Source organism: Shewanella sp. Isolate7 (assembly GCF_022398425.1).
Lineage (GTDB): Bacteria > Pseudomonadota > Gammaproteobacteria > Enterobacterales > Shewanellaceae > Shewanella.
In genome coordinates this window covers 1-56,912 of record NZ_JAKEVJ010000023.1, presented here as the reverse complement: position 1 = coordinate 56,912, position 56,912 = coordinate 1, and the positions used below count along the sequence as shown (strand labels likewise).

Here is a 56,912-nt window from a genome sequence, read left to right as displayed (position 1 = left end):
CGCCGAGAGAGCGATAAAACCGTTCGTCATTGGGCGGAAGAACTGGCTATTTGCCAATACGGCCAATGGTGCGAACGCGAGTGCCATACTGTACAGTGTGATCGAAACCGCCAAGGCGAATGGGTTGACGCCCTTCGATTACTTGATGTACTGCCTTGAGCAGTTGTCACTTAAGCCCGAGTGTCTAGAACACTTGCTACCCTGGAATGCAAAACTCGGCTAGGTGCAGTTCTCCGGACGGATACGTTTCATCTGCCCAGCATGGATGTTGGCGAGGCAATTGAAGGTCGCCCCTACATGGTTATCTATCACCTGTGGTGGGCTCTGCGAAATCATCCCAGATTTCGAAGGCCAAAAACGTGTTTACACTTGCAGCCAAACGTTTCTTCGAATGAACGGCGTTTGATTCTTTCTAGGGGAATCATGTGGATGTCGTTTCTATTTAATAAGGAGTGTAGTGGCCTCGCCCTTTCTCTAGGGAAGGTGCGAACAAGTCGTCGCACAGCTCTGGCTTTGATAGCAGCGACAGTTCAAGGCATTCAACTGAGGGCATGCCGAGGCCTGCTGAAGTTGAATAACGCCGAAATGGTGTTGCTATCAAAGCCCCGCAGGGCGAGGCTTACAGCGGTATTTGCTGCGTTACAGTTCTTGCGAAGGACTAGGGCCATTCGCTGCAAACTGTGCCTAGCATCTATCCACTTTAAGCACACGCAGAGCAAGCANCACAGCTCTGGCTTTGATAGCAGCGACAGTTCAAGGCATTCAACTGAGGGCATGCCGAGGCCTGCTGAAGTTGAATAACGCCGAAATGGTGTTGCTATCAAAGCCCCGCAGGGCGAGGCTTACAGCGGTATTTGCTGCGTTACAGTTCTTGCGAAGGACTAGGGCCATTCGCTGCAAACTGTGCCTAGCATCTATCCACTTTAAGCACACGCAGAGCAAGCACGGGACTTATTCGCACCTTCCCTAGGGAAGGTGCGAACAAGTCGTCGCACAGCTCTGGCTTTGATAGCAGCGACAGTTTAAGGCATTCAACTGAGGGCATGCCGAGGCCTGCTGAAGTTGAATAACGCTGAAATGGTGTTGCTATCCAAGCCCCGCAGGGCGAGGCTTACAGCGGTACTTGCTGCGTTACAGTTCTTGCGAAGGACTAGGGCTATTCGCTGCAAACTGTGCCTTGCATCTATCCACTTTAAGCACACGCAGAGCAAGCACGGGACTTATTCGCACCTTCCCTAAATATAGATAGTTTGGTTATGAGTAAATCTATTTACTACATTTCCCTTGTTTTGCCATCTTTAATTTAGAGACTTCTTCTTTACCTTTTTCCTCGTCCACAAGCTCTAAACCTGCTCCACCTACAAAGGCGCCAAACTTTATATATTGCTGAACAAAATAGTTCTTTCCTGCTTCAACCTTTACGATTAGGTCATTAGGAGAAAACTCTGATTCAGTGGAAACTTTGTAATCTTTATCTCCAAGTAGTTCGACATAGAAAAATATATTGGGTGCGGTTTCTCCTATGCATTCTCCATCAATCCAAACATCCTTTTTTAGAGCGCCACCAAAGCTTCCCGAGCGATAAATGTACAGCCCAGATTTTTCATTAGTGGGGGCGCTAAATTCTTTGGCCTTGTTTGTTGTTTTTGAGTCTTCAAGTGGAACAGATGCACAGCCCGACATAATGGATATCATTAAAGCAGTTGCTAATATTCTAAGTTTCATTTTTTATGCTCTAGTGTTGGAGTGTCAATATTACTAAATATTGTCGATGCATTAATGTAAGTAAGCGCATGCTACTTTTTCCTTTTAGAAATATGTAATTGAAAAGCTTTACATGCGCTTAAACATCTTAGTTAGGGCAATAGGTTGATTCGGCAACATAAGTTACGTTGTGACCAATGAGATAGGTGTTTGCAATGTATGCATTGATTTGAGATTCACACCATTGCATGGCATCTCCCATGCTCTCATAACCTTTACCTGGAGCGTTCCAGCATTGTTTTAAGTCTCGATCACGATCACTAGCTAGCAAGGCACTTGATTGTGTAATTTTACATGAGGAGTAAGTTGACTTAGATGAACCGTCAGAATTTGAACCACCACAGCCAAATAAAGCAACGGCAACTGAAGCTAAAATTATTCTTTTCATTGTTTCCCTACTGCTGAATGTTGAAGTTTTCTTCAAAAATAACCCGACTATTACAAGGAACTTCGAAATAGTCATGAATCATGTCTTTTACTAGAATTTCTAAGTGTGTATAACCTTCACATTGAAAAGAAAGACCCGAAGATGGTCTGATATCGAATTCTTTTCCATAGATATCGATAGTGATGGGTGATCCAGAAAAGTTTTGTACAGACAAAGTAGTTAAATCTGTACTGATAACAGAAACGTTTTCTAATGGTGGTCTGGCATCTTGCGCTATTGCAGTGAGAGGTATTAGCCCAATTGCGAAGGCTAAACTAAGTAGTTTCATTTTATCTCCTTGTAAAAATTGAAACCAAGTAATTGTTAAAAACAAGCCTGTTTTTATAAATGATGGATGCAGGAGTGACTTTTAGGAGAGAAGTAGTGATTTAAACAACTCAGTCCGTGAGTTCAGTTCCTTGTGTTATTCATTTTTGCTTGGTGTAACAAGCCTTTTAACTGCTGTAACATACCATAAGTAATTAGTTTTATCTATCACAATTAGCTACTTATGGACTATTGCTTTCTTGGGTTTATATCATTTGTCGTTTTTATCTATGTTGCATGTTAAGCATCATAGGGGGCTATCAACGAATTTTTGGTAAAAGTGGAGAGTATTTTGGTCTGGCACTTTGTTTGTCTTGAGTTATCTCTTTCGTTTTATTTGAACATACCAAATGAAGCTAAATCGAAGAGATAGAATATATGTGTAGATACAACTCTGGCTTTTGAGAGCAAAGCCTCGGGTGGAGAGTACCATCGATGTAACAACCCCAGATGTAACAATCCCAAAACTACCCAATCCAGGGCTTTGGCATAAGTGTTCCAGACACAAAAAAGCCAGTCGTTAGACTGGCTTTTCAAATTAAATCACATTTGCGCTAGCTGGATGTGATTTATGCTTCTTCTAAGTTACCGCAGAAACGATAGCCTTCGCCGTGGATGGTGGCGATGATCTCTGGCGTGTCTGGTAGGCTTTCGAAGTGCTTACGGATACGACGAATGGTCACATCCACAGTACGGTCGTGTGGCTTAAGCTCACGGCCAGTCATCTTCATCAGCAGATCGGCACGGGTCAGGATCTTGCCTGGGTTCTCAACGAAGTGCAGCATGGCGCGGAACTCGCTGCGAGGCAGCTTGTAAGACTCGCCCTGTGGGCTAACCAGTGAACGGCTGTTGATCTCTAGGCTCCAACCGTTGAAGCGGTAGAATTCTACTGCACTCTTTTCTTCGGTTTCGCCACCGGTGCTGTTAACACGAGTCAGCAGGTTACGTGCACGGATAGTCAGTTCACGTGGGTTGAATGGCTTGGTGATATAGTCATCGGCACCAATTTCCAGGCCCAAGATCTTGTCAACTTCGTTGTCTCGGCCGGTAAGGAAGATAAGGCCGATGTTGTTGATTTCACGAAGTTCACGCGCAAGCAGTAGACCATTCTTACCGGGTAGGTTGATATCCATCACCACTAGATTGATCTTGTTTTCCTGCATGGCTTTATGCATCTCTGCGCCATCATTGGCTTCAGTTACCACATATCCTTCAGCCTCGAAAATACTTCTTAGCGTGTTCCGGGTAACGGCTTCATCTTCAACGATCAGAATGTGCGGGTTTTGCATGTTTATTTACCTAATATTTGTTTAAAACTGTTCTAACCATGAGCGCTAGTTGGTGCTGCTGCGCACTATCTGTCTTCGCGACAATTACTCAACTCACTTAGTGCTTTCATCAAAAAACTATTGATACAGCAACACACTTCATGATTAGTAAAGTATACGTATCTCTTTCAAAAGACACGCGAACTGCTATTCACTTCGATTAACAATAGTTGGGAATAGTTCCGTTAACTATTTAATATTTTCAAGTTTAAATGCTAAATCAGCCTAAGCTCACATTTTATACAGGAAATTGACTAACTTTTGATGACCTTGTCGCCGACAAGATGTAACAAAAAGTATTTCATCGTGAGATGAGTGGAAGTGAATCAACGAACTTATTGTACTCGTTTTAGTCATTTGTTAACAAATGAAATGTTAACAAAATTCCTTTGAGATTTGATGTAAGTCACATTGTTTTGTGTACATCTTTGATTTTAATGATATTAATAAAAATTCATAAAGTGACCTGCCTCACACCTCTAGGAAGGTGAGCGAATTTTGCTATAATCGACTGAATCTAATTTAGGAATATTTTAGTGATGAGCACAGCGAACGAACACTTTTGGCAATGCTATCAGCAAACGCAATTCTTACTCACTCAACCTTTCTCTCCCTCGTTATCATTTGCAATCATTACCGCTCATAATCCTAAAGGCCAACACCTTTCTCCCTCGCAAAACCGCCTCCTCGATAAACAGCTTCAACGTCATATTCAACGCCTGCAATACCCCTATCGTGCCCTGACCGGCGCCTCCAGCGATCGGGGGCATATGGAAAAGAGTTGGGCGGTCTCTATCGATAAGGCTGCCGCGGTGGAGCTGGGCAAGGTGTTTAATCAAAACGCCATCTACTTTGTCGATAACGATGAGCTGCAACTGGTGCCTTGTCTGGTCGCGTATGATGAGGTTACCTTAGGTAAGTTTTCCGCAAGGGTCTGCTTGGTTAGCGAACTGCCGGACATTAGTCGTTAGGGCCTGCTGACCTTTTGAGCACAAATTTTGTTCTAATTGAGTACGTTCAAATCGCGGCACGAGGTTTGAGATATAGTCATTCTATATAAAAGCCGAGTAACAAAGAGGTGAACGTGCTCAAGACGAACCCTGCGGGCAGCTTCTGTATCATTTTTCTACTGCGTTATCGCTCATTGATGTAGTGCACTACATTACAATCGCTCTGCCTTGTATAAAATCGATACAGAATGCTGCAAAAATGAACGCGAAAGGCCAACAGACCCTAGGGCCGTCTATGTTGAATGGCTTTCATCATGACTGGCTAAAATATCGTTGACTTTTTATTCGGTTGTTTGATAGTTTTCTTGCATCCTGATCGATAAGGTTAGTGATACAGAAGAGGAGCGTTAACTAGGTAGTAAGCCCGAGGAGTCCAAACTCCGTTGACGGTTTATGAGGGAGATTAACGCCGAGGTAAAGAGATGTTTGGTTTCATCTGTTTATCGGTCGAATGGGCTGAATCCCATTGATTGTCACCTGTTTTTGGTGGAGAGCTTCTGGTGGCAATCGTTGTTTCCCGTCTTGGGGTGCGTCATCTTTGCACCAGGCTCTTCGAACGAAGTGAGTTCGGAGCGTATTCAATGTTATCTATTTCTTTCGTGTCATCGTCGGCTGTTTGGGTTGAGGTGCGCTAATGTCTATTGTTGTTGCTAAGTTTGGTGGAACCTCTGTCGCCGATTATGAGGCGATGAACCGCTGTGCCGATATCGTATTGGCCAATCCCGATACCCGCGTTGTAGTCGTGAGCGCCTCGAGTGGTGTGACTAACCTCCTGGTGGAACTGACTCAGGAGCGTGTGGATTTTGAGCGTCGTCAGCAGTTACTCAAGGCGATCGCCTCTATTCAATATAAGATCCTCGACGAGCTGGGCCAGCCCCACGATGTGGCCGCGCGTCTCGATGCCATCTTAAGTAAGATTGCCAGCCTGAGTGAGTCGCTTTGCCAGCATCGCAGCAAGGCGACCATAGATGAATTATTGGCTCAGGGTGAGCAGTGCTCGTCTGTGCTCTTTGCTGCCGTGTTAAGAGAGAAGGGCGAGCGGGCGAGTGCCTTCGATGTGCGTCAGGTGATGCGCACCGACAGTCATTTCGGCCGCGCCGAGCCGCAGATCGAGGCGGTGAAGCAGCTTTGCACAGAGCACCTGCTACCACTGCTGGGAGAGCAGCGTATCGTGACTCAAGGCTTTATTGGCGCCGATGAGCAGGGGTCGACCACCACATTGGGCCGTGGCGGCAGCGACTATTCCGCTGCGCTGCTCGCCGAGGCGCTGGATGCTTCGGCGGTGGAGATCTGGACTGATGTGCCAGGCATCTTTACTACCGATCCAAGGCTGGCGCCCAATGCTCGCCCTATCCCTGAGATCAGTTTTAACGAGGCGGCCGAGATGGCGACCTTCGGCGCCAAGGTGCTGCATCCTGCCACCATATTACCTGCGGTCAGACATAAGATTCAGGTATTTGTCGGTTCCAGTAAGGCGCCTGAGCTCGGCGGCACCTGGATTCGTCATCAGGTGAACGACGAGCCTATTTATCGCGCCGTAGCGGTGCGACGCGACCAGACGCTACTCAATCTGCATAGCCTGCAGATGCTGCATGCCCAGGGCTTCCTGGCCGAAACCTTTGCCACCCTGGCAAGGCATAAGATCAGTGTGGATTTGATCACTACCTCAGAGGTAAACGTCTCGCTGACCTTAGATAAGACGGGATCCGATTCGGCAGGAAACAGCCTGCTGAGCGAGGCCTTGTTGCAGGAGTTGTCACAGCACTGCCGGGTGCGGGTAGAAGAGGGCTTGGCGCTGGTGGCGATCGTCGGCAATAAGATTGCCACCACGGCCGGTGTGTGTCGCCGGGTCTTCGAGGTACTCGAACCCCATAATGTGCGCATGATCTGTCAGGGGGCAAGCCCGCACAACCTATGTGTCCTGGTGGCCGAGTCTGAGGCGGCTCAGGTGGTGAGTGCGCTGCATCAGAATCTGTTCGAAGGCCAATGATGAAACCAACTCGTTCTACGTTAAAGGTTGGCGAGCTCGCCACGGGTCAAGATCTTGAACTCAACCTGTTTGAGTTTGTCCCCGAGGTCGTGACCGGCCCGAGCGTCTGTATTCAGGCCAATGTGCACGGCGCCGAGGTGCAGGGCAATGCGGTGATCTATCAGCTGATGCAGGCGCTCGAAACCTGTGAGCTGCGCGGCAAGGTGACCCTGGTGCCACTGGCTAATCCTTTAGGGATCAATCAAAAGAGTGGCGAGTTTACCCTAGGACGGTTCGACCCTATCACCGGGGTGAACTGGAACCGCGAATACCTAGATCATAAACTGGACATTGCTAGCTGGTATCAGGGGCACAAACATCTTACTGATGCCGAGTTAATTGCCCATTTCAGGGCCTTGCTGGTTGAGCAGTGTTACAGCCGTCTGCATGAGCCCTGGGGGATCACCACGGGACATCGTCTGGCGGTGAGTCTGCAGCAGATGGGCCATGGGGCGGATATCGTGCTGGATCTGCATACCGGCCCTAAGTCGTGCAAACATCTCTATTGTCCCGAGTATGACCAAGATGCCGCCAAGTACTTCTCTATTCCTTATACCCTGCTTATCCCTAATGAGTTTGGTGGGGCCATGGATGAGTCTATCTTCTGCCCCTGGTGGCAGCTGAGTGAATACCTGGCTACTCAGGGGCACGAGATTGAGGTGCCCGTATCGGGCTTTACCCTGGAGCTTGGCAGTCAGGAGAATGTCGATTTGGCGGATGCCCTGGTGGATGTCGAAGGGATACTGGCCTATCTCAGCAAGCGCGGCGTAATAAGTGAGCGCGTAGAGCCTGCGGCGATGCCACGCTACGCTTGTTACCTGAAAGACTATAAGAAGTATCATGCGCCCCTAGGTGGCTTGGTGGAGTACAAGGCCAAGGTCGGGCAGCCGCTGCCCGCCGGTGAACCGCTCGCCAACATCTTGCGTGTCGACAGATATGGCGAGGAGGACGCGATAGTCCCCTTGAGTCTGCCTGTTGACTGTGTGCCCGTGCTGCATTTTGCCTCGGCGTCTGTGTATCAAGGCACAGAGCTCTATAAGGTGATGACTAAGGTGTTCGCGCTTTAGTCAATAACTATATAGGTGAGATTCCTGTAACAACTAGTGTTACACTCAAATTGCATTGATAACTAAGGAATCTAGGGGGAGCGAATGCAAAAAAGGATTTTATTATCACTAATTGTATTGTTGGGTGCCTGTTCGACTGAGAAGCCTGATACTGTCAGTATTGAAAGCCAAGATGACATGAAACATGCATCATCAGTAGCTGCAAATTCAACTGAAAACAGGGAAGAAGTTTCTCTGTCGCTACTAGAGAAGAGTGATTCAAAATACAGTTATAAATTGAACGGCATGAAATTTAGTTCAAACGATAGAGTATTGAAGAAGGGAAGTGTTGTTCAGAGCTTGTCTGAGTCAGGTTCTGGTCTTATCAAAGGGAGTTTTGTCGTAATCGCATCTCAGCTTCCCAAGGGAGTGATTGAACATTATGAAGTGAATGAGATCGCAACGTCAACTTATAGATTAATCCCCTTAGAGATAGGCGGTGATCTTTACGAACTCTATCAAGCATTACGCCAAAATGATGTGTTTTCTCGTGTTGAAATAGAGATTGATTATAGTGGAAAGCAAACATCAGATAGTTTTTGATGAGTCATGACATCTAAGGGATTAGAAATAAGGCCTGATATCGGTGAAATTGATTTAGAGAATACCTTTGGTGGTTTTAAATAATTTCCTTTAGAACAGACGTAAAAAAGCCATAACTTAATGTTATGGCTTTTTTATATTCAATCACTACCTAAATAGGTAGTGAAGTTAACCTATGTTACTTACGACGACGTAGTGCAGCAAAAGGTATGAGTAACAATGAAAGCCAGCCTAAAGAACCACCTGAACTACTAGTTTTCTCTTTAGATACAGCTGCAAAGCTTACTTTCACCTTGTTCTTCACTTCTCCTGTGCCATCACTCACAGTAAGCGTGAAGTTTAATGTCGCCTTTGGATCATTTAATGCGGGAGTCACGAAGCTCGCTTCGCTACTTGTAGCATTTTTGATTTCTACAGCAGGACCTGAATCTTGTGTCCAGCTATATGTCAGCACGTCATCAGCATTTGGATCAATTGCAGTTGCAGATAGCGTTACCACATCACCTTCTTTTACTAACGTAGAACTTGCCTTAGCAGTCACTGTCGGTAAACGGTTTTCACAAGCGAAAGTATCACCAGCAATTTGCTCATAGAAAACATTTGAGGTGATGTTGTTGAAGGTTACGTTGTCAACTATCCATCCATATTCACTTGTATTGGTATCGGTAACCATACGGAAACGTAGCTGTACCTGATTGCCATTTAACGCTGTGCCGAAGTTAACGGTTTCGGTTTCGCCAAAGGTAGCCATGGTGCCAGTAAAGGCTTCGCGACCAGGCAATAGCTCTGCTAGTTCACCCGTATAGCCAGTAGTTGTGAAGATACCGCCCATTTCTGTAACGTCTGCCCATTCACCACCGTTGACACTTATTTCAACGACACCACCATCGTATCCCTGTTCAATTTGGAAATAGTGGAACCAGCTCATGGTAAAGTCACCACCGTATCCTACGGTGAATGGCTTAGTTTCATAAGCAACATCGGATGAGAAGCCATTGTTTCTAATGTATAGATACTGGGCATCGACAGGGAAATATGCTGCATAGCGGCTACTTAGCTGTGCAGTGCCTTTAGCCAGGTCACCACCTTCAAGTACTATCTCATTGAAATCCTTCAGGCCTGTAAAGTCTTCCATGTCACTTGTCGACATATTGCCTTCAATATCTTTGATCTTGAAGTCCATATTTACTGCAGTCGATAGTGTATAGGTCTGAGCTTTGATTTCGTCATCAAGCTCAGGGAATGACAGTTCAAAGGTAACTTCATCTGCAGTGGCTGCGTCGTTTAGGGTGAATTCAATTGGCTCGTTAGTTGCCTCACCGAATATGCCTACATCACCAAACGATACTTTGCCTTCATTGGCGAATGTTACGTCTTGACCACTAGTAACCTTAACAACACCTTCGATGTTTTCTAGCGCCTTACTGCCTTTGTTCATAACGGTAAAGGTGACAGTGCCGGTTTCACCTTTGTCTAAAATTCCGTCTTTCGAACAATAGCCATTGGTTAGACCTTCGAAGTCGTTGTTGAATTCATGATTAGCGACTGTAAAAGAAGCAAGTTCTGTTTCGTAAGATTCAACAACACCAGTGTGTTTGCTATCGAAACGCTCAGGTGAAACCGCACCCATACCCATACCACGACGAGCGAAGGCCGCTAACATCAGTTCGTAATCTGCCGGATCATTAGCATAGGCTGCCGCGAGAAGCGCATCACGAGCTTCGGTATAAGTAGGCGCAATTGGCGTCATCTTATAGCCTGCAACCAGATAATCCATCATCAAACTACGGGCTTCTTCGAATGAGTGACGTTCATCGTTGATTAACGCAACATAGCAATCCCATAGCATAGCAGCCCAAGGTTCACCCGCGTCATGTACTTCTGCGTCGCCATTTATGTCAGGGCCTGTACCATTGCCTAGCTCGACGTTGGCAAAGGTCAGTGGGTTGATGCTCATATCGGTACTGTAAGGATAGTTACGAATACCAGAGTAGAAGCTACCAACGTAAGAAACCGCGGCATAGGCCTTTTGGAACATCTCGTTGCCGGCTAGCTTAGCATCGTCAGCTTCAGATACTAACAGCAAGGCATGGAAATCACCCCAACCTTCACCCATTGAGCGACCTTGTTGGTTGATCAAGCCTGATGCGTTGCCGACTAGACGATTAGAGATGTAGTGACCCCATTCGTGCGCAACGATAGCGTTATCCCAAGAACTCGCCTTATATGGCTTGTTATTAAACATGGAGAGCGTGACATCTTTACCTGCATCCAAAAGCGCATAGATCTTTGCACCGTCATTGAATGATAATCCCATGTTAGGGATTTTCACTGTATCGTCAGAGCCACCCATAGGTGCTGGCTCATCAGTTCCAGAATTATTGGCAATGAGTACTGCAATTGCGCCCGCATCCTGAGCGTGCTTTACTTTTTGCGTAAAGGCACATGCGCCGCGATCGATAATGGCAATGTTGCCCATTATGTCGGCGCCATTCACAGTTTTATCGCAACCATCAGTCGTAGTATCAACACCATCATCGATACGAACGACTTTACCCGCTACACTAAATTGTCCTTGACCAAAGCCTGAACGTTTAGTTGAGCCAAGCAGGCCGACAGTGTCATCAGAGGTGACTGTTGCGCCATAGTCTTCGCCATTGACGGCATCTTTGCTATCCCATAGGTACATCTGCATGCGTGGAGAATAACCATCTGCAGGAGTACGCATGTTCGCGTTGTTAAAGCCTGAGTTATCTTGGACTTCGGCGCGAATGGCATCGCCTTCGATACCGCCACGATCATAGTTAAGTGCTTGGGCGTTACCAGCTGCTTCATCGAAGCCATGATCGTAGAAAACGTCATGCAAGTAGTTGTTAATGTAAAATAGGTTAACTATCGCAGCTTTACGGTTATTGACTGAACTTTCGACTTCACTGGTGTTGTACTTATAGTCGAAGGTATTAGCACTGGTGACCTCTGCGGTATAATCGCCATTGGTAAATCCATCGGGTGCAATGGCATCGACATAGGCATTTACGTTGTTACCTGAGGTTACGGTTGCATCTTCTGCTAGCCAAGCATCTTTTGTGCTGATTGGGCCGTGGGTAAGAGTTACCATAGGCGCATCTAAGTAAGCCGTAGCATCCTCTTGGTCTGCGCTAGTTGCAGGAATAACGTTGCCGTGAGGGCTATCCCAAGGCACGCCAGCTTCATCAGCATAGATGCGATAATTAAATGCTGAGTCTTCTGCAGTTAGGTTGTGCTTGAAAAGGATTTCGTTGGTGTTTGCGTCGATAACAAAGCTATAAAATTCAGAATCGACACTTGTTTTATCACCAACTTCTAATTCGACATAGTGAGCGGCAACCAGCTTGCCCTTCTTCTCGAAGTAGACTTGTTTAGCGCGCGGTGAGCCAATGATCTGCTTAGAGCCTGACATGTTTGACGCTAAGAATGATTGATATTTAGCGTCATTACTCTTTTGCTTTGTCAGTGTAACTGCGTTACCACCCATATCGGCAAAAGCGGTTTCTACTGCGGCATTTGCGCCTTCAAATTCGTCTATCAGGCCAGAAATAGAGGGGCTACTATTGGTGACACTAGCAAATTGTCCAGATGCTGCTACCAACTGAAATTCTCTGTTCATCATGACATTGACTTCACGATTGAACACTTCGATGCCGTTAACTTCTTGGCTATATTTAGCGACAGTTGCGCCACGGCCGCTGTCGTGCATGTTCTTAAGAACTGCTTTAGAAGGGCCTTTGTTTGCAGTCGAAATCCCTGTGACGGCATTGAGGTAATAATCGGCTGCAGTAGCTAATTTATATTTGTATTCTAATGCGCCAAGTGCAGGGGCTTGTAGCCCTTTCTTTGCCCACTGGAAGGTGTTCTTTCCGGTTTTGCGGTCAAACTGATCATACATGCCAGAAACACTCTGAACTTGCTTCAGGTTCTGTGTTTGGGCAGGAGATAAGTTAAGGGTATTGATTGCTTGCGGGCTTGCCATTGCCGCGACTGAATAAGCAGCACTCGAGATCAGCGCCGCTGAAATGGCTAGAGATAATTTAGTTTTCACAACTTCTTCCTTGTCAAATAGAAGTGTTTTGAGACACAAAACACTATTGGTATTGCTGTAACTTTGGTTACTAATCTTTTCTTATTTTGTTTCCGCCATGTTGACGGCTTGTTCTTTTTAACACAAAAGATTACCAAAGTTAAAGCTGGTAGAGGAAAAAGTTGTAAGCGGTTTTTTTATAGTAGTATTCGCTAAGCCTGCAAGCCCCAGTGGTACTGGATTAAGGTTTCACTGCGCGGCTGATTGGATTTTGTAAACTGATGAGTGTCTCGGTGGACTGGATCTCATCGATGGACTGAATGCGGTTGATTAGCACATGTTGCAGGCCATCGATCGACTGGCACATCACCTTGACGAAGATGCTGTAGTTACCCGTGGTGTAATAGGCTTCGGTGACCTCTTCTAAGGCGTTGAGCTTGGCGATGGCGGCGGGGTAATCACCGGCGCTCTTGAGGTTGATGCCGATAAAGCAGCAGACGTCATAGCCGAGCGCCTTGGGGTTGACCGTGATCTGGGCGCCTGTGATGATGCCAGCCTGCTTCATCTTCTCTACCCGCACATGTATGGTACCGGCGCTCACGCCGAAGCGTTTAGCCAGTTCGGCGAAGGGGGTGCGAGCCTCCTCCATAAGCGCCGAGAGGATCTGGTTGTCGAGTTGGTCTCGCTGAAATGAACTATCCATTACTACATACCGCTTTAAGTCAACATTATGAAGTAATTTACGGCATTGGTTAGCAAACTGCTAACCTTTTAGCGAGTTAAGTAGATTTTGTCGCAGAACAGGCCCGGTGAGAGCCGATAAGTTAATACCGGGCTCTATTGCTCTTCGGTGACATCCGTGAAGGGGATTGGCGTGCTGAAGGTCATAGGCTGTTTGCTGTAGGGATGGGTCAGGCTCAGCGACTGAGCATGCAGTAGCAGACGCGGTGCCAGGTGCTTAGCTAGAGGATCGGCGTAGAAGTTATCGCCCAAGATGGGGTGTCCTATGGCCATCATGTGAACACGTAGCTGATGAGAACGTCCGGTTATCGGCGTGAGCTTGACCAGAGTCGAACGCTTGGCGCGGCTGACTACCTCAAATAGTGTCTTAGAGGCCTTACCAAGTTGATGATCCACCTTCTGCTTAGGTCGGTTAGGCCAGTCACAGATAAGCGAATAATCCACGCTGCCTTGCTGCGCCTTCACGTGGCCGGCGACGCGGGCATAGTAGATCTTATGGGTCTCCCTATCACGAAACTGTCGCTTAAGCTCCCGCTCGGCGCTGCGCCTGAGCGCCACCACGATAATACCTGAAGTCGCCATATCCAGGCGGTGTACTATCTGGGCGTTGGGGTGGTCGCGTAAGACACGGGTGTAGACGCTGTCATGATAGGCGGGGTCGCGTCCCGGCACCGACAAGAGGCCAGAGGGCTTATTGACCACCAGAATATCTTTATCCTCATGGAGGATCTCGAGCCAGGGGTCGGTAGGCGGCGCATACACAAAATCAGTCATAGCAAACCTTGGGGGTTAAATCGGGCTGCAAAGATACCCTTAGGGCGCGGGCGGCGCAAGTATTGTGGACGAAACCGGTGTGGCTTAGGCGGGTGTTATGGTGGAGCTTGGGATTAAAAGCTGTGGCCATTGACATGCATGATGGCGAAGGTCCACACCACGAAAGCTAGGCTGAGGTGGATAAAGGCGTAGATGCCCTGATCCAGCCGCTCTATTCCCTTGGCCTGCCAGATTAACTTGCCGTGCAGTAAGATATTGAGGGGAAACAGCATAAACAGCGGGTAGAAGGCGATGGCGCTGTCGTCGCCGAACAGGGCGCGTGACAGGATTGACCATAACACCATGAAGGCGGTAACCAATGGCGGTGCGGCGAGCCGGTACTGTTCGGGATAGGGAAACATCTATCGTCCTTAACGCTGTGAGATCCTATTTTGCCGGTTTGCGGCCAATATATTGAGCCTTGAAACAAGGCGTATCTTCACAGCCTACATCACCTTCGAAAGCGTGCAAAGTCTCCCAGGATGAAAAGCGCTGCAATAATTCCCCATCGGTCAGTAAGAAGTTGGGGTTCTTGGGTCTGCCCACCTCTGCCTGTCGGGCGATAAAGGTCTCGTAGACGATGAGACCGCCGGGTTTGATGCTCTCCTTTATGGCCTCAAACAGTGGTCTGTGCAGGTAGTTGAACACCAGGACGATGTCGTACTGTGCCTGTTCTGTCTGAGCTTTGGGGAGCTTTGCCTCGCCAGTTTCCAAGTCGAGCGCCAGCGCCCGACACTGGGGCGGTAGCGCCGCGAGTCGGCCCAGGTCTTTGTCGATAAAAGTGACCTGGGCGCCATGGGCCGCTAACCATAGGCCGTTGCGCCCTGTGCCGCAGGCAAGGTCCAGCACCTGGGGATGGCTATCGAGTCTGAGAAGCTGACTGCTTTGCGTCAGCAGTGGGGCGGCTTCAGCCCTTAATCTCTTTTCGTCCATCGAGGCGTCGTCCATGTATCACAGAAAAATGTCTGAGCCCTGCCGGGCCGTGTGAGACCACCACAGAGAGCAAGACGATAACGATCAGCAGCTCGCTCTTGTAGTCGGCGAGGGGAATAAACAGTGCCAGCAGACAGAGTTTTACCAGGGTCAGCACGCCCTTTAGCTGGATCAGCCAGCGCCAGTCTCGCACCACCTCCCAGAGCATCAGCAAGCTGCCGGTACTCATGGCCAAGATCCAGTAGTTGCACCACAGGGTCTTATCCACCCCGAGTAGGATGCCGCCACCGGCGCCCGTGATCCCTAAGATATGCAGGGCACGCAGGCTGGTCTTGCTCAGGCGTTGTAGCCAAAACTTTTTCTCGGAAATCGGCTTATGCTTATTGCTCATAAGGTGAAAGAAGGCTGAAAATTTGCGCCAGCTTAGCAGGAAATCAACTTAAAACACATTGACGGCTCACAAAGTTAACCATTTCGTGATCTAAGCGCGATTTATCTTTGCTAAGTCACATCTTTCCTTGGCTATAATGGAGCCAAGACAGGTGGGGGCTTTGCGATACTAGGCTTGCAAACCTCTGTCTAATGTTGAACCACTTTTAGGTAGCTAAGATGAGAATAGGTTTTTTTAGTGCTAAGCACTATGACATGGAACATTTCAACCGCACCAACCAGGCCTTTGGCGCTCAGATAGAGTATTTCGATTATCGTCTCTGTATGCAGTCGGCCAAGCTGGCCTATGGTTTCGAGGTGATCTGCGCCTTCGTCAACGATTCGCTATGTGAAGAGGTGTTGGTCGAGCTAGCTAAAAATGGCACTAAGATCATTGCTATGCGCTGCGCCGGATTTAATAACGTCGATCTCGAGGCGGCCAAACGTCTGGGGATCAAGGTGGTGAATGTGCCAGCCTATTCGCCCGAGTCGGTGGCCGAGCATACCGTGGCGCTGATGTTGACCCTAAACCGTAAGGTTCACAAGGCCTATCAACGTACCCGCGACGCTAACTTCTCCCTCGAGGGGCTGGTGGGCTTCAACATGTATGGTCGTACCGTGGGCGTGATCGGCACGGGTAAGATTGGGGTGGCGACCATCAAGATACTGTTAGGCTTCGGCTGCAAGGTAGTGGTGTATGATCCTTATCCGAATCAGGCTGTGTTGGATATGGGGATAGAGTACCTGTCTCTGGATGAGCTTTATGCCGTGAGCGACATCATCAGCCTGCATTGTCCGCTGACCAAAGAGAACCACCACCTGCTCAGCAAAGCGAGCTTTGACAAGATGAAACCTGGGGTCATGGTGATCAACACCAGCCGTGGCGGCCTGCTTAACGCATTCGATGCCATGGAAGCCTTGAAGACGGGGCAGATTGGTTCCCTGGGGCTGGATGTGTACGAGAATGAGAAAGAGCTCTTCTTCGAAGATAAGTCGAATCAGATCATCCAAGACGATGTGTTCAGACGATTGTCGGCGTGCCACAACGTGATCTTTACCGGTCACCAGGCCTTCTTGACCGAGGAGGCGCTCGGCGCCATTGCCCATACCAGCCTGACCAATGTGCGCCAGCTGCTCGACGGTGAAGAATGTCCTAATCAGCTGTTTTAACTTTTTTCACGTCTTTACTTCTTTCACTTCTTTTGTTTCGTCAGCCGGGTTTCACCTGACAAGGGGGGCTCAGGCTGATAACTTAAGGACAAGTTTATTGGCCTGAGGGCAAGATTATGATGGTAAAACAGGAAGTTCACGACATAGACACGCCGACGGGTAAGATGCGCTGTTATCTCTATCGTCCCGACAGCGAAGGCTTGTTTTCGACGATTATCTTCTACTCGGAGATTTTCCAGCAAACCGCACCCATCGCCAGGGCCGCAACCATGTTGGCCGGTCACGGTTTCGTGGTCTTGGTGCCGGAAGTCTTCCATGAGCTCAACCCCATAGGCACAGTGTTGGCCTATGACGATGAGGGCAAAGATAAGGGCAATCAGGACAAGTTTACCAAGGCGCTGGAGCATCACGACAGCGACACTCAGGCCTTAGTCGACTTCGCCATGAGCCAAGCCTTCTGCACCAATCAGATCGGGGCCATGGGCGTCTGTATCGGTGGTCATCTGGCCTATCGCGCTGCACTGAATATCGATGTCGTCGGTGCCTTCTGCCTCTATCCTACGGACATACATTCCAATACCTTGCCTGCTAATCCTGGCAATGACTCGCTGAGCCGTACCGGCGATATAGACGGAGAGTTGGTGCTGGTATTCGGTAAGCAAGATCCCCATGTGCCGAGTGAGGGACGCAGGCTCATCTATGACAGACTGACGGAGACGGGGCGCAAGTTCACCTATCTTGAGGTCAATGCCCTGCATGCCTTCATGCGCGATGAGGGTGACAGATACGATCCCGCACTGGCGCTGCAGATCTATCAGCAGGCAGTGGCCTTCTTCCATCGGGTGCTGCGCTAAAGATACCGATTGCACGACAGACAGCGTTTGCGCAAATAGCGATATCCGGTCAGTAAAAAAGGCGAACCTAGGTTCGCCTTTTTCTGTTTAGTTTTGGCTACAGCCACTTGCGACGTCTGAACAGCCAGATCAATACGGCTGTGATGCTGAGCATGACACCCCAGACGATGAAGTAGCCATCTTTATGTTTCAGCTCGGGAATATACTCGAAGTTCATGCCATAGATGCCGGCGATAAAGGTGAGTGGCACGAAGATGGCGGTGATGATGGTTAGCACCTTCATGATGTTATTGAGTCTATGGGCGCTGATGGAGATATAGCCGTCGATGAGAGCGCTTGAGACCTGATAAAAGAGATCCGCTAGGCTGGCGGCCCTGTGCTGGTGTTCGCAGACGTCGTTGATCTCATGGTACAGGCTGTCATCGAAAGGCACAGAGGGCTCGCTGCGCAGGCTGTCGAACAGTTCGACGTGGTAGTGAAAGTTGCGCCTCAGGCGGGTGAGATCTGTCTTATACAACACGACCTCGGCCAAGATCTTGTCATCCGCCGTGGTCAGCATCACGGTTTCCAGCTCCTCTAGGCGGCTCTCGAGATCGAATAGGATTTTATGATAACGCTTGATCACATAGCGACTCAGTTTCAGTGCCACGGCGCCGGTGTTTTTCAGCGACAGCTCGCCCGCTTCCAGCGCCGTCATGGTGCGTTCGATGGAGAGCGAACGCTTGCTGTGACGGGTCACGATAAAGCGAGGCCCCACAAACAGCGCCAGCACTATGTTGTCGCAGTTGATAGAGTCAGAGTCGGCCGACAGCCCCCTGAGCAACATAAAAGTATGGTCATCGAAGTCTTCTATCTTTGGGGGGTGGCGATCCCGCGAGGCATCCTGCAGTGCCAGTGGGTGCAGGCCGAAATTTCGCTGCAGCGAATTACTCAGCTGCTCGTCTATCTCGCCGTCGATGTTGAGCCAGAGTATGGTGTCGTCGCGCTGCTGCCAGCTGGCAATTTGCGATGCGTCGCCCCGGGTGAGCGAATTATTTTGCGGATCATAGAGTAATGTCGTGAGCATCGCAGGCCCCCTGTCTGTTAATCGCTTTGTACTTGAGTATGGTCTTTCTCGGGCGATTCACTCAAGGGCTTGGCTTGAGTGTTTGCCTGAGTTAGTTTCAACACCCCTTTTTGTAGCATCAGGTTGTTAGGGTAGGTGATGGTGATGCCGTCGCAGCGTTCTATCAGCACGTGAAACAGGCTGATCTCGGCGATGATGCCACTGACATCTTCATCCTTGTCGATAATCTTGATGCGATCGCCAATGCGATAGGGGAAGACGAAGAAGATCAAGATCCCGGCGGTGATGTTACTCAAAATCGACCACTGGGCCACCAAGGCGACGCCAAGCACGGCAAATACCGAGGAGATAAACAGGGACACCTGTTGATACTCTATGCCCAGCGACACCACCCAGAGGCAGGCGATGATGATAAACAGCAGGTAGGTCATATATTGGGTCACCATCTTGGTGCGCTTAAAGGAGACCTGTTTAGCCTCGGAAAGCCTGGCGATCCAGTTGGTCAGCAGACGTTGGGCGAAGATGAAGATGCCGATATAGAGGCAGCTGATGAGCAGGGTTTGTGTCATGGTCAATCACAAATGAGTCAAAGATTTCAAACAAATACTACAAGCCTCGCATGATTGCAATGTGAGAATGCCGGGCCGATTGCAAGGCGAAAATGTGGGGGCGAATACAGCGCGCAAAAGTGGGCTGAGTAGGGAAGGGGATGCTCATGCCTGTTTTTGGCCTTTAGCCTTATCCTTCACTTATAGAGTCAAAAGGATTTGCCTGCTGTGTTAACTGCGATTTTGCGGCATACTAGCGGCTTTTACTGCGGCATTTTTTGCGCCATTCATCGAAGCCCTAGGCATAGGCGCAGCAACGGAGAGACAGATGTCAGATTATACCACCCTTTATGCCGGCGAAGATGACCACGGCCCCCTGCTGGTGATGGAAGATAAGGAGGTTCGCCTGCTCTCCTTTGGCGATAACGATGAGCAGAGCAAGTTGCTTAAGTCGGCGCTGCATGTGCCCATGCATACCTATCTGCAGGCCATGTTGTTGGTGCTGCTGTTTATTAAGCCCAAGCGGGTGATAGTCCTCGGGTTGGGTGGCGGTGGCCTGATCCACGCACTGCGTAACTTCGACCGGGGGATCAATATTACCGCCGTCGAGCTGCGCGAGGCGGTGATCGAGGTGGCCAAGCGTTACTTCTGGCTCCCCCTGGGGAAGAAGCTCAACCTAATCCACCAAGATGCCAACGAGTTCCTGAGCGAGGCTAACCACAAGAAGGCCGATGTGATCTTCGCCGACATCTACCATGGTGACGGGGTGGACGAGCAGCAGCTAAGCGAGACCTTCATCGCCAACGCCGCGGCCCTGCTTAAGGCAGAGGGGTATCTGGTGCTTAACTGTTGGAAGGAACATAGTCGCAACACCGCCTTGCTAACTCTGCTAGAGCAACATTTCGGTGACGTACGCGCCTGCCTGACCGGCGGTGGCAACTGGGTGGTACTCGCCGGCAAACAGGTGCGTCAGATAAGTGCCAGTGGTCTTAAGGCCGAGGCACAGCAGTTGTCGCAACAGTTGGATTTTCCCCTGAGTCGCAGCCTGACGCGCTTCGAACCCTGGGAGTCATGATCCTGAGGTGTTGGCCTAATCGGTTTTTTGCCACCACAGATAGTTCAATCTTAAAAACCGATTAGTATGATAGTTTTTACCCGTTATATTTAATTGTCCGGTCTCGTTATTATCTCCTCATCGACAAAGAACACGGGGTCACGGCAGACGCCACACCCCACAAATTACTGTTAATAACGAGCACTGGAGCAAGCAATGACTCAATCAATCATCAACACCGAAATCAAGCCTTTTTCAGCCACTGCATACCACAATGGCGATTTCGTCTCTGTGACTGAGCAAGACCTACTGGGTAAGTGGTCAGTGGTTTTCTTCTACCCAGCCGACTTCACTTTCGTCTGCCCAACTGAACTGGGTGACATGGCTGACCATTACGAGAAGCTGCAGTCTATGGGTGTCGAAGTTTACTCAGTTTCTACCGACACTCACTTTACTCACAAGGCGTGGCACGACAGCTCAGACACTATCGGCAAGATCAACTACCCAATGATCGGCGACCCAACCGGTGTTATCTCACGTAACTTTGGCGTGATGATCGAAGAAGAAGGTCTGGCACTGCGCGGTACCTTCGTGATCAACCCTGAGGGTCAGATCAAGGTTGCCGAGGTTCATGACCTAGGTATCGGTCGTAGCGCTTCTGAGCTGGTTCGTAAGATTCAAGCGGCTCAGTATGTAGCGACTCACGACGGTGAAGTTTGCCCGGCAGCATGGCAGCCAGGTGAAGAGACCCTAGCACCTTCACTTGACCTGGTCGGTAAGATCTAAGATCTCTGCTAAAGGTTGCCCGGGCCTCATCATCTCGGGCAACCCGGCGAAAGCCAAAATCGTTTAATCATCATTCTTTTTCATTGCCGGTTCACCTCCCCCTGCATGCGAGCCGGCAATTTTTCCCCTATGTTTTGGCTCCCTGTGGGAGCCACTTTTTTCCTAGGAGTTATCATGTTAGATGCGAATGTGAAAAATCAGCTGACTACCTATCTGCAAAACCTCAAGCGCCCAGTTGAACTTGTCGTATCGGCAGATGAGCGTCCTAAAGCAAAAGAATTATTGTCGTTGGCAACCGATATTGCCGCGCTTTCCGAATTAGTGTCATTGACCCAAGTTGAGGGTGAGCGCACCCCGTCAATGACAGTGACCAGCCCCGAAACCGGTAGTCAGATTCACTTTGCCGGCCTGCCCATGGGGCACGAGTTTACCTCTCTGGTGCTGGCACTGCTACACACTGGTGGCCATCCTATCAAGCTCGCCCCCGAGGTGATCGAGCAGATCCGTGACCTGCCGGGTGAGTATCGCTTCGAGACCTATGTGTCACTCAGCTGTCAAACCTGTCCCGAGGTGGTACAGGCGCTCAACATGATGGCGGCGATCAACCCCAATATTCAAAACACCATGATAGATGGTGCCCTGTTCCAGGATGAAGTGAACGAGCGCAATATCATGGCGGTGCCTTCTGTTTACCTCAACGGCGAGCCGTTTTCTGTCGGTGGTATCAGCGTGGTCGAAATTCTTAATAAGCTGGATGTTAACGCGGCCAGCCGTCAGGCGGAAAAGCTCAGCCAGAAAGAGGCCTTCGACGTGCTCGTAGTCGGTGGTGGCCCAGCCGGCGCCTCTGCCGCCATCTATGCAGCCCGCAAGGGGCTGAGAACCGGTATCCTGGCGGACAAATTTGGCGGCCAGGTGGCCGAGACCGTGGGCATCGAAAACTTCATCTCGGTCAAGGCGACCGAAGGGCCTAAGCTGGTGGCTAATCTGGAAGCCCACGTACAGGACTATGATGTCGATATCATGGATAACCAGCGCGCCCTGAGCCTCAAGTCGGGCGAGCTGTTTGAGATCCAGACCGAAAGCGGCGCACTGCTGCGCAGCAAGACGGTACTCTTGGCGACGGGCGCTCGCTGGCGTGAGATGAATGTATCGGGTGAGAAAGAGTATCGCGGCAAAGGCGTTGCCTACTGCCCACACTGTGATGGCCCGCTGTTTAAAGGCAAGCGTGTCGCCGTGATTGGCGGCGGTAACTCGGGCATTGAGGCGGCCATCGATCTGGCCAATATCGTCGAGCATGTCACCGTACTGGAGTTCGACAGCAAGCTACGCGCCGACGAGGTACTACAGCGTAAGGCGGCCTCCATGGGCAATATCGAGATCATCACCCAGGCGATGACCACAGAAGTGGTGGGCGATGGCACACGGGTACAAGGCCTTAACTACACAGATAGAGCCACGGGTGAGCAGCACCATGTTGCCCTGGCGGGTATCTTCGTACAAATCGGTCTGGTGCCTAACGCCGAGTGGCTCAAGGGCACAGTAGATCTTAGCGAACGCGGCGAGATCATCGTCGATGCCAAGGGGCAGACCTCACTGCCGGGGGTATTTGCCGCGGGCGATGTGACCAACTCTGCCTATAAGCAGATCATCATCGCCATGGGCAGCGGCGCGACGGCCTCTCTGGGTGCCTTCGACTACCTGATCCGCCTCGGTGAGCCGGCGAATGCGGTAGCCGCTTAAATATACAAAATGCCACAAAATACACAGCCAGCTTTATGCTGGCTGTTTTTTTGTCTTTATAATTACTTAAGCTTATGACGAAAGCAGAAGAGGGCGGGCACAGACACGATGAATAGTAAGCCAAAAAGCTTTGACGAACTCCTAATCCAAGAGACCCACATCTATCTTTGCCGCTCGGTGAAGTGGACCGCCTATCTCTCAGTGTTCCTGCTGGTTGCCATCTTCCTCGCGACCATGCTTCAGAAGCATCATGTTTTAACCCTACAGGATCTCTTAGTATTGCAGATGCCTACTCTGAGTATCGCCCTGTTTGGTCTGGCGGGGATTCTCTATCGTCAGCCTGAGCAGCATCGCATGGGGCTGGTGCTGGCTTACCTCTTGGTACTCGAAGTCGCTTGGATCTACTATGTGGTTGGACATTACTGGCTGACCAGCTCCTATAACCTGTTGGGCGAATATGGCTCTCTTGCCACCGTCGACTCGGTTATCGACGTGCTGGTATTTACCTTCGCCATCTCTCTTTTCCCGGTTCGCCGCTGGCTACTGGTCAGTGTGGTGCCTCTGCTATTGGTTAGCCTGGTGACTCGGCTTATCGAGATCCCTGAAAATCCTATCTTTGCCCTGACCAAGTTTATCAGTCTCTTGGTAATCATCATTACCGGGCAGAAGGTGCTGCTGCAGTGGTTTCGTAAGGCAATCTTGCGCGACGCCGAGAAACAGCAGCTGTTGCAGCAGTTTAAGCGTATGGCGCTCATCGATGGTCTAACTGACCTGAGCAATAGACGCCATTTCGACGAGGTGCTGGCGCTTGAGATCAAGGCGTCCGAGCGCACCGGCGATCCCCTAAGCATCATCTTACTGGATGTGGATTTCTTTAAACGCCTCAACGATAGCCTGGGTCATGGCGAAGGCGATCTCTGTTTGATTGGGCTAGGTGAGGTGCTGCGCGGCGTGGCGTCACGCCCAAGAGATCTGGCGGCGCGCTATGGCGGCGAGGAGTTTGCCATCATATTGCCCGATACCGATCTCGATGGGGCGCGTCATATTGCCGAGCAGATCCGTAATGGGCTAAAGAGCGCCGAGATCCCCCATCCAGACTCGACGCTGGGGGATTATGTTACCGTCTCTCAAGGGGTCAGCCTGTGGCAACCTGGGCTGGATGCCAACGAACTGCTGGTCAGCGCCGATAGGCTGCTCTACCTGAGTAAGTCCCAGGGGCGGGATCGATTTAATTGCGGGGTAGCCAAGGCGGAGGAGACCGACGACAAGCTTGTCAGCCACCATTTAGCCTGATCCCTGTGAATCTCCCTGAGGGCTAGGCAGGCAGAAGGGCCTTTGCCTCAGCTATATTTGGCATCTATGGCTTTGAGTGAGCGTAAAAACAGTCCCAGGCCGCCCACGGCCAGAACCAGTATGACCAAGAGGTCGAAGGTGGTCATGGTCCTGAGATTGAATCTGACACTGGCCAGCACGCCGAAGATAAGCGCCGTGAGTGACCCCAGGGTCAAAAGCCAACCCAGCAGGTTTTTTGCGTTGTAGAAGGTGATGCCTATGCCGAAGATCAGCGGGATCAGTATGGTGCCGCCGGTGATCCCCATGCCACCGACATTGTAGAGCCGATAGCCAAGGCTAAAGTTTGAGGTCACGGAAATGGCGTTTAGCAGTAGGTAGAAACCACCGCACATCATTACTAGGCCTACTAAAAACAGGCCTATTCCTCCAGAACTACCGCCAGCTCCTCGCATCTTGTTATCCTCCATAATTCATCTTCCACTAGATTGTGACCAGCTTTACTGTGCCTTACTATCTTTGACTTGATAACTGTCAGTAGTTTGGGTACCCAATTTTGTCTGAGATGCACGTCTGGGCATATAGCAAGGTCGGCCCAGCTTAGTATTTTTTTACCGTGTTAGCCAAATATCTTTGTCAGATGTCGGCAAACCTTGAGGTTGGCCAGGGGAGTGATGAGCCTGAGGCAACATCAAACTGCGATAAATAAGGACATAAAAAAGCCCTCATGATAAGGGCTTTGCGAAGTTCGCTCTGATTTAAGCTGTGGTATTAATGTTGTGACCACTATTTCCCACAGGCCCTGTGCTAGGCGCCGAGTCAACCGCTTCAATCAGTTGTAGTGCAATCTCTCCCTCTGCTTGCTGCTGCTCTTTGGCGAGCTGTGCAACTTTAACCCCAACGCTTCCATTGCTTAGGTTAGGTTGTAGATTACTGGTTCCAACTGTTATTGCCATGATTACCGCCTTAAACTGGGTGAGAGCCTATAGTTAACCGATTATGTATAGGTTAACTATAGTGCTATCGGCAGCGTTTGGGAAAACTTTAGCCTTTGCCAAATTAACTGGTGGCGCGGCGTCTCTCTATCAATTTGCGTCCCATGCTGATGATGAAGGTCAGGCCGATGGAGGCGAAGATCAAGCCAATGGCCAGGCCAGCGTTTTGCAGCGTGGTCGGGTCGATCGCCAGCATGCCGCCCAGACCTATCATCATGATCCCCGACATGAGTTTCAGGGTTTGCCCCTCTTTCTCGGTGAGCTTGCGCTTACCCAGGGTGGCGCTGAAGGCGATCACGATAGCCGCCAGCGGGATCACATAGACGATGTTGTAGAAGGCCAGGTAGAGGTAGCGCTCGAAGGCCGGCAGCTCATGCATTGACAGTACGCTGGTGTAGATCATCGGGAAGCCCGCGGTACACAGCAGCTCATAGGCGTTGGCCAGGATAGCTAGTATCACAGTGCCGGCTATCATCGCTGCCATGCTGCTGGCACTGGTGAGCTTACCCATACGCTTGATAAGTCCGGTGCGGTTTTCCGCCGACATGGAGAGGCTGACTTCCCCCTTGGTGAAGAAGTATTCCTTGATGTTGATGGCACCGGCGATCAGCGCCATGATCCCCGCCCCGAGAATGATGAGGCCACCGTCGCTACCCGCGCCCAGCAGCTCGAAGATGTTGAGCCAGGCGATCATAAACAGGAAGTAGATAAAGCCAGAGAAGAAGACGAAGATGCCGCCGACGATCAACATGCGACTGCGGCTCTTGGCGTTGACCATGATAGAGAGCAAGAACAGCAACACGAAGAAGGCGCAGGGGTTGAAGGCATCGACCCCGGCCAGCACCACGGTCAGCACGGGCAGTGAGAGCTGCTCGGGGGCGACCACGCCGATAAGTGGCAGCTCTATGGGTTGTACCTTAGTGGCCGGCGCGGTAGCGGTGCTTTCCTCCAGTCCCAGGTCACAGGTGCCGGGTTCGCTGCTGGCGCTACAGGTGGCAAACAGCGGCTCGCCCTCAGTGGCTGCCGTACCAGTCTGAGTCGCTTGGTCGTTATCATCTACCACGCCGCCCAAGGCGCGATAACAGGCCTTGAGCTGCTGCAGAATAAATTGTCCGGTCACGGCCTCGCTGCTGTAGCCCACGGTAGCCTGTTCACAGGCGGCGATATAGGGCACAGAGCGGGCGGCAATCTTGGTCTGCTCGGCGACCGCCTGCCATTTTTCCCGGGTGCCCGCCTGAGACACCATGTGTGACTCCAGTTCTATCCAGGGATATTTTTCCGGCAGTCTATCGATAAAGGGGTGGGCCTCGGCGCAGTGGGGGCAGGTCTTAGACCAGAAGAAATAGAGCTTAATCTTCAGCTGACCGTCGGCGTCGACATAATGCCAGGTGGCATTTTGAGGTGCTGGCTGTTCTTCGGCCTGTGCGAAACTGGGTAGTGCGCTCGAGATCATTAGAAAACAAAAAATTAGGGCTCTAAACATAATCCCTCCCCGGGAGCTGATTTGCCAAATAGACGATGACAAAGGCGTGAATCCTCTGCCTCCAGTGTACTGCGCGTGGTGGGGGAGGGTAAGTTTATGTTTCAGATTTGCAACGCAAATCTTGAAATGTACAGGAAGTGTTAACTGGCGCGGATTTTAGCCTATCGTCAACTTGCCGCCTCGCCTTTTTACAGGGAGGCGGGCTCTGGAATTTGAACCTATTACTTCAGCTGCTGGTGGGCTGGAGCTTTGGTGCTGGCGATGACAGTTGCCTGCTCGCTCTGCTGGCACCAGTGGATGTTCAGGGTGCGGGTATCTTCCTTGCTGGCGGTTAACAACTTGGTGACCACAGGTTGGTTGTAGTCGGCCTTGGTCAGGAAACTCTTGACCCGTTCGATGCGGCGGTTGGCGAGCCAGAAATTGTATTCTCTGAGCTTCTTATCTGTCTCGCCCTTAAAGAGGGGAAACTCCAGTAGCAGGTAGCCGCTATCTGTCTGGGTCTTCTCGATAAGTTGCTGCAGCTGTTTGGCATATCGGCTATCGAAGTAAGAGCTGTTTTTCTCGAAGGGGATATCGCCAAAGCTGATGTTTTGCGGGCAGGCAGCACCGGCTTGGGCGGTAAAGAGACATGACAACATCACCAGTAGCAATCGCTTCATAGTGAACACCTCCATTGTGTTTTTAGAGTATTAAGCTGAATTAGGAGGGGAAATTTAGGGGATTATCGCTCGAAAAGCAACCATGTTTGATGTAGGAGATGGGCGAAAATTCCAGCCTTTTTGCGTATTTAACCCTGTGTCAGGTTTCAGTCGATCCGCATCTAAATGGTTTTACTTAATTATTTTAATAAGTCACTGTAAAGATGACAGATTATTGACTAACTATGCAGTAAAAAAATTTTTTGATAATTTTTCACTTTGGCCTGCACATGGCGTAAACTTGGTAAAAGTTGTGTGCAATTTAATAATGGCGATCCAATTCATGAGTCAATCCAAGAGCCAAGATACTCAGCCTAACCCCCTGGCCCTCGAAAATCAGATCTGTTTCTCGCTTTATAGCGCTGCCAATGCCATGGTGCGCGCCTATCGTCCCTTGCTGGAGGCGCTGGACTTGACCTATTCGCAATATCTGGCGATGTTGGTCTTATGGCAAGAGCCGGGCATCAGCGTCAAGACCCTAGGTGAGCAGCTGCATCTGGATTCGGGCACCTTGACCCCGCTGCTGAAACGCCTGGAAGCCAAAGGACTGGTGACTCGTGGGCGCAGCGAGGCCGATGAGCGGGTGCGAGTGCTCCAGCTGACCGATGCCGGCAAGGCGTTACAGCAGCAGGCTAAATCGATTCCGATGCAGATGCTCTGCAAACTGGGAGGTGAGCCCGAGGAGTTTATTGAACTCAAGCGCCTGTGTGACAAGGCCTACCGTTATCTGGAAGCGGCGGGCCAGGAGTAATCTAATTAGATTCATTTAGCGAAAGGACGCGATATGCAAGCAGTGGATTTAGTAGTGATTGGCGGCGGTATTACCGGGGTGGGCATCGCCCAGTGTGCCCAGGCGGCTGGCTACTCAGTGGTGCTGCTTGAAAAGGATAATCTGGGCGAGAAGACCTCATCCAACTCGAGCAAGTTGATTCATGGCGGCCTGCGTTACTTAGAGTCAGGCCAACTTGGTTTGGTGCGCCAATCCTTGGCCGAGCGCAAGGCACTACTGACCTTGGCCCCCGAGCTGGTCAAGCCTGTGCCTTTCTATATTCCTATCTATCGGGGCAGTCAGCGCGGTCCCCTGGCCATTCGTGCCGGGTTGAGTCTGTACGCCCTGCTGAGCGAACTGGATCCCCTTGGACAGTTTCAGTCTGTGGCGGCCAATCGCTGGAGTGAGCTTGCGGGCCTCAAACTCAAGGGGCTGCGCGCCGTGTTTCGTTACTGGGACGCCCAGACGGACGATGGTGCCCTGACTCGCGCGGTGGCCGAGAGTGCCAGGCAACTGGGCGCCGAGCTGCTGACCCATGTCAGCCTGGAGCAGATAGAGCACAGGCCTGACTCCTGTATCGTTAGCTTTAGTGTTGACGGCGAGCGTCGCCGCCTCAGTAGTCGCTGCGTCATCAATGCCACCGGCCCCTGGGTGAATCAGACGCTTGAGCGTGTCATCCCTAAGGTCGAGGTCTCGCCCGTGGAGCTGGTGCAAGGGAGCCACTTAGTGCTGGACATCCCAGCGCCGAGCGGCATCTTCTACCTAGAGTCTATCTTCGACAAGCGAGTGGTGTTTGTCATGCCCTGGCAGGGCAAGACAATGATAGGCACTACCGAGACCCCAATCGATAACGTGGAGGCGGCGGGGGTGACACCAGCCGAGGAAACCTATCTGCTGGGGATCTACCGCCATTACTTTCCCCTGTGTGAGGCCGAAGCTGGGCTGGAGGCGCGCATCATAGGGCGCTACTGTGGCGTGCGCGTGTTGCCCAAGCGAGGTGGGGAGGCGTTCGATCTGCCCAGGGATACCATGATGCTGTCACGGGATACCCATCCCAACCTACTCACCGTCTATGGCGGTAAGCTCACCACCTTCAGGCACACGGCCAAGGAGGCCTTGGCCTGGGTCAAGGCGCGCCGCGGGCCTAAGCCGGTGCGAGCCGATGTCGATAAGTTGCGCCTCCCCCCTGTGGCAGATGAAGCATCGGGCAACCAATTGCCGACGGGGAAAGGTGATTTTTCTCCTCAAAAAGGCTAAAGTAGGGCGCCTTTTTTAAGCCAAGCTGCGAGCAAATCATCCGTGAAGTGTGCCTATTTCGATGCTAATCAGTGTCTTTCCTGTCGTCATATCGAGACGCCCCTGAATGAACAGGTGGCGGCGAAAACGGCGACCCTTGAGGCGCTGCTAAAGGATCTGCCCGTGGCGCAGTGGCTTCCACCCGTGGTGGGTCCAGAAAGTGGTTTTCGTAACAAGGCGAAGATGGTGGTACTGGGCGCGGCCCATGAGCCGATGCTCGGACTGGTGAGCCCCAGCGGCGAGGCGGTAAGCCTGTGTGACTGTAGCCTCTATCCTCAAGATATGCAGCAGTTGCTGCACAGATTAGAGCGTTTCGTGCGCCAGGCCGGTATTCCGCCCTACCGAGTGGACAAGGCCAAGGGCGAGCTTAAGTTTATCCTGCTGACCCGCAGTCAGGTGCGCGGTGAATATATGCTGCGTTTCGTGATGCGAAGCCAGCAGGCGATTCCCCGTATCGAACGTGAACTCCCCGCGCTGCTCGCCGAGCACTCCGAGATCAAGGTGGTGTCGGTGAATCTGCAACCCGTGCATATGGCCATCCTAGAAGGGGAGGAGGAGATTTTCCTCACCGAGGCGACCCGGCTGGAGGAGGTGTTTAATCTGGTGCCCCTCTACATTCGCCCCAAGAGCTTCTTTCAGACCCATCCCGAGGTGGCGGCTAAGCTCTATCAGAGCGCGCGGGAGTGGACCCGTGAGCTGGCGCCTAAGTCTATTTGGGATCTCTTCTGTGGTGTCGGCGGCTTCGGCCTGCACTGCGCCTCGAAAGAGGTGGCGCTTACCGGTATCGAGATCGAGGCCGAGGCGATCGCCTGCGCCAAGATGTCCGCCGAGACTCTTGAGCTGACAAACGTACGTTTCACCGCCCTGGACTCGACCAGCTTTGCCAGCGATAGCCGCGGCGAAGACAAGCCGGATTTGATTATCGTTAACCCGCCAAGGCGGGGAATTGGCGAGGCGTTGTGTCATTCGTTGAGCGAGTTTGCCCCCAAGGCGATTCTCTACTCCAGCTGTAATCCCAAGACCCTGGCCAAAGATCTGCATGCCATCTCCGGCTACCGGGTGACCAAGGTACAGCTGTTTGATATGTTCCCCCACACGGATCATTTCGAGGTGCTGGTGATGTTGCAGCGCATTGGTGACTAGCCGCAGAGCTCTCTAAGCTTCCCTAACACTCCCCGGTCTGTCATCAGACGGTCATCTGTCTGTTATAATCTAATCAACCTGTATTTCAAAAGGCTGCGCACAACTATAGCGGCGCGGCCAAATCTCGGCTCTGGCTTAACGGAGGGTGACCAATTGGGTGAGGTGTTTAAGCAGTTTCTGCTCTTGGGACTGATGAGTTTTGGGGGGCCAGCGGCCCATATAGGTTATTTTAAGCGGCGCTTCGTCGATGAACTCGGCTGGCTGGACGCGGAGCGTTTCGGTGCCATCGTCGCCATGAGTCAGGTGATCCCAGGGCCGGGCTCGAGTCAGGTCGGTTTTGCCATCGGCCATCACAGGGCGGGGCTGTTTGGTGCCATCGCCGCGTTTCTCGGCTTTACCTTACCTTCTTTTCTGCTGCTCTATCTCCTGGCGGTGGCGAGTGTCAGCTGGCTGGATACCAGCTGGTTTCAGGGGCTTATCCATGGCCTCAAGTTGATGGCGGTCGTGGTGGTGACCGATGCCGTTCTGAGCATGTTTAACCAGTTCTGTCGTCGCGGCGCGACTAGGCTCTTGATGCTGTTTTGTGCCTCGCTAACCCTGTTTGTCGGCACCCTGGCTAGCCAGCTGGGCATGTTGCTTCTGGCCGGTGTGTTTGGGAGCTTGTTACTGGCGCCAGCAGCGCTGCAAGATGGCGAGAAGGGCGGACAGGAGGGCGTTCAAGGCGATGCAGTTGATACCTTGCGACCTCAGATGTTGCCGCTGGCGCTGTTTATCGCGCTGTTTGGCCTGTCGCTCTTCTGGCTGGGGACTGGCCATAGTCTGGTGCAGTTGTTTGCCCAGTTCTATCAGGCAGGTTCCTTGGTGTTCGGTGGTGGTCACGTGGTGCTGCCGCTACTGGAGGCGAGCGTGGGGCAGCACCTGACCAATGAACGTTTCCTGACCGGCTATGCCTTGGCGCAGGCGGTGCCGGGCCCCATGTTTACCCTAGCGGCCTTTCTCGGCGCCGAATCCTGGTTTGAGTCGCCGCTGCAGGGGGCCCTGGTGGCGACCCTTGCCATCTTCTTGCCGGGATTTTTGCTGCAACTCTCCTTACTGCGCAGCTGGCATGGCTTGATGGGGCGGGCGAGATTTCGCGGCGCCATTATGGGGCTAAACGCTGCCGTGGTGGGTCTGCTGTTGGCGGCGTTGATCTCGCCTGTGATAACCAGTGCCATCCTCGCCTGGCCCGATGCCTTGTTGGTGCTGGCGGGGCTGGTCTGGCAGCTGCGTTATCGCCCCAGCATTCTCATGCTCTTGCTCTGCTTCGCGCTGGCGGGGATGCTGCTTGCTGCCTTGGGCACGCTCGTTTAGCGCCATTGAGTTAAGCTTGTTGGTTACGCCAGATGAGGGTGAGGCTGGCGCCGCCCAGCTGGCTGGATCTGGCCACCTCTAACCGACCCTGGTGCCAGATGGCTATCTTACGGGCGATGTAGAGCCCCAGACCATAGCCGGAATCATCGGCCTGCTCCTTATCCCGGGCGAAGGCGGCCAGTAGCTGCTTGCCCTTGCCTTCGAAGCCGGGCCCATCGTCGGCGATAAATGTGATGCCTATCTTGTCTTGATAGAGACCAACCCGAATTCGAAGAAAAAGATGACGCTGGTGCATTCGGTTTCGCAGCCCTGATGCTGCGGCTGATGTTTGCAGGCCTACGCTGCAAGCTAGCACGTTAATCAAGTAAGGAGAGCTGGCTTTTTTCGTTAAGCGGAAAAAATGGGCAAGTTAGTGAGGATTATTGATCTAATACAATTTATTTAACATTAGATGCTGGTGCTGCAACTTTTTGGCTATATTTTAATTACAAGTGTAACAAACCCTGTTGGAGTTGGTCATGTGGCAATTAAAAATGAAGAATAAGCTGTTGGTATTTGCTCTCCTACCCCTGATATTGAGTTTTCTATTCTTAGTTTCAATTACCTATATCCTTGAGTCCAACTCTCTCGAAGAGAATATGGAGACTTTTAAAGAGAGTCTCTATAAAGAGAGAAAGGCGCTGTTACAGGAGCAAGTTCAGATTGCTCTTGAAATTGTTAATTATCAGATGAGTCTCGGTGATGCGGGAGATGTGAATAAGGCGCTGCGTAATGTGCGTTTCGGCAGTGCAGGCTATTTTTTCATCTATGACTTTAATGGTATCAGCATTTTTCATGCCGTGAAGCCGGATCAGGAAGGCAAGAATATGATCGGCATGACAGATCCCAATGGTAAGAAAGTGGTGGTTGGACTGATCGATGCCGCTCGCCGTAGCGATGGCTTCTTTGCCTATAAGCATGCGAAGCCAGGTGTCGTGGGTTTAGTTCCTAAAATCAGCTACGCAGCAACGATACCCGGTAGAGATTGGATTCTAGGAACCGGCGCCTATACCGACGACATCGATGCCCAGGTGGACAGTTATCGTGAGGTGATGACACTGCACATGAAAGAGAAGGCGATGATGATTATGCTCTTCGCTTTGGTACTGGTAGCTATTACTGCTGTGGTGATCTTGTTTGCTGCTCAGCGTATGGTTAATCCTATACGTAACATGGTGCAGAACCTCGAAGATATCGCCAAAGGCGAAGGAGATCTAACCAAGCGCCTTAGTGTACAGGGCAGCGATGAGATCGCCATGCTGGGCCGCGCCTTCAACCAGTTTGTCGATAAGCTACAGGGGATCATCAAGGATGTAGCCAGAGCTACGGTTGAAGTAAAGAGCGGTGCGGATAACATCTCATCTCAAACCGCTGCTATGGCGAAGCAGTTGATTAGCCATAATAACGAGACGGATCAGGTGGTCACGGCTATTACCGAGATGTCGGCGACCGCCTCTGAGGTGGCCATGAGCACGACTCAGGTTGCCGAGGCCACTCAGGCGGCGACCCAGGATGTGGGCAATGCTCAGGAGTGTGTCGATAGCTCGCTGCATGAGGTGTCGACCCTGATGGCCGAAATCGATATGGCGGCAGGACATATCAATTCTCTCAACGAGCAGTCACAGAAGATAAACAGCGTACTGAGTGTGATTGGTGGCATAGCCGAACAGACCAACTTGCTTGCACTCAATGCCGCCATTGAGGCGGCCCGCGCTGGCGAACAGGGTCGCGGCTTCGCCGTGGTGGCCGATGAGGTGCGCAGTTTGGCCAGCCGGACACAGGCCAGTACCTTAGAGATCAATGAGATGTTGTCAGAGTTACACAACCTAGTGTCGCTGGCGGTGAACAGCATGGAGTCGAGTCAGCAGAGCTGTCATCGCTCTGTGACCTCGTCGCGGGCTATCTCAGACAGCCTGGGCGCGGTGACCTCGGCGGTGACCTCTATTAACGACATGAGTACCCAGATCGCCACCGCGGCCACCGAGCAGAGTTCGGTGACCGAGGAGATCAACCGCAACGTGTTTGCGATTCAGGAGATCGTCAACGAGCTGCTGCAGGCCAGTAACAGCGCCTCGGATACCAGTCAGGGACTGGCCAACGAGGGACGCAATCTCGATACCCTGGTCGGACAGTTTAAGGTCTAGGGGGCTGTTTAAGGTCTAGGGGGCTGTTTAAGGTTCAAGGGGCAGTTTAAGGCTCTGTGGGAGCTATGCCTCTGCCGAGTCAAAGTGCTAAAAAATAGACAAAGGCCGTAACCTAAGTTACGGCCTTTTTTTCATCAGTTTATCAGCTAGGTCTATCATTCAGGCATTTCAGCCTGGACTATCCGCCGGGCATCAGGGCCAGTAGATGGCCTCGCTGGCCTTCTCGACCTTGACGGCGCAGATCTTAAACTCGGGGATCTTGGCCACTGGGTCGAGCACATTATTGGTCAGCTTATTAGCCGCTGCCTCGGCAAAGTGGAACGGCAGGAAGAGCACTCCCGGCTGGGCTCGTCGTGTGACAAAGGCGGCGATGTTGATGCTGCCGCGGCGAGTCGACAGGGTCAGCACGTCGCCGTTGTTCACCCCCAGACGATCGGCGTCTATGGCGGACATCATTACTCTGGGTGCCCCCAGGGTATTGAGACCGTCCGTCTTGCGGGTCAGGGTGCCGGTGTGGAACTGCTCCAGCAGACGACCCGTCGACAGGGTGAAGGGATAATCTTTACAGGGTAGCTCGGCCGGCAGCCGGTAGCCAACTGGCGTCATCTTGCCAAGCCCGCGGGTAAAGCGCTCTTTATGCATCAGGCTAGTGCCTTCATGGCCCGGCTCGGGGCAGGGCCACTGCTTACCCAACAAGCCTTTTGGCATGCTCGGGTCTGTGTCCTGCCAGTTGATGCCGCGGTATTGCGGCGTGACGCGGGTCAGCTCCTGCCAGATGGACTCCTCATCCTCATAGTGCCAATCGGCGCCCAGGGCCTTGGCGATATCTGTGATGATCTGCCAGTCGCGGCGCGCCAGACCCGGACTATCTATGGCCACTTGCAGACGCTGCACCCGACGCTCAGTATTGGTGAAGTGGCCAGACTTCTCGGCGAAGCTGGCGGCCGGCAACACCACGTCAGCCAGCTGGGCGGTCTCTGTCATGAAGATATCTTGGACGATCAGCAGCTCAGCCGATTCCAGTCCCTGCATCACATGGGCCTGGTCTGGGTCGCTCAGCACAGGGTTTTCCCCCATCACATAGAGCGCCTTGAGTTTGCCGTGGGCCAGTGCGTGCATCATCTCGGTGGCCGCCAGGCCTATCTGATCCGGTAGCCACTCCTGCTGCCAGGCCTGCCTAAAGGCGGCTTGCACCTCGGGATCGCTCACCTTCTGGTAGCCGGTGAAGTAGTTGGGCAGGGCACCCATATCGCAGGCTCCCTGGACATTGCTCTGGCCCCGTAGAGGGTTGATGCCAGCACCTTCGACGCCTATGTTGCCGCATAGCAGCTGCAGATTGGCGATGGCGGTGACATTGTCGTGCCCCGAGGTGTGCTGGGTGATCCCCATGGCGTAGTAGACGGCCGTCTTCTTCGCCGTGCCTATCATGTGCGCCAGATCTGCTATCTCATCGGCTTCTACACCAGTGATCTTGGCCGCGTTACTCAGGCAGTAGTCTTCCTTCATAACCTCACTGAGGAGCTCATCGAACCCGTCGACGCGCCGCTTGATGTAGTCGCTATCGTGCCACTCATTTTTAATGATCTGTTGCATGATGGCGTTGAGTAGCATGACGTCGCTGCCCGGGCGGTGACGCAGGTAGAGCTCGGCGTGGTCGGCGATGCTGACCCGCTTGGGGTCGGCCACCACCAGACGGGCACCATGTTGACTCACCGCCTGCTTTATCTTGGAGGCGATGATGGGGTGAGCCGCCTCGGTATCCGAGCCCAGGATGAAGATAAGGTCCGACGATTTGATCGACGGAATATCGTTAGTCATGGCGCCACTGCCCAGACTTTCCTGCAGGGCCGTCACCGTAGAGGCATGGCACAGGCGGGCGCAGTGATCTATGTTGTTGGTGCCGATGATGCTTCTAAACAGCTTCTGGAACAGATAGTTATCTTCGTTGGTCGCCTTAGCCGATGCTAGGCCAGCGATGGCGTTGCCGCCATGTTCTGCCTTGATGCGGCTAAGTTCACTGCCTATGTAGTCAATAGCATCGGACCAGCTGACGGGCACTAGCTCACCCGCCTTGCGCAGCAGCGGCTGGGTTAGGCGTTGCTGGCTGTTGATGAAGTCGAAGCCGAAGCGCCCCTTGACGCAGAGCATGCCTTCGTTGACTAGGGAGCGACTGTCGCCGGTGACCCTTTTTATCTCGTTACTCACGGGATCGCTGTGGATCACGATACGGCAACCCACACCGCAGTAGGTACAGACGGTGGAGGTCTGCTTCAGCTGTTCCTTGACTCCCTGACGCTTGTCTCTGGCATCGGTCAGTGCCCCTGTCGGGCAGACCTGCACACAGTTACCGCACTGCACACACTGGCTGTCGGCCATAGTGGCGCGAAAACCGGCGCGAGGGGCCTGACGGACGGCTTGTTGGGCGTTTTCCTGAGGTAGGGCCAGGTAGCTGTCTGGCTCGAAACAGATCGCCTTGTGGCCCGATTGCTGATGGCAGGCGCTGACGCAGGCGCCGCAACTGATGCAGCGGTTGGGATCGAAGTTGATAAAGGGGGTACTGTCATCCTGAGTGAAGGCGCGGTGGCCTTGCTTGTCCAGCGCCGCGCCGTCGATGCGGTATTCGGTGGCATAGTCGCGCAGGGCGCACTCTGTGTTGGCCTGGCAGCCACACTCGAGACAGCGAGCGGCCTCCAGCATTGCCGCCTCATCGTTGAAGCCAAGTTCAATCTCGTCGAAATTGCTTAGGCGCTTGTCGATGGCCAGCTCGGGCATCTTGGCCTTGGCTTGCAACAGGCGTGCGGGGAAGTGGCGGGTATCAGGCTTCTTGTCGGTCTGTTTTTGCGAGTTAAAGGGCGCAGGCGTCAGCTCGCAGCTCAGCTCGCCGCTGAGCAGCTTCTCGATGGCATTGGCGGCCTTACGGCCGTCGGCCACCGCGGCCACCGCCGTGGCGGGGCCCGTGCGCGAGTCGCCAAGCACAAACAGCTTCTCGACCCCGGATGACATGGTGTGCTCACAACCGGAGAAGGTATTCCAGCGAGTCAGCGCCACCTCGCCGCTCGAGAGCTGGCTCTCGGGATGGATCAAAAATTCCATGTCCGGGGTCTGGGAGACGGCCGGGATCACGGTATCGAAGGCCTCGGTAAAGGTCTCGCCTGTGGCCTGGGGAGAGCGTCTGCCCGAGGCATCTGGCTCACCAAGGCGCATCTTCTCGAAGGTAACAGCTTCGATACGGCCATTGGCGTCGCCATGGTTTTCGACAGGGTTGGTGAGGAAATAGAAGCGCACGCCTTCGTGTTCGGCCTCTTCTATCTCATAGGTTTCCGCCGGCATCTCATCACGGGTGCGGCGGTAGACCAGGGTCACCTCAGCGCCTTTACGCAGGGCGGTGCGGGCACAGTCGATGGCGGTATTGCCGCCGCCGATCACCGCCACCTTTTTGCCCGTATGGTAGCGGTTGTCGGTGCAGTGATCCTTTAGGTAATCCACCCCGAGATAACAACCCTCGAGATCTACCCCAGGGTAGTTCATGGGCACGGCTTTCTGGGCGCCGATGGCAAGACACACGGCGTCGAACTGATCGACGAGTTCCTTGAGGTGAATGTCGCGGCCAAGGCGGGTATCGGTCTGGATTATCAGGCCATTTTGGCACAGGAGATCTATCTCCCGGTCGAGGATCGCCTTGGGCAGACGGTATTCGGGAATGCCGTATCTCAGCCAGCCACCCGCCTTGGGCATGGACTCAAAAATGGTCACCTCGTGGCCGGCGTTGGAGAGATAGTAACCCGCGCTGATCCCCGCTGGACCACTGCCTATGATGCCGACGCGTTTACCTGTGGCGGGCGCCTTGGGAGGGACGTAGGCCTCTTCGCTGTCGAGATCAAAATCGGCGGCGTGACGCTTAAGCTGGCGAATCGCCAGGGGCTCGTCCAGCTCGCCGCGGCGGCAGGCCGACTCGCAGAAGGCCGGGCAGACGCGGCCGATAGAGAGCGGCAGAGGCAGTGTCTGTTTGATCMCCTTGACCGCCTCTCTGTGGTTGCCCTGGGCGATATGTAACAGATAAGACTGCACGTCTACCCCGGCGGGGCAGGCCTGTTGGCAGGGCGCCTCGCAGTCGGCGAAGTGATCGCTCAGCAGGTGTTTCAGGGCGGCCTGGCGGCGTTTGCTTAGGGCGGCCGAATGGGTGATCACCTCGAGCGGCGCGTCGACCTGTGTCTTACAGGCCTTGAGGGTACGGGTTTCGCCTCGGCTGTCTCGTACCTCGACGTAACAGAGGTTGCAATCTTGCTTACCGGCGAGTTTGTCATCCAGTTGCTTGCCCAGATGACATAAATTTGGGATCGCTATGCCTGCGGCCTTGGCCGTGCTGAGCAGATCGTCGCCCCGGTTGGCTTTGACGACCTGGCCGTCGAAGGTGAGTTCTATCATGGTAGGGACCTTTTATTAGAATCTAAGCCTGAGCTCGACAGTCTTAAGTTTGGCAATCTTGAGCTCGATAACCTTGGTCTCGTTGATGGTTTTTATGGATTGCCTATGGGTAAGAAGGCGTATCGGTAAATTAGCGAAACAAGGTTTTATCGAGTATACCCAGAGCCTTTTTCACCACAGGTCTTAGTAGTGATTTTTTGTGCAGCATTTGCAGAGGTGCTCACAAATTGCGCTAGGTTTGTTGGCTTACGCCATGCTTTGAAGGGCTTGATTTGAGGCGGATCACACTTTGGCTTTAGCGGGTCATCTTCTTGACGAACACCACCACGAACAGGGCGATGGTAAAGCTGCCGGTGAAGGCCTCGACGGCGGCGATCGCCCGTGAATAGCCTATGGGGGTAAAGTCGCCATAGCCCAGAGTGGTAAAGGTGACGACAGAGTAGTAGATGCAGTTGAACAGCAGCGACAGGTTAGTGCTTAGATCGTTGTGCCAGTTGAACACATGGATATTGCCATCGTAGTTGAGGCCGGTGAACAGGTAGAGCAGGGCACAGATTAAGATGAGGCCGACGGAGAAGCCGATCACCCGGGTGGGGGCCTCACCATAGCCACAGAAGATGTCGATCATCTTGGAGAGGATGCGCGAGTAGCTGAATTTGGGCATCTGATGGCGGCGCATGGTGAGTTCCTTGCGCAGGTAGTCGCCGCCCATGGCAAATAATCCCTCCCGCTCGGCGGCCTTGCGTAGATCCCGGTAGATCTCTTCGGCCTGCTCGAAGTAATCCAGGGCGATCTCGGTTTCGCCTAATCGTTCAGCCTCCTTGGCCAGGCGTTCCTGCTTGAGCACCTTGCCGGTATTGATGTTCTCTATCTTGGCGCCGTTCCACTTGATCCCCAGCAGGTTAGTGCCGACTAGGTTGGCGCAGTGGACGTTGGCCTCGCGCAGATCTGCCTTCATCAGGCTGGCGTGTTGCAGGTTGAGGTTAAACATGTGCGCCCCCTGTAGGTTGGCGCGATACAGCTCGGCATGGCTCATGTCGAAGCCGGTCTTCTGATGGTGCCTCACCAGATCGATACCGGGCAGGTTAGCCCGCTTGAGCGCGATGCCTCGCAGCATGCCGCCGTTGCGGGCGAAGGCCTCCAGACGGGCGACATCTTCCGGCTTATCTTTAATGATTTTAGGATCATGCCAATAACAGAGTCCCGAGGTTTCGGCCGGCTCGGTGCAGGAGAAACCTTCGTCTTCGTGATAGCAGCATTGGTTCGACTGTTTCATATTGAACAGTATAGCCAGCCTGTCGAAAAGGGGCGGCGATTCTCCCGCTTGTCGACTAGGGGGGGGGCCAACTGCTCTTTAGGATGAAATTTGTTCAAGTTAGCAGGAGGAGCCCTAGGAGCTGTTTATCTTCCAGGTTCAACGTCTATTCCATCTAAACGGGTTTTGCTCGAGGCGCGAGCCATGAAGCCCAGTGGACTAGTTTAGCGGGCTATGACAGTGGGCTATGTCAGTTGCTCACTACGATGAGCCGGGCGGGTTTAGGTGAACCCTCAGGGCAGCGTTTGTCGGCCATTAATACTGGGTTATCGCCGCTTTATGTCGAATGACTACACCGCATCGGCTCAGCCTTGTCGATATTGCCCACAAACTGCTGCAGAAATAAACAGGGAAGGTCAACAGCCCCTATGCGAACAGGGGCGATTGAGTTAAAATACCGCGTTTGCATTCCTGCCAATCGAATTTTAAGTAGAAAGAGTCATGTTTGAAGTCAATCCGGTTAAATTTAAAATCAAGGAGCTAGCCGAGCGCACCCAACTTCTTCGGGGGTATCTTTGACTATGATGCTAAGAGTGAGCGTCTAGAAGAAGTCAGTCGGGAGCTAGAGAGCGCCGAGGTTTGGAACAATCCTGAGAATGCCCAGGCCCTGGGTAAAGAGCGCGCCTCGTTAGAGGCCGTGGTCAAGACCATAGACGATATGGACAGCGGCCTTGAAGATGTGGAAGGCCTGCTGGAGCTGGCGGTCGAAGAGGAAGATGAAGACACCTTCAACGACGCCAATAGCGAGCTGGCCAGCCTAGAGAAGCGTCTGGAAGAGTTAGAGTTCCGCCGCATGTTCTCCGGGCCAAACGACGCCTCAGATTGTTACCTTGATATTCAATCGGGTTCAGGCGGTACAGAGGCGCAGGATTGGGCCAACATGGTGCTGCGCATGTATCTGCGCTGGGGTGAAGCTAAAGGTTATAAGCCTGAGCTTATCGAAGTGACCGACGGCGATGTCGCCGGCATTAAGGGCGCTACCGTCAAGTTTACCGGCGAGTACGCCTTTGGTTCACTGCGCACCGAGACCGGGGTGCATCGTCTAGTGCGTAAGTCACCATTCGACTCTTCGGGTAAGCGTCACACCTCTTTCTGCTCTGTGTTTGTCTATCCGGAGATCGACGACTCTATCGAGATCGATATCAATCCGGCGGACCTGCGTATCGACGTCTACCGTGCCTCGGGCGCCGGTGGTCAGCACGTTAACCGTACCGAGTCTGCGGTGCGTATTACCCACTTGCCCACCAATACCGTGGTGCAGTGCCAGAACGACAGATCGCAACACAAGAACAAAGACACTGCAATGAAACAGCTGAAAGCCAAGCTGTTCGAATTGGAAATGCATAAGCAAAACGCCGAGAAACAAGCCGCCGAAGATGCCAAGTCTGATATCGGCTGGGGCAGCCAGATCCGTTCTTACGTGCTGGACGATGCCCGTATTAAAGATCTGCGTACCGGCGTGGAAAGCCGTAATACCCAGAGCGTCCTCGATGGCGATCTGGACAAGTTTATTGAAGCTAGCCTTAAATCTGGCCTTTAACGAGAGAAGAAGATGACTGAACAAACTCAAGACGAAAACAAGTTAATTGCAGAGCGCCGTGCCAAGTTAGATCACGTTCGCGTTTCTTGCCCTGCTAACGGTCACCCGAACAACTTCGATCGAAAACATAAGGCTGCAGATATTCAGGCCGAATATGGTCAATACAGCAAGGAAGAGCTGGAAGGGATGAAGGTCCAGCGCTCTATCGCCGGTCGTATCATGGCCAAGCGTGGTCCCTTCCTGGTGATCCAGGACGTGAGCGGTCGCATCCAGGCTTACGCCGGTAAAGATGTGCAGAAAGATCTTAAGGCCAAGTATCAAGGGCTGGATATCGGCGACATCATAGGCGTAACTGGCCAGCTGCACCTGTCGGGTAAGGGCGATCTCTATGTCAACATGGAAGAGTACCAGCTGTTGACCAAGGCGCTGCGTCCACTGCCAGAGAAGTTCCACGGTCTGACCGACCAGGAGACCCGCTACCGCCAGCGTTATGTAGACCTCATCGTGAACGAAGAGTCACGTGCGGCCTTCATCATGCGCTCTAAGGTGGTTACCGCCATCCGTAACTTCATGGTGAGCAAAGAGTTCATGGAAGTGGAAACCCCTATGATGCACAGCATCCCTGGTGGTGCCTCGGCGCGTCCTTTCATTACCCACCACAACGCGCTGGATATCGAGATGTATCTGCGTATCGCGCCTGAGCTTTACCTCAAGCGCCTGGTGGTTGGTGGTTTCGAGCGTGTATTTGAGATCAACCGTAACTTCCGTAACGAAGGCCTGTCGCCACGCCATAACCCAGAATTCACTATGATGGAATTCTATATGGCCTATGCCGACTACAAGGATCTGATGGATCTGACCGAAGAGATGCTCTCTTCAATCGCCAAAGATCTGCTGGGTGATACCAAGCTGCCATACGGTGAGCACACCATAGACTTCGGTGGCCCTTATGAGCGTCTGAGCATGCTGGACGCGATCAAGAAGTACAACCCAGACAACGAGACCATTCAGTCGATGACCTATGAAGAGGTTAAAGACGTAGAGTTTATGCGTAACCTGGCTAAGAGCCTGGGCATGACGATCGAGAAGTTCTGGACCTGTGGTCAACTGCTGGAAGAGATCTTCGGCGAAACCGCCGAGCCTCAGCTGATGCAGCCGACGTTCATCACAGGTTACCCGGCAGATATCTCGCCGCTGGCACGTCGTAACGATGAAAACCACTTCATTACCGACCGTTTCGAGTTCTTCATCGGTGGCCGTGAAGTGGCCAACGGCTTCAGCGAGCTCAACGACGCGGAAGATCAGGACAAGCGCTTCAAGGCACAGGTTGATGCCAAAGACGCGGGTGATGACGAAGCCATGTTCTACGACGCCGACTACATCACGGCGCTGGAGCACGGTCTGCCACCGACTGCGGGCCAGGGTATAGGTATCGATCGTCTGGTGATGTTGTTTACCAACACTCACACCATTCGCGACGTGATCCTCTTCCCGGCAATGCGTCCTCAGGGATAAGCCATTACGCCACACTAAAAACCAGCCTCAGGGCTGGTTTTTTTATCGCTATCGATTGGAGGCTAAATAACCATCCGAACAGAAGTTTTAGATTAAATCACTGATAATCTATCCTATTTTTAGTGTAAGATGGCTTAAGTTTCTCCACGAGCCACTTTTTGTCGCGGCTCGTATACTTTTGTTAATTTAGGGTTAATTTTCTAGCGTTTGTGGGTGTCTATTAGCATGAATAGGCGATATGCTTGCAAATAGCGAAGGGAAGATGGGAGAGTGCTAGGGCCTGTTGACCTTTTGAGAACAATTTTTGTTCTAATTGAGCACGTTCAAATCGCGGCATGAGGCTTGAAGTATAGTTGTTCTATATAAAAGCCGAGTAACAAAGCGTTGAACGTGCTCAAGACGAACCCTGCGGGCAGCGTCTGTATCATTTTTCTACTGCGTTATCGCTCATTGATGTAGCACACCACATTACAATCGCTCTGCCTTGTATAAAAGCGATACAGAATACTGCAAAAATGAACGCGAAAGATAAACAGGCCCTTGTTCACGGTCACTCTCGGAGAAGGATAGTGATAGATATCAAGATTCCAGATGATGCATTGCAAGATTGGCAGGAAGCGCTAGAGACCCTAGCCCTGGCATTTGACGGCAGTCTTTTTTTGCTGGCCTTAACCGCGACCGATGGCCTGGCACCTATGCTCAGCCTGTGCAGAGACACAGAGGCACATCGCCAGAGTGTGCATCAGCTCTGCGCTCAGGGACTCACCCTGTTTCGCGACTATATCGAACATCCCCATCGTACTCGAGAGCCGGTAAGAGTCGGCGGCATAGTGCTGCATCCGCTCTTCTGGCCGTCTCAGGCCCTCTTCGGCGCCCTGTGTCTGGTGCCCAAAGAACAACCTCATCATGACAAGCAGCTAGACGTCTTAGTCAAACTGACCTGCCAGTCAATGCAATATGGGCTGGCTAACCTATACCAGGACCATCGCCAGCAGTTGCTGCAAATAGCCCCGTCAGAGACACCTAATGTGGACCTGCAGCTCTTTATCGATAGCCTGCCTGAGCATGTATGGATGAAGGATGTTGCGGGGCGCTATGTACTGATCAATCACAGTGTCGAGGTGGCCTGGGGAAGAAGTCGGGAGGAGCTGCTTAATCGCACCGACCATGAGATCTTCTCCCCCGAGGTGGCCGAAGAGTTTGTGCAGGGGGATTATGAGTCTATCGTACGCGGCGTGCAGGTGACGGCCGCCGAGTGCGAGGCTAAAGATATCGACCAGTCCAACTCCTGGCTTGAGACCACTAAGGTCCCCGTCGTCTCATCCGATGGCATCCTAGAGGGGGTGATCGGCATCTCCCGTAACATCACCTCCCATAAGGCAGCCCAAGAACAGCTGGAACTGGCGGCCAACATCTTCGAGAACTCGGTGGAAGGCGTGGTGATCACCGACGCTAACGGCAATATCGTCGAGGTTCATGGTGCCTTTACCGAGATCACCGGCTACAGCCGTGAAGAGGTGCTGGGCGAGAACCCACGCATCTTGAATTCTGGCCGCCACGACAAGGCCTTCTTCGAACGCCTGTGGCAATCCTTGCTAACCAATGGCAAGTGGCATGGCGAGATCTGGAACCGGCGCAAGAGTGGCGCCATCTATCCCGAGCAGCTGACCATCAGCTCCATGTATGGCGACGACCATCAGGTGCGCTATTTCGTCGCCGTGTTCGCCGATATCTCGGCGCAGAAGCAGAGCGAGAAGGAGATGGCAAGGCTGGTGTATCACGATCCACTGACCAAGCTGCCCAACCGCCTGATGCTGTCGGCCAACCTGGAACAGGAACTGCGCCACGCGGCCCGTGAAGAGACGCAACTGGCGCTGATCTTCATCGACGTGGATCTGTTTAAACATATTAACGATAGCTATGGTCATGTGACCGGCGATGCCATCCTAATGGTGGTGTCCAGGCGCCTGGAGCAGAAGCTGGGTGAGGAAGCCACCTTGGCCAGGCTAGGTAGCGACGAGTTTATCGCCGTGCTGCCCCATGTGGAGAGTGACGATAGTGTCTCCCTCATGGTGAGTCGGTTGCGCGAGGCCTTCGATGCGCCTTTCCTGCTGGATGATGAAGGCAGTGTGCGCCTGACCGCCAGCATGGGGGTGGCCATCTATCCCGGCGACGGTGATAGCGGCGATACCCTGCTGCGCAACGCCGATACCGCCATGCACAGGGCTAAGGCCAATGGCCGCAACAACTATGCCTTCTATACCCAGTCCCTGACCCTGGCGTCGGTAGAGCACCTTAAGTTGCAGAGCGCCCTGCACGATGCCATCAGCAAGGATGCCTTCTATCTGGTGTATCAGCCTAAGCTGGCATTGGGCACTGGCCAATGCGTCGGCTTCGAGGCGCTGCTGCGTTGGGAAGACCCGCAACTCGGGGTGATCTCGCCTGCGGTGTTCATCCCTGTGGCGGAAAATATTGGCCTGATCAATGAGATAGGCCTGTGGGTGCTGAAACAGGCGGCCGCTCAGGGCGCATCCTGGCTGGCCGAAGGGAAAACCTTCGGGCGGATATCGGTGAATGTGGCCGGGCCTCAGTTGCAACAGAAGCAGTTTTTCACTCAGGTCAAACAGGTGCTCGACGAGATGGGCTTGCCGCCCGAGTATCTGGAGCTCGAGGTGACCGAGAGCTGCATGATGTCTGACCCTCTGGCGGTGATCGAGGTGCTCAAACAGCTGGGCGAGCTCGGCGTAGAGCTGTCGGTGGATGACTTTGGTACCGGCTATTCATCGCTAAACTATCTGAAACGCCTGCCCATACATAAGTTGAAGATAGATCAGTCTTTCATTCGCGATATTCCCAGAGACAGTAACAACACGGCGATTGCCAAGGCGGTGATCGCCCTCGGTCATGCGCTAAATCTCTGCATCATAGCCGAGGGGGTCGAGACGCCTGAGCAGGCGGCCTTCCTGGAGGCGGCGGGATGTGACCAGGCCCAGGGCTATCTCTACAGTAAGCCCAGGGTGGTCGATGAGCTGGATGAGTTTCTCGGCTAGACGCAGAATGAGTGCTCGTTTCGGCTCTTGAGTTAGGGAAGGTGCGAACAAGTCGTCGCACAGCTCTGGCTTTGATAGCAGCGACAGTTCAAGGCATTCAACTGAGGGCATGCCGAGGCCTGCTGAAGTTGAATAACGCCGAAATGGTGTTGCTATCAAAGCCCCGCAGGGCGAGGCTTACAGCGGTATTTGCTGCGTTACAGTTCTTGCGAAGGACTAGGGCCATTCGCTGCAAACTGTGCCTTGCATCTATCCACTTTAAGCACACGCAGAGCAAGTACGGGACTTATTCGCACCTTCCTTAGGATCCTATATCTATACTTTGGAGTCCAAACTATGTGATATTGGCACCTGTAGAAAACATGCGACGCTGACTCGTATCTGCTCATGCTATTTACCTCTCTTTATTTGCTGGTTACAACCAAAGTCAGTATTTAGCATGAGCAACCTTCNCGCACAGCTCTGGCTTTGATAGCAGCGACAGTTCAAGGCATTCAACTGAGGGCATGCCGAGGCCTGCTGAAGTTGAATAACGCCGAAATGGTGTTGCTATCAAAGCCCCGCAGGGCGAGGCTTACAGCGGTATTTGCTGCGTTACAGTTCTTGCGAAGGACTAGGGCCATTCGCTGCAAACTGTGCCTTGCATCTATCCACTTTAAGCACACGCAGAGCAAGTACGGGACTTATTCGCACCTTCCTTAGGATCCTATATCTATACTTTGGAGTCCAAACTATGTGATATTGGCACCTGTAGAAAACATGCGACGCTGACTCGTATCTGCTCATGCTATTTACCTCTCTTTATTTGCTGGTTACAAACAAAGTCAGTATTTAGCATGAGCAACCTTCAGGCATAGCCTAAATCGGACGTTCACCACCTCCATAGGAGGTGGTTTTTTTTCGGCGCTTACTAGGGCCTGATTAAAACAACCATCGTCGACCAGCGATAAGTGTTAGCTCAACTCAAGGCGTTCTCATTACTAGGCCCATCTATGAGTGCCCTTGTGATGCTGCTCTGCGGTATCTAACTTATCTTGGGCCGATTTGGCCAACATCACCATCATGGCACCAGCACCGCCCCAGGCAGGCGGCGCACTGTGAAAGGCCTGTACTCCCTCTATCTCGGCCAACCAGGCGCTGACATAAGATTTAAGCTTTGCCGGAATCGGCTGGCTATTCACACCCGTACCGTGAATGACGATGAGGTTTCTCAGCCCAGAGCTCTGACTATTGGTAACAAAATCATAAAGCAGTTCTCTGGCCTTGGCTAAGCTCAAGCCGGTTAAGTCCAGATCGGCCTGTATCTCATACTTTCCCTGGCGAAACAGCTTAAACACCTGTCCCTGCACCCCCTGGCTTTTAACGCTCACCACGGCTTGTGGCGCCAATGGGGTGATATCATCCAACTCGAGCGATAGTTTCTCCAGCTCCAAGCGCCGCAGCGCCTCTTGGTGGCGTCTTTGCCCCTCCGGACTCGTCCCGCCTTGGCTCGGGGCGACCGCATTATTTGCCTTTAACGGCTTAACACCTTGCATAGAAGCGAGAAATAAAGCGCTGTCATCTTCACTCATGCCTATCTCCTCCACTCCTGCCTTTAACTACACCGGCGTGATCACTTTGGTGCAGGCGAACCTGTTACTCAATCTGCCACAACTATCCATCACGCCTATCCCACCGCTCCTATCCCATCATGACTATTTATCACGACTATCCATCGCGACTATACGGTCACTCTGGCTGAAATGCTTCTCATGGGTAAAGCGTCGCATCCCAGTCAGGTAAAAGTATCCGTTTAGGCTCACAAAAACTCAAGCCTCCTATAACCCATGGCAGACTAAGCGTCTCAAAAATCACCAGGAGCCTTATAGAAAACAAGACAGCATCATGGAAGGCTCAACACCGGCTCAACAACATCACCTATGGTAGCGGGAAAGACTAGGAGTTAAGCGGACAACCGTTTAATTGCAGAAAAAAACAACGTCCGGCGCCGGAGACACAATTTGTTAAGAACTAAATCTTTCGCATCAAAAAGCGATGGATTATAGTGACCCTAGTATTAGCAGCAGCGTATAGCTAAATGAAACTCTTCAAATTTGTCCTTATCTTGGGGCTCTGTGCTCTCAATTTCCAAGCCTTTGCCAAGAAGAATGACAATGACGCCTTAAATCAATTCTATAAGCAGTTCAGCGTCGCGTTTGAACAGCTCGATGAGTCTGTTATTCAAGATATTTATGCAGAAAACGCCTGCTACATCCCAGAACAGCAGAATAAAGAGATCACCATGGGGCGGGATAATATTATCGCGCTCTACAAGAGTTTCTTTGGCAAGATTAAACACAAGAATGCACAGATAGAAGTGGATTTTCGCGTGGTCGAGCGTCAACTGGACAAGCAACAGGCTACCGACGTGGGCTACTATCTGATCCGTTTCTACCCGCCTAAAGAAACCGAAGAACCGGTAAGTGAGTTTGCCGGCAAGTTTGTGATCGTCTCCAAGAAGAAGACGGACGGCAAATGGTACCTTACGGTAGATACCAACAATCGCTCTGAGCCGTCGTTTTACTATAGTGCCAAGCCCTTACCTAACCTCTATTATGGTCGCCAGTTTTCGACCCTGAGCGAGTCAAGCAGCAAACATGACTAATCCCTCCCTCCCTTGCCCCTGTGGCAGGTCGGTAAAAGATAAGCCGCTAAGTTACAAAGAGTGTTGTGAACCTTATCATCTCGGCAGCATCCCGCCGGATCCTGAATCCTTGATGCGCAGCCGCTATTCGGCGTTTGTGCTCAAACGCCATCAGTATCTTATCGATACCCATCATCACGACTATCTTAACGGCCTGAGCGTGCAGATCCTCGACCAGGAGAATCATACTCACTGGCTGGCGCTCAGCGTCAACAAGAGTAGCAGCGAACAGAATAAGGGAATGGTTGAGTTTCACGCCTGGTATCGGGCTGAAGATGGACTGGATGCAATTCATGAGATCTCAGACTTTGTTAAACAGGATGGTCGCTGGTGGTACACCCAGGGTGAGCAACTCTTGCCCAAATACCCTAAACGCAACGATCCCTGCGTCTGTCAGAGTGGTAAGAAGTTTAAGCAATGCTGTCTTAAATAGTAAGGCAGCGTAGAAAACCAATACTGCTGGGAAACTCATCTAAGAAGGTCATTTAGCTATCAGACTGGGCCATTAGACTGGGCTATCAGGCAGAGCCATTAGACACGTCAATAGGCAAGCAATCTCACAGACTCGCGGCTATTTATCTAACATCTCAAAAGCTTGCGCCTGCCTATCAATGCTGACCGACTATTGCGGCCAGATTAATGCAGCGGTCTCTCTGTATTGGCTCGAAGGAATTGGCTGAACTCGGCTTCTCGCAGCGCCGGGCTATAGAGGAAACCTTGCGCCTGATGGCAGCTTAACGCCGACAGGAAAGATTCCTGCTCGGCGGTCTCGACCCCCTCGGCTGTCAGCGATAGATTGAGCGCCTTGGCCATGGCAATGATGGCACTGATGATCTCGCGACTCTCACGGCTGACACTGAGATCTGAGATGAAAGATCTGTCTATCTTCAACTTGGAGATGGGGAACTGCTTCAAATAACGCATCGAGCTGTAACCCGTGCCAAAATCGTCGATGGCCAGCCCTACCCCTAACTCGGCCAACTCCTTGCACAGATGGGTCGCATAGACCACATCTTCCATCAGCTCGGTCTCGGTGATCTCCAAAATCAGGGTGTTGGGCCGAATACGATAACGAGTCACCAGTTGCCACACCTGATCATAGAGCTGAGTACTGAAAAACTGGCGCGCAGAGACATTCACATGCATGGAGAGGTTAATGTTATGGTGCTGCCACAGGTTAAGCTGGCGACACGCCGCCTCTAACACCCATTCGCCTATGGCCGCGATCATACCGGTCTGCTCGGCGATATCGATAAAGGCGCCGGGATAGAGAACCCCCTTCTTGGGATGATGCCAGCGGATCAGCGCCTCGGCGCCAATATAGGCCTGACGGCCGAGATCTTTCAGGGGTTGATAATAGAGCTCAAACTCACGATTCTTTAGCGCCGCCTGCAGATCCCGCTCAATCTGAGCATCTTCTTTGAACGACTTTAACAAGGCATGATTAAAGATCTGTATCGCACTCCCCTGCTTCTTCTTGGCATACTGCACCGCAATATCGGCGCAGGTGAGCGCCGAAAAACCTGCCTCTAGCGCGTTTATCTCGACGACCGACAGTGCAGGTTTAGCCTCGAAAGATTCGGCGCCCACCTGGACAGGCAGATTTAACTGGTGATAGAGACGCTTGATGGCGTAGTCCAGGCTCTGCTCATCCTCGATACCCTCAAGCACCAAGGCAAACTCATCGCTGCCCACACGGGCCATCAGCTCCGCCTTCTTGACGCTGGCAAAGTGTTTGATGCGGCGTGCCACCTCGATCAGCAGGCTATCGCCCTTCTCATGGCCGTAGGTATCGTTGAAGCGCTTAAAGCCCCTGAGATCGATCAGCATCAGGTGGCCACTGCGTGTCTTTTCCAATGCGCGATTGAAATAGCTACGGTTGTAGAGGCCGGTTAGCGAGCAGCGCCAAGCCAAACGCTCGAGTTCATTCTGCTGCACCAACTCTTCTGAACAATCTTCCGCGGTCACTAGGGCGTAGTGATTGCCCCTTGGGGTGGTAAAGGGGCGAACCCGATAACGAAGCCAGTAACTCTCACCATCTCGACGGGTCAACTGGGTATTTCCCTTGGCGATCTTACCCAGCTTGACTTGGGCCAGCACGGCGTCGGCCTGGACCGGCGACTGCTTAAAGAAATCCAGACAAGCTAAGGGTTTCCCCAAGATCTGCTGCTTTGGCACACCTGAGATGGCATGATGTGCGCCATTAACATATTCAATCTTATCTGTGGCCAGGTTGACCACCATGCTGATCTGCTCCGACTGTTCGATAGCCTTTAAAAACAGGCTCAGGCGCTCGTCTGTGTCGTAAGCTCGTTGCGTCGCCAGGGTCAATGCCAGCTGATCGGCGACCTGGGAAACGATATGGCTCTCGCTCTCTGGCCATTCATGGAGCTGACCCGATTCGAGATAGAGCACCCCTTCTAGGTGTCCATTGATACGAATTGCCACATCAAGATGCGAGACCACCCGATTTTCATTGAGGTAATCGACTAATTCGGCGATACGGCCATCATTTTCGACGTCGATTACGTCTATGGTGCGACTGCGTTTGAGCTGATCGAAATAATTAGGACATAGGGATTGCGCGGGGCGTGAAGTCTGGCCTTGCAAACTTGTATGAGCGATGAGCTCACAAGCCTGGCTGCCAGAAAACAGACAAACACCTATGTTGTCCACCTCGAGGGACTGATTGAGCAGATCGCAGGCAAGCTCGGCCGTCTCTTTAAACAGACCTTCTTGTTTTTGCGTTGAATTGACTATGGTTTCAAGCAGATGTTGAAATTGGCGCTTGGTCATAAAATCCTACTGCCGATAACCTTCTGCCGATAAAAGGTTACCGAGGTAAAAACCACCAAAGGCGGTAACAACATAGATGTTATTGTTATTATTAAATGTTCAATTTTTGCACATTACACGAATAACTCGCTAATTAGCAAGCTAATCTCGATGGCGCCGCTAGAGACCATGTTCGAGTTGGAAAATCATCTTCTCGGCGCTGTAGCCAAAAGTGAGGCGCAGCTCCTGGCCACCTTCTACTGCCTTGATCTCACTCTCAACCCCCTCGAAACGCTGCTTAGCCGCCTGTGCCATGGCTTGCAACTCACTTTGGGCGTTCTCTCCATCACGTACCAGAGTCAGTACGGTATCAAACTCATCGATCACGGCGCCGATATCGGCATAGCTACCACAATCGTTACAGGTATCGTTTACCAACTCTGATTGACCCTCTTGAATCTTTTTCATTTTGACCCTTAACCTTTTAACTGAAAATGCTCATAGCTATATATAGCAAAAGCCGAGCTACCGCACTTAAAACTAAGCCAAAATGTCTCCTAACGCACGTTGCCTGACGATCTGCTCGGCAAAATGCGGTAATTCCAAACTAGGTGCGTCGGCATCGAGTTCATTGTGAAAACGCGCCAGAGTAATGGGATCGCAGTTAGCCAGCACCTCTTGCATCGCCAGCGGATCCCGTCCTCTGTGGACTAAAGGTTCGGGACTCAGATATTGCTGCAGATGAAAGCCGCTTAGCCCTGCCTGGTGAAACTGCTCGCTATTGTCTCTGTCTTCACCCAGATGCAGTGCGCTAGTCAGCGCCTGTGGCTCGGGTAACTCAAATTGACGCTTGAGTTTTGTCTCAACATCGTTTGGCGCCTGATCCAGATGAAACTGCGCCATATCTCTGGCATCGTTTGACAACATGGCCAGCAGCAGACCAAATTCTCCCCGGCGATGATCGACTATCGCCTGGTTGAGTCGGGTCCCTAATTGATTCTCGTTGATGATCAACTGACTAGTTCGCATAAAAAAACATCAATAAAACAGCTCGTTGCTATTTAATCGACCGCTTACGCCATAACTTTAGCAATTATTTTAAATTGGGACTTTACAGCGCCAAGGATTCTGACTACTATTTCCGCCGCAATTGAGGAGGGGTTCCCGAGTGGCCAAAGGGATCAGACTGTAAATCTGACGGCTCAGCCTTCGAAGGTTCGAATCCTTCTCCCTCCACCATTTGCCTACAATGTAATAAAGAGATACTCGTGGAGGGGTTCCCGAGTGGCCAAAGGGATCAGACTGTAAATCTGACGGCTCAGCCTTCGAAGGTTCGAATCCTTCTCCCTCCACCATCTTTATCTCATTATTACCTTGTGCTGCTGTACCAAAAAATATGGAGGGGTTCCCGAGTGGCCAAAGGGATCAGACTGTAAATCTGACGGCTCAGCCTTCGAAGGTTCGAATCCTTCTCCCTCCACCATTTTTTCTCTCGCATTATCTGTGCATCATTTAGTTCCTAATTTCAAAACTTCGCTTCATCATTGTCATCATTTAGATGATGTTACTCCCTTAGTTAATGCTTTAGTTAATGCTTTAGTTAATGCACTGATTCGATGACTATTGCTTAGTCTATTAATTAGCGGATCATTCTTTCAGCGTCCCAAGATTTTCCCTCACGGCCAGCACTCCCTGTTATCCGTCGCATTTATTTTCGATTTTCCTTTTCGTTATAATTTATTTCGTTAAGCTATAACGACTATCCGCTCGATAACCTCAGGAGCCACAATGAATCAATCTTGGGTCAACCAGGCCATCGCCAAGATCGAGGCAGACTATCAACGCAGTGCAGACACCCATCTGATCAAGCTGGAACTGCCTATGCTGCCCGGCATCGATATCTACCTAAAAGATGAAAGCACCCATCCCACCGGCAGCCTTAAGCACCGTCTGGCAAGATCCCTGTTTCTCTACGCCCTGTGTAACGGTTGGATCACCCAAGATACGCCCATCATAGAATCCTCCTCGGGCAGCACAGCCGTATCCGAGGCCTATTTCGCGCGTCTGCTTGGCCTACCCTTTATTGCAGTCATGCCCGCCTCTACCGCCAAGAAGAAGATACAACAGATAGAGTTCTATGGCGGCCGTTGCCACTTCGTCGACCATTCGAGTGAGATATACGCCGAATCACAGCGACTGGCCGACGAGCTGTCGGGTCACTATATGGACCAATTCACCTACGCCGAGCGGGCAACCGACTGGCGCGGTAACAACAACATCGCCAACTCCATCTTCGAGCAGATGCAGCGAGAACCACATCCCGTTCCCAGTTGGATAGTGATGAGCCCAGGCACGGGCGGCACCTCGGCCACCATAGGCCGCTATATTCGCTATCAATGCGCCAAGACAAAGTTATGTGTGGTGGACCCGGAAAACTCGGTATTCTACGACTACTACCACAGCGGTGATGCCAGCATCAGCTGCGCCGGTGCCAGTCGCATCGAAGGCATAGGGCGACCCAGGGCCGAGCCCTCCTTCATTCCAGGGGTGGTCGATCATATGGTCAAGATTGACGACAGCGCGTCGATCGCCACCATCTATTGGTTAGAGGCGCTGATTGGTCGCAAGGCGGGTCCCTCAACAGGCACTAACCTCTATGGCGCGCTGCAACTTGCAAGCGAGATGCACGCCAACGGCCAGAGCGGCTCCATCGTCACCTTGCTGTGTGACTCGGGTGAGCGCTACCTAGACACCTACTACGACAGTGAGTGGGTAGCACAACATATTGGTGACATCAGCCAGTATCAGGCCAAGCTAACGGCCTTTAATCAGACGGGACACTTGGAATAACGCGCAGCGTTTTTAGTCCAAGAACTGGGATGAATAGGCTCGACGTGAGCTAATAGCAATCGTAATAAATAATTGATCATGCTAGCTTGTTAAAACGCTCGATAACTATATTAGTATTTTTAATTGTAGAATAACTACTTATCTAAAAATCCTGCTTTGTTCTCAAGCGTTTTTCCTGCGCTATTTCTGATCGCATATTTACTGTGATTGGTATAAACAAAAAACGGCGCCAATGCGCCGTTTTTTATCTGTTACTACCAGCTAATCGATATTTAAATATTTGTGGGTCTGAATAGAGAGGCGCCAATTACGCTCGATGCAGACCTTCATCGCCAGCTCGGTGGCTCTAGGCTTCTGACTAATAGGCTGCAGGCAGATGGTCTTGCCCAGGGTGTCTATGCCTTTAAGCAGCTCATCCAGCTCCTCAATATGCGAGGCCTTGGCGACTGGGTGTTTGATCTCATCGGCGCGCTCCAGTGCCTGCTCTAGCACCTTGTAACCACCCTTCATGTTGATCTTAGGCGATACCGTTACCCAGGCGCGGGGATCGACCAACACGTCGAAGGTACCACTTGTCTCGATTTGACACTGCATGCCCGCATCGGCATAGGCCTGGGTCAAGGCGAAAAGATCATAGATACAGGGCTCGCCGCCAGTGATCACCACATGTTTAGCGCTGAAGCCCTGCACCTTAAAGTGCATCAGCAACTCACGGGCATCCAATTCGGCCCAGCGGCCAATGGTGCCGTCCACCTGGATCACTTGCTCGGGGGAGACGCGATTCTCGGCTAAGGTTTCCCAAGTATGTTTGGTATCGCACCAGGAACACCCCACAGGGCAGCCCTGCAGACGGACGAAGATCGCCGGCACACCAGTGTACACACCTTCACCCTGGATGGTTTCAAAAACTTCATTAACCGGATACTTCATCTTTAACCTCGTCACATGCGGGCGGCTTTTATAGAAGATTTTGCCCCTACAAGCAAGTATAACCCCATTAATTCCCCAAGGTTTCACCAAATTGACCACCGGGAATGGCAATAGCGACAAGAAAATTTGCAAGGTCTCCACGGTCAGTTAAACTATCGGCAAATTTTCTATCCGGACAGATTAAATGTCTAAAGCTGTTGTCGTGTTTAGTGGCGGACAAGATTCCACCACCTGTTTAATTCAAGCCCTGAATCAATACGATGAGGTGCACGCCGTTACTTTCGATTATGGTCAACGCCATAGCGAAGAGATCGCCACCGCCGCCAAGTTGGCCAAGGAACTCAAGGTTGCCAGCCACAAGATATTGGACGTGACTGTGCTGAACGAGCTGGCGATCTCCGCCCTCACCCGAGATGCTATTCCTGTCTCCAACGAATTGATGGACAACGGCCTGCCCAACACCTTTGTGCCAGGCCGTAACATACTGTTTCTGACCTTAGCCGGGATCTACGCCTATCAATTGGGCGCCGAAGCCGTGATAACTGGCGTGTGCGAGACCGACTTCTCTGGTTATCCCGATTGCCGCGACCAGTTCATCAAGGCGATGCAGTCGGCATTGGAGCAGGGAATGGATCGCGAGCTTAAACTAATCACCCCGCTAATGTGGCTCAATAAGGCTCAGACCTGGGCACTGGCCGACAAGTACCATAGCCTGGAGCTAGTCAGAGACCAGACCCTCACCTGTTACAATGGCATCGTCGGCAGCGGCTGTGGCACCTGCCCCGCGTGTCTGCTTAGGGCCAAGGGGCTGGCGGACTACCTGGATGATAAAGTCGGTGTCATGGCCGAACTGGATGGCAAATGTTAGGTCGGCTGACTTCGCGTGCCAGCCCTTACGGCGTGGTGCTTGGGATCACTATACTCTGCAGCCTGCTCTATTTTCTCCATCTAGACGCTACGCTTGCCTTTAGACGCAGCGCCATTGCCCATGGAGAGTGGTGGCGCCTAGTGACAGGCAATCTGCTGCATACCAATCACTGGCACCTATTGATGAACCTTGCCGGGCTCTGGGTGATCAGTTTTCTGCACGAAAACCACTACCGCGCGGCCAATTTTTCCCTGCTGTTTGCCCTGCTCTGTCTGCTGCAAGGATTAGGACTCTACTGGTTTTTCCCAACCTTAGGCGGTTATGTGGGCCTCAGCGGCATGCTTCATGGCCTGTTTGCCTATGGTGCCCTCAAAGATATTCAGATGAAGATCCGCTCGGGCTACCTGCTGTTTGCCGGCGTCTGCTTTAAGGTTGCCTACGAGCAGTATTACGGCGCCACTGATCAGATCACTAAGCTTATCGATGCCAGGGTCGCCACCGAGGCCCACCTGGTTGGGGTGATCGGCGGTGTCCTGATTTTTCTGCTCTATCGTCTCATCAGAAAACTGGCGCGCTAAAGGGCTTCCCAGGACGGCTCCAAGGTTACTGACTATTAAGACAAGTTACGCCAAGCAGATTTAGGCGCTAGCAGATATAGAAAAGGCTCACCTAGGTGAGCCTTTTTCGTTTCTATGCGTTATACCAATCACAGTAAACATGTGATCAGAAATAGCGCAGGAAAAACGCTTGAGAACAAAGCAGGATTTTTAGATAAGTAGTTATTCTACAATTAAAAATACTAATACAGTTATCGAGCGTTTTAACAAGCTAGAATGATCAATTATTTATTACGATTGGTATTATTTACAAAAGACAGGCAAAGAAAAAGCCCCTCGATCGCTCGAGGGGCTTATCTATGATTGGTCGGTGATAGAGGATTCGAACCTCTGACCCTCTGGTCCCAAACCAGATGCGCTACCGGACTGCGCTAATCACCGAAACTCTTTTTGTATCAGTAAATGACATCTT

The 56,912-nt window shown here is 52.0% G+C and carries 48 protein-coding genes, 4 tRNA genes, 2 pseudogenes and 1 riboswitch; of the genes and pseudogenes, 27 read left to right on the top strand and 27 right to left on the bottom strand.

What is annotated here, in order from left to right; genetic code table 11:
• Window positions 1–223: transposase domain-containing protein (locus L1D47_RS07660; RefSeq protein ID WP_239883748.1), on the top strand; the 223-nt coding region annotated here is incomplete at its 5' end.
• A gap of 1,043 nt (window positions 224–1,266) precedes the next feature.
• Here the strand turns inward: L1D47_RS07660 and L1D47_RS07655 are convergent.
• From L1D47_RS07655 to arcA, 4 genes are all read right to left on the bottom strand, one after another.
• Window positions 1,267–1,725, bottom strand: coding sequence for a DUF2846 domain-containing protein (locus L1D47_RS07655; RefSeq protein WP_239883746.1), 459 nt, complete (start codon window positions 1,723–1,725; stop codon window positions 1,267–1,269).
• A gap of 127 nt (window positions 1,726–1,852) precedes the next feature.
• Window positions 1,853–2,152: a hypothetical protein gene (locus L1D47_RS07650; RefSeq protein ID WP_239883745.1), complete on the bottom strand. Its 300-nt coding sequence runs from the start codon at window positions 2,150–2,152 to the stop codon at window positions 1,853–1,855.
• 7 nt (window positions 2,153–2,159) lie between these two features.
• The gene (locus tag L1D47_RS07645; RefSeq protein WP_239883743.1) at window positions 2,160–2,480 is read right to left on the bottom strand and encodes a hypothetical protein; all 321 of its coding nucleotides are present in this window, start codon (window positions 2,478–2,480) and stop codon (window positions 2,160–2,162) included.
• A gap of 607 nt (window positions 2,481–3,087) precedes the next feature.
• Window positions 3,088–3,807: a two-component system response regulator ArcA gene (arcA, locus tag L1D47_RS07640; RefSeq protein ID WP_011864583.1), complete on the bottom strand. Its 720-nt coding sequence runs from the start codon at window positions 3,805–3,807 to the stop codon at window positions 3,088–3,090.
• A gap of 578 nt (window positions 3,808–4,385) precedes the next feature.
• Between arcA and L1D47_RS07635 the strand changes: the two genes are divergently transcribed.
• From L1D47_RS07635 to L1D47_RS07620, 4 genes are all read left to right on the top strand, one after another.
• Complete coding sequence (locus L1D47_RS07635) at window positions 4,386–4,817, top strand: DUF3293 domain-containing protein (RefSeq protein ID WP_239883741.1); 432 nt, start codon at window positions 4,386–4,388, stop codon at window positions 4,815–4,817.
• Between the two features lie 368 nt (window positions 4,818–5,185).
• Window positions 5,186–5,361, top strand: a riboswitch (Lysine riboswitch).
• A gap of 129 nt (window positions 5,362–5,490) precedes the next feature.
• On the top strand, window positions 5,491–6,846 hold the full coding sequence (lysC, locus tag L1D47_RS07630; RefSeq protein WP_239883740.1) for a lysine-sensitive aspartokinase 3: 1,356 nt from the start codon (window positions 5,491–5,493) through the stop codon (window positions 6,844–6,846).
• Window positions 6,846–7,952 (top strand): succinylglutamate desuccinylase/aspartoacylase family protein, encoded by a 1,107-nt coding sequence (locus L1D47_RS07625; RefSeq protein ID WP_239883751.1) that lies wholly within the window; start codon window positions 6,846–6,848, stop codon window positions 7,950–7,952. Before lysC ends, L1D47_RS07625 begins: the two co-directional genes overlap by 1 nt.
• 84 nt (window positions 7,953–8,036) lie before the next feature.
• The gene (locus L1D47_RS07620; protein WP_239883738.1) at window positions 8,037–8,534 is read left to right on the top strand and encodes a hypothetical protein; all 498 of its coding nucleotides are present in this window, start codon (window positions 8,037–8,039) and stop codon (window positions 8,532–8,534) included.
• Between the two features lie 178 nt (window positions 8,535–8,712).
• On the opposite strand, the gene L1D47_RS07615 is transcribed toward L1D47_RS07620, so the two are convergent.
• From L1D47_RS07615 to L1D47_RS07590, 6 genes are all read right to left on the bottom strand, one after another.
• Window positions 8,713–12,612 carry a rhombosortase-dependent M36 family metallopeptidase gene (locus L1D47_RS07615; protein ID WP_239883736.1) on the bottom strand — a complete coding sequence of 1,300 codons (3,900 nt, stop codon included), beginning with the start codon at window positions 12,610–12,612 and terminating at the stop codon, window positions 8,713–8,715.
• Window positions 12,613–12,832: 220 nt separating this feature from the next.
• Complete coding sequence (asnC, locus tag L1D47_RS07610; RefSeq protein ID WP_011864588.1) at window positions 12,833–13,294, bottom strand: transcriptional regulator AsnC; 462 nt, start codon at window positions 13,292–13,294, stop codon at window positions 12,833–12,835.
• 134 nt (window positions 13,295–13,428) lie between these two features.
• Window positions 13,429–14,106 (bottom strand): bifunctional tRNA pseudouridine(32) synthase/23S rRNA pseudouridine(746) synthase RluA, encoded by a 678-nt coding sequence (gene rluA / locus L1D47_RS07605; protein ID WP_239883731.1) that lies wholly within the window; start codon window positions 14,104–14,106, stop codon window positions 13,429–13,431.
• A gap of 113 nt (window positions 14,107–14,219) precedes the next feature.
• Window positions 14,220–14,507 carry a hypothetical protein gene (locus L1D47_RS07600; protein ID WP_041510124.1) on the bottom strand — a complete coding sequence of 96 codons (288 nt, stop codon included), beginning with the start codon at window positions 14,505–14,507 and terminating at the stop codon, window positions 14,220–14,222.
• A gap of 25 nt (window positions 14,508–14,532) precedes the next feature.
• Complete coding sequence (locus L1D47_RS07595; protein ID WP_239883730.1) at window positions 14,533–15,078, bottom strand: class I SAM-dependent methyltransferase; 546 nt, start codon at window positions 15,076–15,078, stop codon at window positions 14,533–14,535.
• Complete coding sequence (locus tag L1D47_RS07590; RefSeq protein ID WP_239883729.1) at window positions 15,053–15,469, bottom strand: hypothetical protein; 417 nt, start codon at window positions 15,467–15,469, stop codon at window positions 15,053–15,055. The genes L1D47_RS07595 and L1D47_RS07590 overlap by 26 nt, the downstream gene beginning before the upstream one ends.
• 218 nt (window positions 15,470–15,687) lie before the next feature.
• Between L1D47_RS07590 and L1D47_RS07585 the strand changes: the two genes are divergently transcribed.
• Both L1D47_RS07585 and L1D47_RS07580 read left to right on the top strand, forming a co-directional pair.
• Window positions 15,688–16,677: a 2-hydroxyacid dehydrogenase gene (locus tag L1D47_RS07585; protein WP_239883724.1), complete on the top strand. Its 990-nt coding sequence runs from the start codon at window positions 15,688–15,690 to the stop codon at window positions 16,675–16,677.
• 116 nt (window positions 16,678–16,793) lie between these two features.
• Window positions 16,794–17,531 (top strand): dienelactone hydrolase family protein, encoded by a 738-nt coding sequence (locus L1D47_RS07580; protein ID WP_239883722.1) that lies wholly within the window; start codon window positions 16,794–16,796, stop codon window positions 17,529–17,531.
• A 97-nt stretch (window positions 17,532–17,628) separates the two neighbouring features.
• Here L1D47_RS07580 and L1D47_RS07575 read toward each other — a convergent pair whose 3' ends face one another.
• Window positions 17,629–18,597 (bottom strand): magnesium transporter CorA family protein, encoded by a 969-nt coding sequence (locus tag L1D47_RS07575; protein ID WP_239883720.1) that lies wholly within the window; start codon window positions 18,595–18,597, stop codon window positions 17,629–17,631.
• Window positions 18,598–18,614: 17 nt separating this feature from the next.
• On the bottom strand, window positions 18,615–19,166 hold the full coding sequence (locus L1D47_RS07570; RefSeq protein WP_239883719.1) for a mechanosensitive ion channel domain-containing protein: 552 nt from the start codon (window positions 19,164–19,166) through the stop codon (window positions 18,615–18,617).
• Window positions 19,167–19,473: 307 nt separating this feature from the next.
• Between L1D47_RS07570 and L1D47_RS07565 the strand changes: the two genes are divergently transcribed.
• From L1D47_RS07565 to L1D47_RS07550, 4 genes are all read left to right on the top strand, one after another.
• Window positions 19,474–20,220 carry a fused MFS/spermidine synthase gene (locus L1D47_RS07565; protein WP_239883717.1) on the top strand — a complete coding sequence of 249 codons (747 nt, stop codon included), beginning with the start codon at window positions 19,474–19,476 and terminating at the stop codon, window positions 20,218–20,220.
• Window positions 20,221–20,415: 195 nt separating this feature from the next.
• On the top strand, window positions 20,416–20,985 hold the full coding sequence (gene ahpC / locus L1D47_RS07560) for an alkyl hydroperoxide reductase subunit C (protein WP_041510132.1): 570 nt from the start codon (window positions 20,416–20,418) through the stop codon (window positions 20,983–20,985).
• Between the two features lie 174 nt (window positions 20,986–21,159).
• The gene (gene ahpF / locus L1D47_RS07555) at window positions 21,160–22,725 is read left to right on the top strand and encodes an alkyl hydroperoxide reductase subunit F (RefSeq protein WP_239883715.1); all 1,566 of its coding nucleotides are present in this window, start codon (window positions 21,160–21,162) and stop codon (window positions 22,723–22,725) included.
• A 108-nt stretch (window positions 22,726–22,833) separates the two neighbouring features.
• On the top strand, window positions 22,834–24,018 hold the full coding sequence (locus L1D47_RS07550; protein WP_239883713.1) for a GGDEF domain-containing protein: 1,185 nt from the start codon (window positions 22,834–22,836) through the stop codon (window positions 24,016–24,018).
• Window positions 24,019–24,065: 47 nt separating this feature from the next.
• Here L1D47_RS07550 and L1D47_RS07545 read toward each other — a convergent pair whose 3' ends face one another.
• The 4 genes from L1D47_RS07545 to L1D47_RS07530 form a co-directional block, all read right to left on the bottom strand.
• On the bottom strand, window positions 24,066–24,470 hold the full coding sequence (locus tag L1D47_RS07545; RefSeq protein ID WP_239883749.1) for a hypothetical protein: 405 nt from the start codon (window positions 24,468–24,470) through the stop codon (window positions 24,066–24,068).
• 303 nt (window positions 24,471–24,773) lie between these two features.
• Window positions 24,774–24,971 carry a cytoplasmic protein gene (locus tag L1D47_RS07540; RefSeq protein WP_239883711.1) on the bottom strand — a complete coding sequence of 66 codons (198 nt, stop codon included), beginning with the start codon at window positions 24,969–24,971 and terminating at the stop codon, window positions 24,774–24,776.
• 103 nt (window positions 24,972–25,074) lie between these two features.
• Window positions 25,075–26,493 carry a cytochrome C biosynthesis protein gene (locus L1D47_RS07535; RefSeq protein WP_239883709.1) on the bottom strand — a complete coding sequence of 473 codons (1,419 nt, stop codon included), beginning with the start codon at window positions 26,491–26,493 and terminating at the stop codon, window positions 25,075–25,077.
• Window positions 26,494–26,714: 221 nt separating this feature from the next.
• Window positions 26,715–27,152, bottom strand: a complete 438-nt coding sequence (locus tag L1D47_RS07530; protein WP_239883708.1) for a hypothetical protein — start codon at window positions 27,150–27,152, stop codon at window positions 26,715–26,717.
• 307 nt (window positions 27,153–27,459) lie between these two features.
• On the opposite strand from L1D47_RS07530, the gene L1D47_RS07525 reads away from it, so the two are divergent.
• From L1D47_RS07525 to chrA, 4 genes are all read left to right on the top strand, one after another.
• On the top strand, window positions 27,460–27,942 hold the full coding sequence (locus L1D47_RS07525; RefSeq protein ID WP_041510137.1) for a MarR family transcriptional regulator: 483 nt from the start codon (window positions 27,460–27,462) through the stop codon (window positions 27,940–27,942).
• A 33-nt stretch (window positions 27,943–27,975) separates the two neighbouring features.
• A complete protein-coding gene (locus L1D47_RS07520; RefSeq protein ID WP_239883705.1) occupies window positions 27,976–29,217 on the top strand; it encodes an FAD-dependent oxidoreductase in 1,242 nt (413 codons plus the stop codon).
• Between the two features lie 42 nt (window positions 29,218–29,259).
• Window positions 29,260–30,399, top strand: coding sequence for a 23S rRNA (uracil(747)-C(5))-methyltransferase RlmC (gene rlmC / locus L1D47_RS07515; RefSeq protein WP_239883704.1), 1,140 nt, complete (start codon window positions 29,260–29,262; stop codon window positions 30,397–30,399).
• Window positions 30,400–30,552: 153 nt separating this feature from the next.
• Complete coding sequence (gene chrA, locus L1D47_RS07510) at window positions 30,553–31,749, top strand: chromate efflux transporter (RefSeq protein WP_239883702.1); 1,197 nt, start codon at window positions 30,553–30,555, stop codon at window positions 31,747–31,749.
• A 10-nt stretch (window positions 31,750–31,759) separates the two neighbouring features.
• On the opposite strand, the gene L1D47_RS07505 is transcribed toward chrA, so the two are convergent.
• Complete coding sequence (locus L1D47_RS07505) at window positions 31,760–32,044, bottom strand: ATP-binding protein (protein ID WP_239883701.1); 285 nt, start codon at window positions 32,042–32,044, stop codon at window positions 31,760–31,762.
• 223 nt (window positions 32,045–32,267) lie between these two features.
• On the opposite strand from L1D47_RS07505, the gene L1D47_RS07500 reads away from it, so the two are divergent.
• Window positions 32,268–33,932 carry a methyl-accepting chemotaxis protein gene (locus tag L1D47_RS07500; RefSeq protein ID WP_239883700.1) on the top strand — a complete coding sequence of 555 codons (1,665 nt, stop codon included), beginning with the start codon at window positions 32,268–32,270 and terminating at the stop codon, window positions 33,930–33,932.
• Window positions 33,933–34,124: 192 nt separating this feature from the next.
• Here the strand turns inward: L1D47_RS07500 and fdhF are convergent, their stop codons facing one another.
• Both fdhF and L1D47_RS07490 read right to left on the bottom strand, forming a co-directional pair.
• A complete protein-coding gene (fdhF, locus tag L1D47_RS07495; protein WP_239883699.1) occupies window positions 34,125–38,357 on the bottom strand; it encodes a formate dehydrogenase subunit alpha in 4,233 nt (1,410 codons plus the stop codon).
• 295 nt (window positions 38,358–38,652) lie between these two features.
• Window positions 38,653–39,633 (bottom strand): pentapeptide repeat-containing protein, encoded by a 981-nt coding sequence (locus L1D47_RS07490; protein WP_239883698.1) that lies wholly within the window; start codon window positions 39,631–39,633, stop codon window positions 38,653–38,655.
• 480 nt (window positions 39,634–40,113) lie between these two features.
• Between L1D47_RS07490 and prfB the strand changes: the two genes are divergently transcribed.
• The 3 genes from prfB to L1D47_RS07475 all read left to right on the top strand — a co-directional run bounded on the left by prfB (window position 40,114) and on the right by L1D47_RS07475 (window position 45,777).
• Window positions 40,114–41,212 (top strand): peptide chain release factor 2 gene (gene prfB, locus L1D47_RS07485; RefSeq protein WP_239883694.1). Its coding sequence is split into 2 segments (ribosomal slippage): window positions 40,114–40,188 and window positions 40,190–41,212, totalling 1,098 coding nucleotides; the frame shifts between segments, so codons are not numbered across the junction.
• Window positions 41,213–41,224: 12 nt separating this feature from the next.
• The gene (gene lysS / locus L1D47_RS07480; protein WP_239883692.1) at window positions 41,225–42,727 is read left to right on the top strand and encodes a lysine--tRNA ligase; all 1,503 of its coding nucleotides are present in this window, start codon (window positions 41,225–41,227) and stop codon (window positions 42,725–42,727) included.
• 569 nt (window positions 42,728–43,296) lie between these two features.
• Window positions 43,297–45,777, top strand: coding sequence for a bifunctional diguanylate cyclase/phosphodiesterase (locus tag L1D47_RS07475; RefSeq protein WP_239883690.1), 2,481 nt, complete (start codon window positions 43,297–43,299; stop codon window positions 45,775–45,777).
• 302 nt (window positions 45,778–46,079) lie between these two features.
• On the opposite strand, the pseudogene L1D47_RS07470 reads toward L1D47_RS07475, so the two are convergent.
• The 3 genes and pseudogenes from L1D47_RS07470 to smrA all read right to left on the bottom strand — a co-directional run.
• Window positions 46,080–46,166: pseudogene (locus L1D47_RS07470) on the bottom strand (IS200/IS605 family transposase); the annotation flags it as partial.
• 310 nt (window positions 46,167–46,476) lie between these two features.
• A pseudogene (locus tag L1D47_RS07465) lies at window positions 46,477–46,563 on the bottom strand (IS200/IS605 family transposase); the annotation flags it as partial.
• A gap of 194 nt (window positions 46,564–46,757) precedes the next feature.
• A complete protein-coding gene (gene smrA / locus L1D47_RS07460) occupies window positions 46,758–47,348 on the bottom strand; it encodes a DNA endonuclease SmrA (RefSeq protein WP_239883678.1) in 591 nt (196 codons plus the stop codon).
• A 506-nt stretch (window positions 47,349–47,854) separates the two neighbouring features.
• Between smrA and L1D47_RS07455 the strand changes: the two genes are divergently transcribed.
• Together L1D47_RS07455 and L1D47_RS07450 are read left to right on the top strand one after the other, a co-directional pair.
• A complete protein-coding gene (locus tag L1D47_RS07455) occupies window positions 47,855–48,421 on the top strand; it encodes a DUF4440 domain-containing protein (protein ID WP_239883677.1) in 567 nt (188 codons plus the stop codon).
• Window positions 48,414–48,893 carry a YchJ family protein gene (locus tag L1D47_RS07450; protein ID WP_239883675.1) on the top strand — a complete coding sequence of 160 codons (480 nt, stop codon included), beginning with the start codon at window positions 48,414–48,416 and terminating at the stop codon, window positions 48,891–48,893. The genes L1D47_RS07455 and L1D47_RS07450 overlap by 8 nt, the downstream gene beginning before the upstream one ends.
• Before the next feature lie 203 nt (window positions 48,894–49,096).
• Here L1D47_RS07450 and L1D47_RS07445 read toward each other — a convergent pair whose 3' ends face one another.
• From L1D47_RS07445 to L1D47_RS07435, 3 genes are all read right to left on the bottom strand, one after another.
• Complete coding sequence (locus tag L1D47_RS07445; protein ID WP_239883673.1) at window positions 49,097–51,256, bottom strand: EAL domain-containing protein; 2,160 nt, start codon at window positions 51,254–51,256, stop codon at window positions 49,097–49,099.
• Between the two features lie 159 nt (window positions 51,257–51,415).
• Window positions 51,416–51,703, bottom strand: a complete 288-nt coding sequence (locus tag L1D47_RS07440; protein WP_041511183.1) for a DUF406 family protein — start codon at window positions 51,701–51,703, stop codon at window positions 51,416–51,418.
• A gap of 72 nt (window positions 51,704–51,775) precedes the next feature.
• Complete coding sequence (locus L1D47_RS07435; RefSeq protein ID WP_239883660.1) at window positions 51,776–52,264, bottom strand: VC2046/SO_2500 family protein; 489 nt, start codon at window positions 52,262–52,264, stop codon at window positions 51,776–51,778.
• 125 nt (window positions 52,265–52,389) lie between these two features.
• Between L1D47_RS07435 and L1D47_RS07430 the strand changes: the two genes are divergently transcribed.
• The 4 genes from L1D47_RS07430 (at window position 52,390) to L1D47_RS07415 (ending at window position 54,085) form a co-directional block, all read left to right on the top strand.
• A tRNA-Tyr gene (locus L1D47_RS07430) sits at window positions 52,390–52,474 on the top strand.
• A 31-nt stretch (window positions 52,475–52,505) separates the two neighbouring features.
• Window positions 52,506–52,590 (top strand) — tRNA-Tyr (locus L1D47_RS07425).
• A gap of 43 nt (window positions 52,591–52,633) precedes the next feature.
• Window positions 52,634–52,718 (top strand) — tRNA-Tyr (locus L1D47_RS07420).
• Window positions 52,719–53,023: 305 nt separating this feature from the next.
• Window positions 53,024–54,085, top strand: coding sequence for a PLP-dependent cysteine synthase family protein (locus tag L1D47_RS07415; protein ID WP_239883658.1), 1,062 nt, complete (start codon window positions 53,024–53,026; stop codon window positions 54,083–54,085).
• 261 nt (window positions 54,086–54,346) lie between these two features.
• Here L1D47_RS07415 and queE read toward each other — a convergent pair whose 3' ends face one another.
• A complete protein-coding gene (gene queE / locus L1D47_RS07410; RefSeq protein ID WP_239883656.1) occupies window positions 54,347–55,015 on the bottom strand; it encodes a 7-carboxy-7-deazaguanine synthase QueE in 669 nt (222 codons plus the stop codon).
• Between the two features lie 184 nt (window positions 55,016–55,199).
• On the opposite strand from queE, the gene queC reads away from it, so the two are divergent.
• Both queC and rrtA read left to right on the top strand, forming a co-directional pair.
• Window positions 55,200–55,883: a 7-cyano-7-deazaguanine synthase QueC gene (gene queC / locus L1D47_RS07405; protein WP_239883654.1), complete on the top strand. Its 684-nt coding sequence runs from the start codon at window positions 55,200–55,202 to the stop codon at window positions 55,881–55,883.
• Window positions 55,877–56,461: a rhombosortase gene (rrtA, locus tag L1D47_RS07400; RefSeq protein WP_239883643.1), complete on the top strand. Its 585-nt coding sequence runs from the start codon at window positions 55,877–55,879 to the stop codon at window positions 56,459–56,461. Before queC ends, rrtA begins: the two co-directional genes overlap by 7 nt.
• A 343-nt stretch (window positions 56,462–56,804) precedes the next feature.
• Here rrtA and L1D47_RS07395 read toward each other — a convergent pair.
• A tRNA-Pro gene (locus tag L1D47_RS07395) sits at window positions 56,805–56,881 on the bottom strand.
• Window positions 56,882–56,912 lie beyond the last annotated feature (31 nt).

What these genes read in the sequence shown, in the direction of transcription:
- L1D47_RS07655 (WP_239883746.1), bottom strand. Translation starts at nt 1,725, where the DNA reads ATGAAACTTAGAATATTAGCAACTGCTTTAATGATATCCATTATGTCG.
- L1D47_RS07650 (WP_239883745.1), bottom strand. Translation starts at nt 2,152, where the DNA reads ATGAAAAGAATAATTTTAGCTTCAGTTGCCGTTGCTTTATTTGGCTGT.
- L1D47_RS07645 (WP_239883743.1), bottom strand. Translation starts at nt 2,480, where the DNA reads ATGAAACTACTTAGTTTAGCCTTCGCAATTGGGCTAATACCTCTCACT.
- arcA (WP_011864583.1), bottom strand. Translation starts at nt 3,807, where the DNA reads ATGCAAAACCCGCACATTCTGATCGTTGAAGATGAAGCCGTTACCCGG.
- L1D47_RS07635 (WP_239883741.1), top strand. Translation starts at nt 4,386, where the DNA reads ATGAGCACAGCGAACGAACACTTTTGGCAATGCTATCAGCAAACGCAA.
- lysC (WP_239883740.1), top strand. Translation starts at nt 5,491, where the DNA reads ATGTCTATTGTTGTTGCTAAGTTTGGTGGAACCTCTGTCGCCGATTAT.
- L1D47_RS07625 (WP_239883751.1), top strand. Translation starts at nt 6,846, where the DNA reads ATGAAACCAACTCGTTCTACGTTAAAGGTTGGCGAGCTCGCCACGGGT.
- L1D47_RS07620 (WP_239883738.1), top strand. Translation starts at nt 8,037, where the DNA reads ATGCAAAAAAGGATTTTATTATCACTAATTGTATTGTTGGGTGCCTGT.
- asnC (WP_011864588.1), bottom strand. Translation starts at nt 13,294, where the DNA reads ATGGATAGTTCATTTCAGCGAGACCAACTCGACAACCAGATCCTCTCG.
- rluA (WP_239883731.1), bottom strand. Translation starts at nt 14,106, where the DNA reads ATGACTGATTTTGTGTATGCGCCGCCTACCGACCCCTGGCTCGAGATC.
- L1D47_RS07600 (WP_041510124.1), bottom strand. Translation starts at nt 14,507, where the DNA reads ATGTTTCCCTATCCCGAACAGTACCGGCTCGCCGCACCGCCATTGGTT.
- L1D47_RS07595 (WP_239883730.1), bottom strand. Translation starts at nt 15,078, where the DNA reads ATGGACGAAAAGAGATTAAGGGCTGAAGCCGCCCCACTGCTGACGCAA.
- L1D47_RS07590 (WP_239883729.1), bottom strand. Translation starts at nt 15,469, where the DNA reads ATGAGCAATAAGCATAAGCCGATTTCCGAGAAAAAGTTTTGGCTACAA.
- L1D47_RS07585 (WP_239883724.1), top strand. Translation starts at nt 15,688, where the DNA reads ATGAGAATAGGTTTTTTTAGTGCTAAGCACTATGACATGGAACATTTC.
- L1D47_RS07580 (WP_239883722.1), top strand. Translation starts at nt 16,794, where the DNA reads ATGATGGTAAAACAGGAAGTTCACGACATAGACACGCCGACGGGTAAG.
- L1D47_RS07575 (WP_239883720.1), bottom strand. Translation starts at nt 18,597, where the DNA reads ATGCTCACGACATTACTCTATGATCCGCAAAATAATTCGCTCACCCGG.
- L1D47_RS07570 (WP_239883719.1), bottom strand. Translation starts at nt 19,166, where the DNA reads ATGACACAAACCCTGCTCATCAGCTGCCTCTATATCGGCATCTTCATC.
- L1D47_RS07565 (WP_239883717.1), top strand. Translation starts at nt 19,474, where the DNA reads ATGTCAGATTATACCACCCTTTATGCCGGCGAAGATGACCACGGCCCC.
- ahpC (WP_041510132.1), top strand. Translation starts at nt 20,416, where the DNA reads ATGACTCAATCAATCATCAACACCGAAATCAAGCCTTTTTCAGCCACT.
- ahpF (WP_239883715.1), top strand. Translation starts at nt 21,160, where the DNA reads ATGTTAGATGCGAATGTGAAAAATCAGCTGACTACCTATCTGCAAAAC.
- L1D47_RS07550 (WP_239883713.1), top strand. Translation starts at nt 22,834, where the DNA reads ATGAATAGTAAGCCAAAAAGCTTTGACGAACTCCTAATCCAAGAGACC.
- L1D47_RS07545 (WP_239883749.1), bottom strand. Translation starts at nt 24,470, where the DNA reads ATGCGAGGAGCTGGCGGTAGTTCTGGAGGAATAGGCCTGTTTTTAGTA.
- L1D47_RS07540 (WP_239883711.1), bottom strand. Translation starts at nt 24,971, where the DNA reads ATGGCAATAACAGTTGGAACCAGTAATCTACAACCTAACCTAAGCAAT.
- L1D47_RS07535 (WP_239883709.1), bottom strand. Translation starts at nt 26,493, where the DNA reads ATGTTTAGAGCCCTAATTTTTTGTTTTCTAATGATCTCGAGCGCACTA.
- L1D47_RS07530 (WP_239883708.1), bottom strand. Translation starts at nt 27,152, where the DNA reads ATGAAGCGATTGCTACTGGTGATGTTGTCATGTCTCTTTACCGCCCAA.
- L1D47_RS07525 (WP_041510137.1), top strand. Translation starts at nt 27,460, where the DNA reads ATGGCGATCCAATTCATGAGTCAATCCAAGAGCCAAGATACTCAGCCT.
- L1D47_RS07520 (WP_239883705.1), top strand. Translation starts at nt 27,976, where the DNA reads ATGCAAGCAGTGGATTTAGTAGTGATTGGCGGCGGTATTACCGGGGTG.
- L1D47_RS07505 (WP_239883701.1), bottom strand. Translation starts at nt 32,044, where the DNA reads ATGCACCAGCGTCATCTTTTTCTTCGAATTCGGGTTGGTCTCTATCAA.
- L1D47_RS07500 (WP_239883700.1), top strand. Translation starts at nt 32,268, where the DNA reads ATGTGGCAATTAAAAATGAAGAATAAGCTGTTGGTATTTGCTCTCCTA.
- L1D47_RS07490 (WP_239883698.1), bottom strand. Translation starts at nt 39,633, where the DNA reads ATGAAACAGTCGAACCAATGCTGCTATCACGAAGACGAAGGTTTCTCC.
- lysS (WP_239883692.1), top strand. Translation starts at nt 41,225, where the DNA reads ATGACTGAACAAACTCAAGACGAAAACAAGTTAATTGCAGAGCGCCGT.
- smrA (WP_239883678.1), bottom strand. Translation starts at nt 47,348, where the DNA reads ATGAGTGAAGATGACAGCGCTTTATTTCTCGCTTCTATGCAAGGTGTT.
- L1D47_RS07455 (WP_239883677.1), top strand. Translation starts at nt 47,855, where the DNA reads ATGAAACTCTTCAAATTTGTCCTTATCTTGGGGCTCTGTGCTCTCAAT.
- L1D47_RS07450 (WP_239883675.1), top strand. Translation starts at nt 48,414, where the DNA reads ATGACTAATCCCTCCCTCCCTTGCCCCTGTGGCAGGTCGGTAAAAGAT.
- L1D47_RS07445 (WP_239883673.1), bottom strand. Translation starts at nt 51,256, where the DNA reads ATGACCAAGCGCCAATTTCAACATCTGCTTGAAACCATAGTCAATTCA.
- L1D47_RS07440 (WP_041511183.1), bottom strand. Translation starts at nt 51,703, where the DNA reads ATGAAAAAGATTCAAGAGGGTCAATCAGAGTTGGTAAACGATACCTGT.
- L1D47_RS07435 (WP_239883660.1), bottom strand. Translation starts at nt 52,264, where the DNA reads ATGCGAACTAGTCAGTTGATCATCAACGAGAATCAATTAGGGACCCGA.
- L1D47_RS07415 (WP_239883658.1), top strand. Translation starts at nt 53,024, where the DNA reads ATGAATCAATCTTGGGTCAACCAGGCCATCGCCAAGATCGAGGCAGAC.
- queE (WP_239883656.1), bottom strand. Translation starts at nt 55,015, where the DNA reads ATGAAGTATCCGGTTAATGAAGTTTTTGAAACCATCCAGGGTGAAGGT.
- queC (WP_239883654.1), top strand. Translation starts at nt 55,200, where the DNA reads ATGTCTAAAGCTGTTGTCGTGTTTAGTGGCGGACAAGATTCCACCACC.
- rrtA (WP_239883643.1), top strand. Translation starts at nt 55,877, where the DNA reads ATGTTAGGTCGGCTGACTTCGCGTGCCAGCCCTTACGGCGTGGTGCTT.